Annotated in this window: 44 protein-coding genes and 2 tRNA genes (1 of these 46 cut by a window edge); 27 read left to right on the forward strand and 19 right to left on the reverse strand. The window is 69.7% G+C overall.

Annotated elements, in window-relative coordinates; genetic code table 11:
- The 3 genes in view from AWC30_RS04095 to AWC30_RS04105 are tightly spaced (each overlapping or abutting the next) and all read left to right on the forward strand, a layout consistent with a single transcriptional unit that may run on beyond the window.
- Positions 1–4,255, forward strand: partial view of a non-ribosomal peptide synthetase gene (locus tag AWC30_RS04095; protein WP_085108917.1) — the 3' portion only. Its footprint begins 779 nt before the window's first position; only the last 4,255 of its 5,034 coding nucleotides appear in the window; its start codon lies beyond the left edge, outside the window; it ends in the stop codon at positions 4,253–4,255.
- Positions 4,255–8,793, forward strand: a complete 4,539-nt coding sequence (locus AWC30_RS04100) for a non-ribosomal peptide synthetase (RefSeq protein ID WP_085108918.1) — start codon at positions 4,255–4,257, stop codon at positions 8,791–8,793. The genes AWC30_RS04095 and AWC30_RS04100 overlap by 1 nt, the downstream gene beginning before the upstream one ends.
- Entirely contained in the window at positions 8,790–12,284 is a 3,495-nt protein-coding gene (locus AWC30_RS04105) for a non-ribosomal peptide synthetase (protein ID WP_085108919.1), read from the forward strand. Before AWC30_RS04100 ends, AWC30_RS04105 begins: the two co-directional genes overlap by 4 nt.
- Here the strand turns inward: AWC30_RS04105 and AWC30_RS04110 are convergent, their stop codons facing one another.
- Positions 12,285–13,649, reverse strand: coding sequence for a SagB family peptide dehydrogenase (locus tag AWC30_RS04110; RefSeq protein WP_085108977.1), 1,365 nt, complete (start codon positions 13,647–13,649; stop codon positions 12,285–12,287).
- Positions 13,650–13,822: 173 nt separating this feature from the next.
- Between AWC30_RS04110 and AWC30_RS04115 the strand changes: the two genes are divergently transcribed.
- On the forward strand, positions 13,823–14,347 hold the full coding sequence (locus AWC30_RS04115) for an MTB12 family secreted protein (protein ID WP_085108920.1): 525 nt from the start codon (positions 13,823–13,825) through the stop codon (positions 14,345–14,347).
- A 19-nt stretch (positions 14,348–14,366) separates the two neighbouring features.
- On the opposite strand, the gene AWC30_RS04120 is transcribed toward AWC30_RS04115, so the two are convergent.
- Positions 14,367–14,693, reverse strand: a complete 327-nt coding sequence (locus AWC30_RS04120; RefSeq protein WP_085108921.1) for a type II toxin-antitoxin system VapB family antitoxin — start codon at positions 14,691–14,693, stop codon at positions 14,367–14,369.
- A gap of 167 nt (positions 14,694–14,860) precedes the next feature.
- Between AWC30_RS04120 and hrcA the strand changes: the two genes are divergently transcribed.
- From hrcA to era, 8 genes are all read left to right on the forward strand, one after another.
- Positions 14,861–15,904, forward strand: a complete 1,044-nt coding sequence (gene hrcA / locus AWC30_RS04125) for a heat-inducible transcriptional repressor HrcA (RefSeq protein ID WP_085108922.1) — start codon at positions 14,861–14,863, stop codon at positions 15,902–15,904.
- A gap of 27 nt (positions 15,905–15,931) precedes the next feature.
- Complete coding sequence (gene dnaJ, locus AWC30_RS04130; RefSeq protein WP_085108923.1) at positions 15,932–17,077, forward strand: molecular chaperone DnaJ; 1,146 nt, start codon at positions 15,932–15,934, stop codon at positions 17,075–17,077.
- A 4-nt stretch (positions 17,078–17,081) separates the two neighbouring features.
- Positions 17,082–17,825, forward strand: coding sequence for a 16S rRNA (uracil(1498)-N(3))-methyltransferase (locus tag AWC30_RS04135; protein WP_085108924.1), 744 nt, complete (start codon positions 17,082–17,084; stop codon positions 17,823–17,825).
- A 91-nt stretch (positions 17,826–17,916) separates the two neighbouring features.
- Positions 17,917–18,951: a PhoH family protein gene (locus AWC30_RS04140; RefSeq protein ID WP_085108925.1), complete on the forward strand. Its 1,035-nt coding sequence runs from the start codon at positions 17,917–17,919 to the stop codon at positions 18,949–18,951.
- 7 nt (positions 18,952–18,958) lie between these two features.
- Positions 18,959–19,495: an rRNA maturation RNase YbeY gene (gene ybeY / locus AWC30_RS04145; protein WP_085108926.1), complete on the forward strand. Its 537-nt coding sequence runs from the start codon at positions 18,959–18,961 to the stop codon at positions 19,493–19,495.
- Positions 19,492–20,778 carry a hemolysin family protein gene (locus tag AWC30_RS04150; protein ID WP_085108927.1) on the forward strand — a complete coding sequence of 429 codons (1,287 nt, stop codon included), beginning with the start codon at positions 19,492–19,494 and terminating at the stop codon, positions 20,776–20,778. The genes ybeY and AWC30_RS04150 overlap by 4 nt, the downstream gene beginning before the upstream one ends.
- Positions 20,765–21,091, forward strand: coding sequence for a cytidine deaminase-like protein (locus AWC30_RS04155; protein WP_085108928.1), 327 nt, complete (start codon positions 20,765–20,767; stop codon positions 21,089–21,091). Before AWC30_RS04150 ends, AWC30_RS04155 begins: the two co-directional genes overlap by 14 nt.
- The gene (era, locus tag AWC30_RS04160) at positions 21,088–21,987 is read left to right on the forward strand and encodes a GTPase Era (RefSeq protein ID WP_085108929.1); all 900 of its coding nucleotides are present in this window, start codon (positions 21,088–21,090) and stop codon (positions 21,985–21,987) included. The genes AWC30_RS04155 and era overlap by 4 nt, the downstream gene beginning before the upstream one ends.
- Before the next feature lie 10 nt (positions 21,988–21,997).
- On the opposite strand, the gene AWC30_RS04165 is transcribed toward era, so the two are convergent.
- A complete protein-coding gene (locus AWC30_RS04165; protein ID WP_085108930.1) occupies positions 21,998–23,413 on the reverse strand; it encodes an amidase in 1,416 nt (471 codons plus the stop codon).
- A 62-nt stretch (positions 23,414–23,475) separates the two neighbouring features.
- On the opposite strand from AWC30_RS04165, the gene recO reads away from it, so the two are divergent.
- The 3 genes from recO to AWC30_RS04180 are packed head-to-tail and all read left to right on the forward strand — an operon-like array spanning position 23,476 to position 25,620.
- Positions 23,476–24,306, forward strand: a complete 831-nt coding sequence (recO, locus tag AWC30_RS04170; protein ID WP_085108931.1) for a DNA repair protein RecO — start codon at positions 23,476–23,478, stop codon at positions 24,304–24,306.
- Entirely contained in the window at positions 24,266–25,201 is a 936-nt protein-coding gene (locus tag AWC30_RS04175; RefSeq protein WP_085108978.1) for a decaprenyl diphosphate synthase, read from the forward strand. The genes recO and AWC30_RS04175 overlap by 41 nt, the downstream gene beginning before the upstream one ends.
- Positions 25,201–25,620: a hypothetical protein gene (locus AWC30_RS04180; RefSeq protein ID WP_085108932.1), complete on the forward strand. Its 420-nt coding sequence runs from the start codon at positions 25,201–25,203 to the stop codon at positions 25,618–25,620. The genes AWC30_RS04175 and AWC30_RS04180 overlap by 1 nt, the downstream gene beginning before the upstream one ends.
- 14 nt (positions 25,621–25,634) lie before the next feature.
- Here the strand turns inward: AWC30_RS04180 and AWC30_RS04185 are convergent, their stop codons facing one another.
- Together AWC30_RS04185 and AWC30_RS04190 are read right to left on the reverse strand one after the other, a co-directional pair.
- The gene (locus AWC30_RS04185; protein ID WP_085108933.1) at positions 25,635–26,027 is read right to left on the reverse strand and encodes a Fur family transcriptional regulator; all 393 of its coding nucleotides are present in this window, start codon (positions 26,025–26,027) and stop codon (positions 25,635–25,637) included.
- Positions 26,024–26,389, reverse strand: a complete 366-nt coding sequence (locus tag AWC30_RS04190) for an ArsR/SmtB family transcription factor (protein ID WP_085108934.1) — start codon at positions 26,387–26,389, stop codon at positions 26,024–26,026. The genes AWC30_RS04185 and AWC30_RS04190 overlap by 4 nt, the downstream gene beginning before the upstream one ends.
- A 150-nt stretch (positions 26,390–26,539) precedes the next feature.
- Here AWC30_RS04190 and AWC30_RS04195 point away from each other — a divergent pair, with 150 nt between their 5' ends.
- On the forward strand, positions 26,540–27,940 hold the full coding sequence (locus tag AWC30_RS04195) for a glycine--tRNA ligase (protein WP_085108935.1): 1,401 nt from the start codon (positions 26,540–26,542) through the stop codon (positions 27,938–27,940).
- A 29-nt stretch (positions 27,941–27,969) separates the two neighbouring features.
- On the opposite strand, the gene AWC30_RS04200 is transcribed toward AWC30_RS04195, so the two are convergent.
- Positions 27,970–29,955: a TPM domain-containing protein gene (locus AWC30_RS04200; RefSeq protein WP_085108979.1), complete on the reverse strand. Its 1,986-nt coding sequence runs from the start codon at positions 29,953–29,955 to the stop codon at positions 27,970–27,972.
- 201 nt (positions 29,956–30,156) lie between these two features.
- Between AWC30_RS04200 and AWC30_RS04205 the strand changes: the two genes are divergently transcribed.
- Positions 30,157–31,416 (forward strand): deoxyguanosinetriphosphate triphosphohydrolase, encoded by a 1,260-nt coding sequence (locus tag AWC30_RS04205; protein WP_085108980.1) that lies wholly within the window; start codon positions 30,157–30,159, stop codon positions 31,414–31,416.
- 59 nt (positions 31,417–31,475) lie between these two features.
- Positions 31,476–33,356, forward strand: coding sequence for a DNA primase (gene dnaG / locus AWC30_RS04210; RefSeq protein ID WP_085108936.1), 1,881 nt, complete (start codon positions 31,476–31,478; stop codon positions 33,354–33,356).
- Here dnaG and AWC30_RS04215 read toward each other — a convergent pair.
- The gene (locus AWC30_RS04215; protein ID WP_085108937.1) at positions 33,353–33,598 is read right to left on the reverse strand and encodes a hypothetical protein; all 246 of its coding nucleotides are present in this window, start codon (positions 33,596–33,598) and stop codon (positions 33,353–33,355) included. The genes dnaG and AWC30_RS04215 overlap by 4 nt on opposite strands.
- A 131-nt stretch (positions 33,599–33,729) precedes the next feature.
- Here AWC30_RS04215 and AWC30_RS04220 point away from each other — a divergent pair.
- A tRNA-Asn gene (locus tag AWC30_RS04220) sits at positions 33,730–33,802 on the forward strand.
- Positions 33,803–33,810: 8 nt separating this feature from the next.
- Here the strand turns inward: AWC30_RS04220 and AWC30_RS04225 are convergent.
- Together AWC30_RS04225 and AWC30_RS04230 are read right to left on the reverse strand one after the other, a co-directional pair.
- Positions 33,811–34,188: a hypothetical protein gene (locus AWC30_RS04225; RefSeq protein WP_085108938.1), complete on the reverse strand. Its 378-nt coding sequence runs from the start codon at positions 34,186–34,188 to the stop codon at positions 33,811–33,813.
- A 75-nt stretch (positions 34,189–34,263) separates the two neighbouring features.
- Positions 34,264–36,177 (reverse strand): acyl-CoA dehydrogenase family protein, encoded by a 1,914-nt coding sequence (locus AWC30_RS04230; RefSeq protein WP_085108939.1) that lies wholly within the window; start codon positions 36,175–36,177, stop codon positions 34,264–34,266.
- Positions 36,178–36,256: 79 nt separating this feature from the next.
- Between AWC30_RS04230 and AWC30_RS04235 the strand changes: the two genes are divergently transcribed.
- Positions 36,257–37,354, forward strand: a complete 1,098-nt coding sequence (locus AWC30_RS04235) for an esterase-like activity of phytase family protein (protein ID WP_085108981.1) — start codon at positions 36,257–36,259, stop codon at positions 37,352–37,354.
- Here the strand turns inward: AWC30_RS04235 and AWC30_RS04240 are convergent.
- Positions 37,351–37,812 (reverse strand): MarR family winged helix-turn-helix transcriptional regulator, encoded by a 462-nt coding sequence (locus AWC30_RS04240; protein WP_085108940.1) that lies wholly within the window; start codon positions 37,810–37,812, stop codon positions 37,351–37,353. The genes AWC30_RS04235 and AWC30_RS04240 overlap by 4 nt on opposite strands.
- Positions 37,813–37,894: 82 nt before the next feature.
- Here AWC30_RS04240 and AWC30_RS04245 point away from each other — a divergent pair, with 82 nt between their 5' ends.
- The 3 genes from AWC30_RS04245 (at position 37,895) to AWC30_RS04255 (ending at position 41,884) form a co-directional block, all read left to right on the forward strand.
- Complete coding sequence (locus AWC30_RS04245; RefSeq protein WP_085108941.1) at positions 37,895–39,985, forward strand: ABC transporter ATP-binding protein; 2,091 nt, start codon at positions 37,895–37,897, stop codon at positions 39,983–39,985.
- Entirely contained in the window at positions 39,982–40,818 is an 837-nt protein-coding gene (locus AWC30_RS04250; RefSeq protein ID WP_234807928.1) for a CbiQ family ECF transporter T component, read from the forward strand. Before AWC30_RS04245 ends, AWC30_RS04250 begins: the two co-directional genes overlap by 4 nt.
- Positions 40,819–41,005: 187 nt before the next feature.
- A complete protein-coding gene (locus AWC30_RS04255; protein WP_085108942.1) occupies positions 41,006–41,884 on the forward strand; it encodes a type IV toxin-antitoxin system AbiEi family antitoxin in 879 nt (292 codons plus the stop codon).
- A 312-nt stretch (positions 41,885–42,196) separates the two neighbouring features.
- Here the strand turns inward: AWC30_RS04255 and AWC30_RS04260 are convergent, their stop codons facing one another.
- Genes AWC30_RS04260 through AWC30_RS04270 form a run of 3 tightly spaced genes read right to left on the reverse strand, consistent with a single transcriptional unit; the run spans position 42,197 to position 45,172 of the window.
- Complete coding sequence (locus AWC30_RS04260) at positions 42,197–43,510, reverse strand: extracellular solute-binding protein (protein WP_372507237.1); 1,314 nt, start codon at positions 43,508–43,510, stop codon at positions 42,197–42,199.
- Entirely contained in the window at positions 43,510–44,322 is an 813-nt protein-coding gene (locus AWC30_RS04265) for a carbohydrate ABC transporter permease (RefSeq protein WP_085108944.1), read from the reverse strand. The genes AWC30_RS04260 and AWC30_RS04265 overlap by 1 nt, the downstream gene beginning before the upstream one ends.
- Positions 44,309–45,172: a carbohydrate ABC transporter permease gene (locus AWC30_RS04270; RefSeq protein ID WP_085108945.1), complete on the reverse strand. Its 864-nt coding sequence runs from the start codon at positions 45,170–45,172 to the stop codon at positions 44,309–44,311. The genes AWC30_RS04265 and AWC30_RS04270 overlap by 14 nt, the downstream gene beginning before the upstream one ends.
- A gap of 33 nt (positions 45,173–45,205) precedes the next feature.
- Between AWC30_RS04270 and AWC30_RS04275 the strand changes: the two genes are divergently transcribed.
- On the forward strand, positions 45,206–46,723 hold the full coding sequence (locus AWC30_RS04275) for a TldD/PmbA family protein (RefSeq protein ID WP_085108946.1): 1,518 nt from the start codon (positions 45,206–45,208) through the stop codon (positions 46,721–46,723).
- Positions 46,720–48,093 carry a metallopeptidase TldD-related protein gene (locus AWC30_RS04280; protein ID WP_085108947.1) on the forward strand — a complete coding sequence of 458 codons (1,374 nt, stop codon included), beginning with the start codon at positions 46,720–46,722 and terminating at the stop codon, positions 48,091–48,093. Before AWC30_RS04275 ends, AWC30_RS04280 begins: the two co-directional genes overlap by 4 nt.
- Before the next feature lie 4 nt (positions 48,094–48,097).
- Here AWC30_RS04280 and AWC30_RS04285 read toward each other — a convergent pair whose 3' ends face one another.
- Together AWC30_RS04285 and AWC30_RS04290 are read right to left on the reverse strand one after the other, a co-directional pair.
- Positions 48,098–49,087: an MOSC domain-containing protein gene (locus AWC30_RS04285; protein WP_085108948.1), complete on the reverse strand. Its 990-nt coding sequence runs from the start codon at positions 49,085–49,087 to the stop codon at positions 48,098–48,100.
- A gap of 31 nt (positions 49,088–49,118) precedes the next feature.
- On the reverse strand, positions 49,119–50,390 hold the full coding sequence (locus tag AWC30_RS04290) for an NAD(P)/FAD-dependent oxidoreductase (RefSeq protein WP_085108949.1): 1,272 nt from the start codon (positions 50,388–50,390) through the stop codon (positions 49,119–49,121).
- Positions 50,391–50,556: 166 nt separating this feature from the next.
- On the opposite strand from AWC30_RS04290, the gene htpG reads away from it, so the two are divergent.
- Complete coding sequence (gene htpG / locus AWC30_RS04295; protein WP_085108950.1) at positions 50,557–52,497, forward strand: molecular chaperone HtpG; 1,941 nt, start codon at positions 50,557–50,559, stop codon at positions 52,495–52,497.
- A gap of 3 nt (positions 52,498–52,500) precedes the next feature.
- Here the strand turns inward: htpG and AWC30_RS04300 are convergent, their stop codons facing one another.
- Both AWC30_RS04300 and AWC30_RS04305 read right to left on the reverse strand, forming a co-directional pair.
- Positions 52,501–53,376 (reverse strand): alpha/beta fold hydrolase, encoded by an 876-nt coding sequence (locus AWC30_RS04300; RefSeq protein ID WP_085108951.1) that lies wholly within the window; start codon positions 53,374–53,376, stop codon positions 52,501–52,503.
- Positions 53,377–53,469: 93 nt separating this feature from the next.
- Entirely contained in the window at positions 53,470–54,222 is a 753-nt protein-coding gene (locus tag AWC30_RS04305) for a type 1 glutamine amidotransferase domain-containing protein (RefSeq protein WP_308214382.1), read from the reverse strand.
- A gap of 206 nt (positions 54,223–54,428) precedes the next feature.
- Here AWC30_RS04305 and AWC30_RS04310 point away from each other — a divergent pair.
- Positions 54,429–54,505 (forward strand) — tRNA-Ile (locus tag AWC30_RS04310).
- Positions 54,506–54,698: 193 nt separating this feature from the next.
- Here AWC30_RS04310 and AWC30_RS04315 read toward each other — a convergent pair.
- Together AWC30_RS04315 and AWC30_RS04320 are read right to left on the reverse strand one after the other, a co-directional pair.
- Positions 54,699–55,559 (reverse strand): alpha/beta fold hydrolase, encoded by an 861-nt coding sequence (locus tag AWC30_RS04315; protein ID WP_085108953.1) that lies wholly within the window; start codon positions 55,557–55,559, stop codon positions 54,699–54,701.
- 47 nt (positions 55,560–55,606) lie between these two features.
- Positions 55,607–57,388: an N-acyl-D-amino-acid deacylase family protein gene (locus AWC30_RS04320; protein WP_085108954.1), complete on the reverse strand. Its 1,782-nt coding sequence runs from the start codon at positions 57,386–57,388 to the stop codon at positions 55,607–55,609.
- Between the last annotated feature and the right edge of the window lie 283 nt (positions 57,389–57,671).

A 57,671-nucleotide genomic window follows, 5' to 3' on the forward strand; every position in this document is an offset into this window, starting at 1 on the left:
CGACCGGCTTTACGAGCAAGTCGGCGACTTCGCCCGCCAGCACTCGGCGACCCCGTTCATGGTGCTGTTGGCGGCCTTCGGGGCAGTGATCCGCCGCTACACCGGTGCGACCGACTTCCTCGTCGGCGTCCCGGTGGTCAACCGGTCCGCGCGGGCACAAGGCGCGATCGGCTACTTCGGCAACACCCTGCTGTTGCGGATCACGGCCGGTGCCACCGACACCTTTGAAACCATGGCCGCCCGGGTCCGGGACACCTGCCGCGACGGGTACGCCCACCAGGGAACGGGAGTCGACGTGGTGGTCCGCGAAGTCAATCCGGACCGGACCTCTCGCCACGACGGGCTGGGTGCTCTTGCGTCACTGGGCTTCAGCATGCGTGGCAGCGTCGACGGCATCCGATGGGACGGGATCGACGCCGAACAGATGGACGTAGCGCCGGCCACCACCGAGGTCCCGCTGTCCTTGACGGTGGTCTCCGAAACCGACGGTGTGTTCCTCGAACTCGAATACCAAACCGAGGTGCTGAGCAGTCGTCTCGTCGACCAATTGGTCCGGCACCTCGAGCGGTTGCTCACCGAAGCCCTCGCCGACCCGTCCCGGCGCCTCGCCGAGACCGAGATGCTCGATGCGGGTGAACGAACCGCCTTACTCACGATGTCTCGCGGCGATCTGGTCGAGACGCCGGCGACCACCTTGGTCTCGCTGCTTGAAACCGTCGCCGCAAAGAACGCACACCGATGCGCCGTGGTCTCCGACGACGAAGAACTGACCTACACCGAACTGCACCGGCGCGCAAACCGACTCGCACGCTGGCTGGTCGGCAACGGCGCCGGTGCCGAGAACATCATCGGATTGCAGCTGGGCACCTCGGTGGAGTTCCTGGTCGCCGCGTTGGCTGTGCTGAAGTCCGGAGCCGCCTATCTTCCGATCGACCCGGCGTACCCCGCCGACCGTATCGACTACCTCATCGGAGACACCGACCCGCACATGGTCCTCGGCCGGGAGGGCATCGCCGCTGCGGAGACCGCAGCCGCCCGGCACTCGGATGCCGACGTGAGCGACGCGGACCGCATTCGGCCGCTGCGGCCGGAGAACCTCGCGTACGTCATCTACACCTCCGGGTCGACCGGACAGCCCAAGGGAGTCGCCGTCGCCCACCGTGCGATCGCCGACCACCTCATCGGTTTCGTCGCCGAATGGAACCTCACCGCTGAAGACAGGCTGCTGCAGTCGTCGTCGGTCAGTTTCGACGCGTCCCTCGCCGATATCTTCATGCCTTTGACCACCGGCGCGACCCTGGTGGTGCCGAAAGCCGGCGCGATGTCAGACATCGACTACGTCGCAGCGACAGTCGATCGGCATGGCGTCACCGTCTTGCACATGGTCCCCTCAATGCTCGACGCGCTGCTGCACGACGCCGACCCCGGCAGATGGCGGAACCTACGGCACATCCCGGTCGGCGGCGAAGCTCTGCCCGGCCCGGTCGCAGATCGGTTCAGCCGGCTGCTCGACGCCGAGCTGCGAAATCACTACGGGCCGACCGAGGCGGTGGTGTGTTCGACCCACCACGCCGTCACCAAGCCGTATGGCGACGCGACCGTGCCGATCGGCATTCCGAACCGGAATGTTCACACCTACGTCCTCGATCAGGCGCTGCAACCCGTACCAGCCGGAGTGACCGGTGAACTGTATTTGGGCGGCCAACAGTTGGCCCGCGGTTACCTGCGGCAACCAGCGCTGACATCAGCCCGGTTCATCGCTGATCCGTTCACCGCCGGGGGACGTCTGTATCGCACCGGCGATCTCGTCTTCCGCAATCACGCGGGGGAGTTGGAATTCGTCGGACGCGCCGACGACCAGGTCAAGATCCGGGGCTTTCGGATCGAACTCGGTGAGGTCGAATCCGTTGTCGGCGCCCATCCCGCCGTGCGCCAGTGCGTTGCCGCGGTCGTTGACGGCGAGCACGGACCGGTGTTGGCCGCGTACATCGTGCCCGCTGCCGAGATCGCCCTCGACGAGGTGCGCGCCCACGCGGCTGCAAAGCTGCCCGCCTACATGCTGCCCAGTGCGTACGCGCTGATCCCGAGTGTCCCGCTGATGGTGAACGGGAAGCTCGACAAAAAAGCACTACCGATACCGACCCGGGCGATGGGAACCCTTCAACGCGAGCCCAGAACGCCGACGGAATCACGGATGTGCGCCATTTTCGGTGCGCTGTTCAGTGACCGCCCGGTCGGAGCGGAGGACTCCTTCTTCGAATTGGGCGGCCACTCCCTCCTGGCGGCGCGTCTGGTTGCGCAGATCAGATCCGAATTCGGTGTGGACCTGACCGTCCGCGCCGTGTTCGACGCCCCCACACCGGCTGGCCTTGCCAGTCAGCTGGTCGAACAATTCCGGGCCGAATTCGACATCGATCTAGACGAAATCGGCGGCGAAGAGCCGGCTCCCACGGCCCAGGTCGAGGCACCGCAGGAGGCCGATTCAATTCGTCCGGAACTGACCGGCGCGGGCCGGCACAACGAATACCCTTTGTCTTACTCGCAGCTCGCCACCTGGTTCCAACACCGACTCGGCGGGCCTCGGGATGCGTTCAACCTTCCGTTGGCGCTGCGCATGGACGGACCGCTGAATCTGGGCGCGCTCACCGACGCGCTCAACGATGTGGTCGAGCGTCACGACGCGTTGCGGACCACGTTCGCCGAGCATGACGGACTGCCCTACCAAGTCGTGCACGCGGAGTGGCGAATCGAACTCCCGGAACACCACATCCGGGCGGATGAGATCGATGAGCGCATCAGCACGCTGCGTCGCGAGGTTCTACACCCTGAAAACGGACCGCTGATCCGAGCCGAATTGCTGACCGTCGACGCAACGACTCACGTTTTGGTCGCGATCGTTCACCACATAGTGGGAGACCACCGGTCGTTGGAAGTCGTTGTCGACGACCTGATCGAGGCCTACCGTGCGCGCCACGCGGGGCGCGCCCCGCGCTGGGCCGAGCTGCCGGTCCAGTTCGGTGATTACGCCCGTTGGCAGCGCGAGGCTTTCGACGTGCCGAGCGATTGGGGAGCTCGAGAGATCGCGCACTGGCGCGATGCACTGGCCGGGTTGCCCGACGAGGTGATGATCGCACCCGAGCGGCCCCGCGGACGAACTCACGGACAGAACGAGAAATCGGTCGCTCACTTCCTGCTCCCCGCGGAAAGACGCCGAGGATTGCTTGAACTGGCCCGAGCGACCGGTGCGAGCGAGTTCATGGTCTACCAAGCCGTCGTCGCTGCCTTACTCCACAAACTCGGCGCCGGTACAGACATCGCGGTGGGTAGCCCGGTCGCCGCCCGGGTGGACGAGGCAACCTCGGAGCTGGTGGGGCTGTTCGCCAACGTCATTGCACTGCGCACCGATCTCACCGGTGACCCGGCCTTGCGCGAGATCGTCGACCGTAGCCGTGACACCGTGCTGGACGCGTTCGCACACCAGGAAGTACCGATCGAACGACTCGTTGAGGCGATCAAACCGACCAGGTCGGCATTTCGGAACCCGTTCTACCAAAACACCTTGCATTTCCGAGGTGAGGACTGGGTGCGCGCCGGCCGCGCGCTCGTCGACTCCGGGACGACGAGCGTTGAGGTCATACCGTTGGACCTCGATGTTTCCCTGCTGGATCTGGACATTGCGATGGCGGTGACCCCCGCCGGAGAGGTCGCCGTACGAACCGTCGCCAACGCCGAGCTTTTCGATTCGCACCTGGTGACCTTGATCGCCGACGCGCTACGTGCAACGTTGGACGCCTTCGCAACCGAGCCGGATTCGGCGATATCGACCCTTGAGGTGCTGCCGGCGGAATCTCTGGCCGCCCTGCTCACGCCGCCACCTGTGGAGCACAACGAGGAACCGAGCCCAGCCCCGGCGGTCGCCGGTTCAGCCGAGACCGAGGCGGCACTGATATCGATCCTGGAGGAACTCCTCGAGATCACCGGAGTCGAGCGCGACGACAACTTCTTCGCGCTCGGCGGGGACAGCATCATCGCCATCAAGTGGTCGGCTCAGGCGGCGAAACAGGGGCTGGCTCTGACTCCTGCGATGGTGTTCGAATGCATGACCATCGGCGATCTCGCCGCAGCGGTGGATTCGACAGACGCACCGGCAGAACCCGCCTCTGATCAACCCGAACCCGAATACACGCCGATGAGCGCTTCGGGGTTGAGCGCAGAGGCATTGTCAGATCTCACCGCAGCATGGCAGCAGAACTGATGCCGCAGACCGGGACCACAACCGAAATCGAGGACGTCCTCGCGCTCAGCCCGCTTCAAGAGGGTCTGTACGCGCTGCACCGCCTCGCCGACGACATCGACCTCTACACGATGCAATTCGTCATCGACATCGACGGACCGGTCGACGTCGAACTGCTGCGAAAAAGCGCAGCGGCCATGCTGGTCCGCCACCCGAACCTGCGCGCGGCATTCTGGGACGAGAAAGTCCCGCGCCCGGTTCAGATCATTCCCACGCAGGCCGAACTACCGTGGACCGAGCGTTGCGCGGACCCGAGCCGGTTTGACGCGCTCGCCCGGACAGAACGGACCCGCCCTTTCGTCTTGTCCCAAGGCCCCGCGATGCGTGCCTTGTTGATCACGGTGCCCGGCGAGACACGGCGTCGGCTGATCATCACCGTCCACCACATCCTGATGGACGGCTGGTCGCTGGCGGTGTTCTTCACCGAGATGTTGGCCGTTTACCGTGCGGGCGGTTCGACGGACGGCCTGCCGTCGCCACCGCTGTACCGCGACTACATCGTGTGGCTTGCGAAACAGGACGCCGACGCCGCAACGCGGGCCTGGCAACAGTATCTGAGCAAGACGCCGGCGCCGTTGATAGTGGCGGAGACCGGGGCGCCGGAGAATTCCGTTCCGACGAAGGCGATGCTGTTCCTGGAGGGGGCCGCGACCGCCCGTCTGCAGTCGTGGGCAGCGCAATCGGGACTGACGCTGAGCACCGCCGTGATGTTCGGTTGGACGGCCCTGTTGAGTCGATTGACGTCCCGACGCGACGTGGTATTCGGCACCGTGGTCTCCGGGCGCCCTGAACGTCTGCGCGGCGTCGAGACCATGGTCGGGCTGTTCATCAACACGGTCCCGGTCACCCACACGATCGACGCCACCGCCTCGGTGATCGACCAGTGCCGCCGGCTACAACACCAGACCTCCGCCATGCGCGATATCGGCTACCTCAGCCTCACCGAGATCCAGCGCGCACACAGCCGCGGCGCGTTGTTCGACAGCATGTTCGTCTTCGAGAACGCACCGATCGGCGACGCGGTGAAAACCGTCACCACCCCCGACGGCGCCACCTTCACCCCGATCGAGATGGAGAGCCTCACCCATTACCCGCTCACCGTCGTGGCCCACCTCAGCGGTGATGAACTCGTCGTGGTGATCGAAGCCATTCCGGAGGCGCTACCGCACCTGCCCGGCGACGAGATCGGCGAGCGACTGCTCGCCGTACTTCGGCAACTGCCCGACATCGGCGATGCCGGACCCGATGCGCTGGACGTCCTCACCGCCGCCGAACACGCCGGGCATGCCGACTGGCAGGCGCATTCGATCGGAACGGAAACGGTCTGGCAGGCCTTCGCGCAGCAAGCCGCCGCCACCCCCGACGCGACGGCGTTGACATTCGGGGCCACCGAGCGCTACAGCTACGCCGAGTTGCACGACCACGCCGCCCGTCTCGCCGCCGAACTCGCCGAACACGGCGTCGGCCCGGAAACCGTCGTCGCCCTCGCGCTGCCGCGGTCACCGCAGACCGTCATCGCCATCCTGGCGGTACTTGCCGCCGGAGGCGCCTACCTCCCGGTCGACCTCGCGCTGCCCGCCGAACGCGTCGCCGCGATGCTGCGGCAAGCCCGGCCCGTCCTGGTTCTCACCGTGGCGGGCGCAGAGTCACCGTCAACCGAGCTGCCCGTCCTCGCCCTCGGTGACGAAACCGTCGACCGGCGCATCGCCGATCAGCCCGCTGCCGCACCGGATGTGCTGCGCCACGGGGAGCAGGCCGGCTACGTCATCTTCACCTCCGGCTCCACCGGCGAACCCAAAGGCGTCGTCGGCACCAACGCTGCACTGCTGTCCTACTTCGCCGATCACCGCGACCGCGTCTACGTTCCGGCCCGCGACCGGCTCGGCCGGCCGCTGCGCATCGCCCACGCCTGGTCGTTCGGTTTCGACGCCTCGTGGCAACCGCTGGTCGGTCTGCTGGACGGACACGCGATCCACCTGTTCGACGACGATGCGATGCGCGACGCCGATCGACTGGTGGCCGGCATCGCCGAACACCGCATCGACATGATCGACACCACGCCGTCGATGTTCGGCCAACTGCGTGCCGCCGGACTGCTCGACCACAACCTGTCGGTGTTGGCGCTGGGCGGCGAAGCGATCGACGCCGCCCTCTGGGGTCAACTGCGGCAACTGACGCCGCTGGCGGTCTACAACTGCTACGGCCCCACCGAGACCACGGTCGAGGCCGTCGTGGCGCCGGTGGACCGGTTCCCGTCACCGACGATCGGCACCGCCAACACCGGAACCGGCGGCTACGTGCTGGATTCGTGGCTGCGGCCGGTGCCCACCGGTGTGGTGGGGGAGTTGTACCTCGCCGGTGGGCAACTCACCCGCGGCTACATCGGGCAGAGCGCCCTGACTGCGGCGAGCTTCGTCGCCGACCCGTACCGGCCGGGCCGGCGCATGTACCGCACCGGAGATCTGGTCCGTCGCCTGCCGAACGGTGGCTACGCCTACCTCGGCCGGGGCGACAGCCAGGTCAAGATCCGTGGCTACCGGGTCGAGATCGGTGACGTGGAAGCAGCGCTGCGCGACCAGCCGGGCGTGCACGACGCGGCGGTGGTGGTGCTCAGCCGTGACACCGGCCCGTTGCTGGTCGGTTTCGTAGCCGGTGCCCACGGCGACGGCCCCGCCGACGACCTCCCCGCTCTGCGGGCGGCACTGCGAGAGCGACTGCCGGGTTACATGATCCCGGCGCGGATCCTGACGCTGCCGCAGCTGCCGGTCACCGTCAACGGCAAGATCGACACGGCGGCGCTCGAAGCGTCGGCGCGAGACGCCTTCGCCGGTACCGGGGGCGCCGTCGCAGGCACCGAGACAGAACGGGTACTCGCGGAGATCGTCGCCGAACAGTTCAACGGTGTCGTCCCGCACCTCGACGACGACCTGTTCGCCTTCGGCCTCGACAGCATCGTGGCGATCGCACTGGTCCGCAAGGCCCAGCGGCATGGGCTGGCCGTCAGCCCCAAAACACTGTTCAGCGCGACGACAATCCGTCAACTCGCCGCGGCGATCGACACCGCAACCACGGCGCGACCGGTCGGCCACCGCGAAGAAGAAACCGACCACGAGCCCGTCCCGCCGCTGCCCATCGTGTCGTGGCTGTTCGAGTACGGCCACTACCGCCGCTTCACCAACACCCTGCTGGTACGCCTGCCCCGCGACATCGACTTGTCGACGCTGCAGCAGACCCTGCAGGCGCTACTCGACGGGCACCCCGCCCTGCGCTCCAGCCTGGTCGACACCGCCGACGGACCCAGACTCGTCACCCGGGAAGCGGGCGCCGTCCGCGCCGGTGACCTCATCAGCCGGCTGCCGGTCGACCCGAACGCCGACCTGGGCGCCACGATCACCGCAACGGCCCGTCGCGCCAACGACCAGATCGACCCGCGGGCCGGCGCGATGGTGCGCGCCGTGTGGCTCTCCGGGCAGCAGGAGATACTGCTGCTCACCGCCCATCACCTCGTCGTCGACGTGGTGTCCTGGCACATCATCGCCACCGACCTCGCCGAAGCCTGGCAGCTTCTGCAGTCCGGCACAGCCCCGACGACCCTGCCGGAAGCCACCGGCTACCGACGCTGGTCGCAACTGATGTGGCAACGAGCCGACACCGCCGACGTCGTCGCCCAACGCGACTACTGGCTGGACCAGCTCGCCGCACCCGATCCGCCGCTGGGGCACCGGGCGTTGGACCCCGGCCGAGACCGCTGGGCCACCCTGCGACCCACCACCACCGTCACCCCGACCGAACGCACCGAAGTGGTGCTGGCTGCGCTCGGCCGAGACGACACCCTGCACGAATTCCTGCTGGCGGCAACCACGATGACGATCGCCAGCTGGCGCCGTCATCGCGGCGAGGACCCGAGCACCGGCGCTCTCATCGCATTGGACAGCCACGGCCGGGCCGACACGATTCTGGACGCCGACACCACCAACACGGTGGGCTGGTTCACCAGCGCCTACCCGGTCCGGCTGGGCGCCGGGGAGGCCGCGACCCTCGCCGATCAGTGCGACCCGTGGGCGGCCGGCGCGCTGCTCGATGCGGTCGGCGACCACCTGCGGCAGCTACCCCACGACGGCCTGGACTACGGGCTGCTGCGCTACGTCACCGGCGGTACCGGCGACTCCGAACTGGCGGCCCGGCCCGAACCGCAGCTGATGTTCAGTTACCTGGGCCGCCTGGATCTGGCCGGCATCAGCGACCAGCCCTGGTCGGTGCTGACCGGACCGGAGATGGCGGCGCTGCCCGTCGATCCCGAACCGGAGCTGCCGTTGCGGTTCGCCGTCTACCTCAGCGTCGCTGTACAAGGCACGCCCGACGGACCGCAACTCAGCGCCACCTGGCTGTGGAGCGACGCCTTGTTCACCGCCGCGGACATCGACGTGCTCACCACGTTCTGGCAGCGCAGCATCGCGGCTCTGGCGGCTGCGCTGGACCGGGAGGGAAGATCAGCATGAGCCCACTCAACAAAGACGACATCCGCAGCGCCATCGCTGAGCAACTGGATTGCGCGCCAACAGTGTTGGCTGATGACGACGACCTGATCCAGGCCGGCCTGAACTCGATCGCCATCATGGCGATGGCCGGTGGCTGGCGCAAACACGGCGTCACCATCACCTTCGCCGAACTGGCCGCCACCCCGACCATCGCCGCCTGGGCGGCGCTGCTGGCCGGCGCCACACCGGCAACTACCACCGGTGCGATCCCCGGGCCGGCCGATGGGAAGCCCGAGGAATCCGCCGACGACGCCACCCCGTTCCCGCTGGCCGGCATGCAGCACGCCTACTGGATCGGGCGGTCCGCCGAACAACACCTCGGTGGGGTCGCCGCCCACCTCTACGTCGAATTCGACGGTGACGGCATCGACCCGCACCGCCTCGAACGCGGCGTGGCCGACCTCATCGCGGACCACCCCATGCTGCGCACCCGATTCCTGCCCGACGGCACCCAACAGACTCTGCCCGCACCCACCCGCCCGGTCTTCCACACCGTCGACCTGCGCGACCGGCCGGCCGACACCGTCGAGGCCGTACTCACCGAGATGCGCGACCGCAAGACCCACCAGCGGCTGGCCGTCGAGGACGGCGAAGTCCTTGACGTCACGCTGACCCGCTACGGCGACAACCGCGCGCGGCTGCACATCGACGTCGACATGCTGGCCGCCGACGCCCTCAGCTACCGGGTCCTGGTGGCCGAACTGGCCGACCGCTACCGCGGCGCGGCGCCGGCCGCACCCGGCTACACCTACCGGCGCTATCTGGCCGAACGGCGCACCGACCCGCACACCCGGGAGCGCGACCGGCAATGGTGGCAGCGTCGGTTGGCCGACCTGCCCGGCGCCCCCGACCTGCCGATCGTGGCGGTCGGCGACCCGAACGCCGCCCACCGCACCGTTCGCCGCGACCACTGGTTGCCGCCGGCAGCGAAACAGCGGCTCACCGCGGCCGCGCACGCCCGCGGCATCACCCCGGCAATGGCGGTGGCCGCGGTGTTCGCCGACACCATCGGCGGCTGGTCGGCCCAGCCCCGCTTCCTGCTCAACATCCCGCTGTTCCAACGCGAACCGCTGCACCCCGACGTCGACCGCGTGATCGGCGACTTCACCTCCTCAGTCCTGCTCGACGTCGACGTCACCGAGCCGGTAGCGGTGACCGACCGGGCCCGCGAACTGCAACACCGCATGTATGACAGCGCCGCCCACGGCGGCTACCCGGGACTGGATGTGCTGCGCGACCTGGGCCGACACCACGGCGCGCCGGTACTGGCACCGATCGTGTTCACCAGCGCACTCGACCTCGGCGAACTGTTCTCCGACGTGGTGCTCGAGGCGTTCGGCGATCCGGTCTGGATCGTCTCGCAGGGACCACAGGTCCTGCTCGATGCCCAGATCACCGAGGTGCGCGGCGGTCTGCTGCTGAACTGGGATGTGCGTGACGCGATGTTCCCGCCCGGGCTGATCGACGCGATGTTCGCCCGGTTCACCGCCGCGGTACAGCGACTCGCCGACGGCGACGCCGGCTGGGCCGCCGAAGCGGCCGTACACCTGCCTGCGGAGCAGGCTCGCACCCGCGCCGCGGTCAACGCCACCGCCGGCCCGACGAGCGGCCGCTGCCTGCACACCGGGTTCTTCGACCACGCCGCGACGCAACCGGATGCGCCGGCCGTGCACTGGGGGCTGGGTGCGGAGGCCGGTCACTGGACCTACCGCGAACTCGCCGACCAGGCACTGGCCGTCGCCGCTGCGCTGCACGACCGCGGGGTCCGCGCGGGCGACACCGTCGCGGTGCACCTGCCCAAAGGACCCGACCAGGTGCTCGCCGTTCTCGCGGTATTGAGCGCAGGCGCCAGCTATGTGCCGATCGGGGTGGACCAGCCGCCCGCCCGCCGCGACAAGATCCTCGCCAGCGCCGACGCCGTCGCCGTGCTCACGAACGCAACCACCCGAGTGGACGTCGATCTCCCGGTGCTCGACATCGACGCCGCCCGAACCCATCCACCGCTTCCCGGTGCGGAGCGACCGCACTCCGACGAGATCGCCTACGTGATCTACACGTCCGGCTCCACCGGTGAGCCCAAAGGCGTGGAGTGTCACCACAGCGGCGCGATGAACACCATTGACGCGCTCAACGACTGGTTCGGAATCGATTCGGCCGACCGGACGTTGGCGCTCTCGGCGCTGGAATTCGACCTGTCGGTCTACGACATATTCGGCATGTTCGCAGTCGGCGGCTCGGTGGTGGTTCTCGACACCGTCCAACGTGCCACACCTACCTCCTGGGTGGAATTGCTGCGCGCCCACCGGGTCTCGGTCCTCAACTGCGTCCCGAGCCTGCTCGACATGCTGCTCGAACTCGGTGGCGACCGGCTCGGCGACTCGCTGCGGGCGGTGATACTCGGTGGCGACTGGGTGAGTGCCGACCTGGCCCGGCGACTGGCCCGCCAAGTGCCAGACTGCCGATTCGCCGGACTCGGCGGCGCAACCGAAGCCGCCATCCACAACACCATCTGCGAGGTCACCGGCGACCCGCCGGACCATTGGACGACGATTCCGTTCGGAATACCGTTACGCAACACCTGCTGTCGGGTGGTCTCGCCGGCCGGCCGGGACTGCCCGGACTGGGTGCCCGGCGAGCTCTGGGTCGGCGGGGTCAACGTGGCGGCCGGCTACCGCAACGACCCGCAACGCACCGCGCAGCGCTTCATCGAGCACGACGGGCTGCGCTGGTACCGCACCGGCGATATGGCCCGCTACTGGCCGGACGGCACGCTGGAATTCCTCGGTCGAGCCGACAACCAGGTCCAGTTGCGCGGCTACCGGGTCGAACTCGGTGAGGTCGAGACGGCGCTGCGTGCCGGGCCCGGGGTCCGCAACGCCGTAGCCACCGTGATCGGCTCGGCCGCACCGCAGCTGGTGGCCGCGGTGACCGTCGAGGCCGACGGTGCGGATGGTGTGACCGACACCGACGCGATCGCCGCGGCCGTCGCCGAACTGGTGCCGGACTACATGGTTCCCGACCCGATCGTCGTGTTGGATCGGATGCCGCTGACCCCCAACGGAAAACTCGACCGGCGCGCGGTGACCGTACTGCTGGCGGCCGAAACCGAGCCCGTTTCCGAGGTACCGCCGGCCGACGACCTCGAAGCCGCGCTGGCCGCACTGGTCGCCGAGGTGCTGGACGTGCCGTCGGTCGGTGTCACCCGGGACTTCTTCGCCCTCGGCGGCGACTCGGTACTGGCGACCACCGTCATCGCCCGGGTGCGCGACTGGTTGCAGACCGAACACGCGGTGGTCGCCGACCTGTTCGCCGGCCGAAGCGTGGCCGGGCTGGCTGCGCGGCTGCGGCAGCGCGAGTCCGACCTCGGCACCCCGGATCGGCTGCCCGCGGTCGCGCGGATCTACCTGGAGGTGGCGGCGCTCACCGACGAGGAGGTCATGGCCGCCGGATGATCACCGGGCGGACCCGACCACGACGCTGCCCACCGCGGACTCCGCCAACTCGGCCGACCCGGTGGCCGCGGCGAAGCTCGCGGTGTCGGCATAACCCTGCGCGCACACACCGATCCCCATTGCCGTGCCGACCAGATAGAGGGTCTGCATCAGCGCCCCGACGTCCTTGAGCAGCAGCGCATAACCGATCTGTTCATAGGTCCACAACAGGCGCCCGGCCCGGGCGGCGACAACCAGCAACACCTGCGGCTGCGCGCCGCCGGCCAGCGTCGCCGATGCCGGTTTGAGCAACTGCTGCACGGCTTTCGACTCACCGTCGGCGACCGGCCGCAGCACGTGATCGAACGAGTCGTAGTGATACATGCCTGCCGCCAAGCCGGCGACGTGACGCACCACCGGATACACCTCGAGTTCGTAGACCCCGCCGGCGGACGGATACGGCCGCGACAGCAACTCTTCGCCGGGCCCGACGGTGTGGCTGCCGCGGGTCCGGGCGGCGCGGTAGAGCAGCTCGGCGAGCTGATCGGCGGTGATCGGTGCGGCATCGTCGAATTCGCGGGTGGACACCCGGTCCTCCAGAACCGCCGTCAGCGGCGGATCAGCGGCTCGGGCGGTCGCCAGGTCCGGCGTGGTCAAGCGCACCGGGTCGCCCGGGTAGGTCTCGCGACGAGCCGGCGGCTGCGGGAACCGGTCCTTGGCCCACTTGGTGGGACCGAACCGCTCCCAGCTCACCGTGCGGGATCCGAGCGTGCTGCGCCGGTGGAACCACAGATCCGGTGTGCTCCAGCCCGCGGTCGCCAAATCGGGTTCGGTCTCGCCCGCGGCCACCAGGAAGCCGCCCCTGCTCAGGTCGGCGACGAACCGGGCGGCCAACGCCTCGGGCACCTCCGCAGCCGCCTCGCCATCGAGCAGCGGCAGCAGCCGCGCATCACCGATGCGGATGTCACACCAGCCGAGCGGATGCTCCACCACGAACCCGTCCCGGTCGCGGTGCACCACCGCGAACCGCGAGAGGACCCGCTGCCCCGGTTGGCGCGGCGCAACCGACGGGACGGGCCGATCGAACGGCTCGACGCGGTAGCGCTCCCCGTCGTCGTCGCAGACATCGACCGCCAACCAGCCGTCGGCCAGGAGCTGGTCGATCAGCGCGCCCACCGTCGCCGGATCGGCCGAAGACGACAGCTGCGCCAGCGTGGCGGGACCGAGATTCAACGTTTTGAGCACGGCGAGCTGTTCGGTGGGCAGCCGGGACAATTTCTCGCTGCGCGGCGGGTTGAGCAGTACCGCCCCCGCCGGCGTCGTCACGCAGGTGACCCCCGGTGCGAACGCGTAGCTGCTCTGCGGCGGATAAGCCGGCGCGGGCACGGGTTCAGCGGTCACGGCCAGCCTCTTTCGTCCGGGTACACGGTGCGACCCCGAGCGTAGCGAGCGCCGTGGCGGCCCCCGTCGTAACGCAACTGCGCCGCACGGCGACACACCTCGTGATTAAGTATCGGTAACGACCGGAACCGATTTCACCGACACGGAAGAGATGGAACATGACGATCAAGCTGTTCGCCACCAGTGCGGCCGCCGTCGCAGTGCTGGGTGCCACCGCGGTTGCGCCCGCGGTCGCCGAGGCGCCGATCGCGCCGCGGCCCGTGGCGTTCGACGCCCCGCTGCCGCTTGACCCGCCGCCGGCACCGGAGCCCGCCGACCCGGCCACCGCGCTGCCGACCGCCGAAGAACTCACCGGGATCCTCGACAACCTCGTCGACCCGCAGGTCTCCGACGAGGTGAAGAGTGACCTGGTCGCCGGCGGCCTGGACCACCACCGCGCCAACGTGTTCAATCACAAGCTGCGCGAAGCCGGTCACCACGGCGCGCTGCCGCTGACCTTCACCGCCGACAACATCACCGCGGCCGGTGAGAACACGGTCACCTCGGACGTCACCGTCACCGGACCCAAGATGGCCTCGCCGATCGAGAAGAACGTCACCTTCGTCAACCAGAACGGCTGGATGCTCTCCCAGGCCGCCGGCGACGAACTGGTGGAGGCGATCGTGGGACGGCTGCCGAACTGAGGCAGCCGCACCGCGCGCCTCAGCCCTCCGTCGGCAGCGCGTGGTGCCCGAGCACGTCCATGTCGAACAACCGGGCGTGCAGCACCGTGCGGTTCCGCAATGCGGCGCGAACCGCACGGTGCAGACCGTCCTCCAGGTAGACGATCCCCTTCCACTTCACCGCGTGCGGGAACAGGTCGCCGTAGAAGGTCGAATCCTCCGACAGCAGCCGGTCGAGGGCCAGCACCGTCGTCGTGGTGACCAGCTCGTCGAGGCGCAGCTGCCGCGGCGGGATCTGCGACCAGTCCCGATAGGACAATCCGTGCTCGGGATAAGGCTTGCCGTCCCGGACCCCTTTGAAGATCATGAGCGGCTCATCGACACCGAGCGGGACAAAGCAGAGGATGAGACCGGGCCATGGGAACCCAGGCTAGTCGCCGTCCCGCACGAGGCGACCGGCGCCGCTGTTAACGGTTGGCAAAAACCCCTGGCAAGGCCCGTAAACTGGAGCCGACCAAGGAGGTGGAGACAGCGATGGGAAGCGCCGACGATCGTCGCCTCGATGTGCTGCGCGCCATCGTCGCCGACTTCGTGCAATCCCAGGAGCCGGTCGGGTCGAAGGCTCTTGTCGAACGGCACAATCTGGGCGTCTCCTCGGCGACCGTGCGCAACGACATGGCGGTGCTCGAGGCGGAGGGCTACATCACCCAGCCGCACACCAGCTCGGGGCGGGTGCCCACCGACAAGGGGTACCGGGAGTTCGTGGATCGGCTCGACGGGGTCAAGCCGCTCTCGTCGGCCGAACGCCGCGCGATCCTGTCGTTTCTGGAATCCGGCCTCGACCTCGACGACGTGCTGCGACGCGCGGTACGCACGCTCGCCCAGCTGACCCGGCAGGTCGCGGTGGTGCAGTACCCGACGCTGTCGACCTCGACCGTGCGCCACCTCGAGGTCATCGCACTGACCCCGGCGCGGCTGCTGATGGTGGTGATCACCGACTCCGGCCGGGTGGATCAGCGCATCGTCGAACTCGGCGACACCATCGACGAGCAGCAGCTCTCCCAACTGCGTGACCTGCTCGGCCAGGCCCTGGAAGGCAAGCGGCTTTCCGCCGCCTCGATCGCGGTCGCCGACCTGGTCAGCCACTTCGAGCGGCCCGAAGGCCAGGCCGGCGGCCTCAGCGACGCCGTCGGCCGCTCCGCGACGGTGCTGCTGGAATCGCTGGTCGAACCCGCCGAGGAGCGCCTGGTGCTCGGCGGCACCGCCAACCTGACCCGCAACGCCGCCGACTTCGGCGGATCGCTGCGCTCGGTGCTGGAGGCGCTGGAGGAGCAGGTGGTGGTGTTACGGTTGCTGGCGGCCCAGCAGGAGACCGGCAAGGTCACCGTGCGGATCGGCCACGAAACCGAAGCCGAACAGATGGCGGGCACGTCGGTGGTCTCCACCGCCTACGGGCCGAGCGGCACCGTGTTCGGGGGGATGGGCGTGCTGGGGCCCACCCGGATGGACTATCCGGGAACCATCGCGAGTGTCGCCGCGGTTGCTATGTACATCGGCGAAGTACTGGGCGCCCGGTAGCGGGCGCCACGCGGGAAAGGTCAGGCGTTGGCACGCGACTACTACGGACTGCTCGGTGTGAGCAGCAACGCGAGCGACTCGGAGATCAAACGCGCCTACCGCAAGCTGGCGCGCGAACTGCACCCCGACGTCAACCCCGACGAGGCCGCTCAGGCCCGGTTCAAGGAGGTCAGCGTCGCCTACGAGGTCCTCTCCGACCCGGAGAAGCGCCGCATCGTCGACCTCGGCGGTGACCCGCTGGAAAACGGCGGCGGTGGCAACGGCTTCGGCGGGTTCGGTGGACTCGGGGACGTCTTCGAGGCGTTCTTCGGCGGTGGTGCCGCGTCACGCGGCCCGGTCGGGCGGGTCCGGCCCGGCGCCGACTCGCTGCTGCGGGTGCGCCTTGACCTGGCCGACTGCGCCACCGGGGTGACCAAGCAGGTCACCGTCGACACCGCCGTGCTCTGCGACCGGTGCCAGGGCCGGGGCACCAACGGCGACTCCGTCCCGATGGCGTGCGACACCTGTGGCGGCCGCGGCGAGGTGCAGAGCGTGCAGCGCTCCCTGCTCGGACAGGTGCTCACCTCGCGGCCCTGTCCGACCTGCCGCGGTGTCGGCGAAGTCATCCCCGATCCCTGCCACCAGTGCGCCGGGGACGGCCGGGTGCGCGCCCGCCGGGAGATCAACGTGAAGATCCCCGCCGGGGTCGGCGACGGCATGCGGGTGCGGTTGGCCGCGCAGGGCGAGGTGGGGCCCGGCGGTGGGCCCGCAGGCGACCTCTACGTCGAGGTCCACGAACAGCCGCACGAGATCTTCGTTCGGGACGGCGACGACCTGCACTGCACCCTGTCGGTGCCGATGGTCGACGCCGCGCTGGGCACCAGCGTCACCGTCGAGGCCATCCTCGACGGACCCACCGAGATCACCGTGCCGGCCGGCACCCAGCCGGGCGCGGTGCTGACCCTGCGCGGCCACGGCATGCCGCATCTGCGCTCCGGGGTGCGCGGGGACCTGCACGCCCACGTCGAGGTGCTGGTACCCGAACGGATCGACAACCACGACACCGAACTGCTCCGCCAACTCAAAGAACGCCGTGGCCACGAGGTAGCCGACGTGCGCTCCGCCCGCGGCGCCGGCAGCAGTGCCGGCGGCGGCCTGTTCAGCCGGCTGCGCGAGACCTTCAGCGGACGCTGACGCGGTGCTCGGCCTGTTCTACGTCGACGCGCTGCCCCAACCCGGAGCGCTCGCCGAGGTCGACGGCGAAGAAGGCTTCCACGCCGTCCGGGTGCGCCGCATCCGGCCGGGGGAGGAGCTGATGCTCGGCGACGGTGCCGGCGAACTCGCCCACTGCGTGGTGGAATCCGCCGACCGCGACGGACTGCGCGCCCGCGTCCTGGACCGCCGCGCGGTGGCCGCGCCGTCGCCGCCGGTCACCGTCGTGCAGGCACTGCCGAAATCGGATCGCTCCGAACTGGCGATCGAGCTGGCCACCGAGGCCGGCGCCGACGCGTTCATCGCCTGGTCGGCGGCGCGGTGCGTGGCCCGCTGGGACGGCGCCCGCGCCGACAAGGGGCTGCGGCGGTGGCGGGCGGTGGCCCGCGCGGCGGCGCGCCAGTCCCGCCGGGCACACATCCCCCAGGTCGACGGACCGCTCAGCACCGCGGAGCTGGCCGGGCTGGTCGGCGAAAGGGTCGCGACCGGCACCCTGGCGCTGGTGCTGCACGAGTCCGCGGCCACCCCGCTCGCCGAACCAGCGGTGGACCGGGCGCCGGACGTGCTGCTGGTGGTGGGTCCGGAGGGCGGCATCGGCGCGGAGGAACTGGCCACGCTGACCGAGGCGGGTGCGCGGGCCACCCGGCTGGGACCCACGGTCTTGCGCACCTCGACGGCCGCCGCGGTCGCGCTGGGCGCGCTCGGCGTGCTCACCGGCCGCTGGGCATGACCGGCACAGCTGGGGAGCGGTCGCGCTCGGCGGTAGACTGAGGAATCCGAGTACGCCGCCCGACCGCACCGAAAGCAGGCACTGACCACTCTTGACGCTCCGTGAGAACAACGCCGCCGACCCGGCCGCATCGCCGCAGGTGCGCAGCGGCATCGACGTTCCCCCCGACCTTGTCATGGGCCTGCTGGGCTCCGGCGACGAGAACCTCCGCGAGTTGGAGGCCGCCCTCACCGCCGACCTGCACGTGCGCGGCAACGTCGTCACCATCACCGGCGAGCCCGCCGACGTGGCGCTGGCCGAACGGGTCATCGCCGAGCTGATCACGGTGGTGGCGCGGCGCAAACCGCTCACCCCCGACGTCGTGCGGCACAGCGTCGCCATGCTGGTCGGCGCGGGTAACGAGTCACCCGCCGAGGTGTTCAGCCTGGACATCCTGTCGCGGCGGGGCAAGACGATCCGGCCCAAGACGCTCAACCAGAAACGCTACGTCGACGCCATCGATGAGCACACCATCGTGTTCGGCATCGGCCCGGCCGGCACCGGCAAGACCTACCTGGCGATGGCCAAAGCCGTGCACGCCCTGCAGAACAAGCAGGTCACCCGGATCATCCTGACCCGCCCGGCCGTGGAGGCCGGCGAACGCCTCGGGTTCCTGCCCGGTTCGCTGAGCGAGAAGATCGACCCGTACCTGCGGCCGCTCTACGACGCGCTGCACGACATGATGGACCCGGAGCTGATCGGCAAACTGATGGCGTCCGGGGTGATCGAGGTGGCGCCGCTGGCCTACATGCGCGGCCGCACCCTGAACGACGCCTTCATCATCCTCGACGAGGCGCAGAACACCACCGCCGAACAGATGAAGATGTTCCTCACCCGGCTGGGGTTCGGATCGAAGATCGTGGTCACCGGCGACGTCACCCAGGTCGACCTGCCCGGCGGGGCGCGGTCCGGACTGCGGGCGGCCACCGAGGTGCTCGCCGGCATCGACGACATCCACTTCAGCGAACTGACCAGCGCCGACGTGGTGCGCCACCGACTGGTCTCAGAGATCGTCGACGCCTACGAACGGCACACCGCCGAGTCGGCCGGCCCCGGCCTGCGCATCAACCGGGCCGCCCGGCGGTGACCGACCGATGAGCATCGAGGTCTCCAACGAGTCCGGTCTCGACATCTCCGAGACCGAGCTGGTCAGCGTGGCCAAGTTCGTCATCGAGCAGATGGACGTCAACCCGGCCGCCGAACTCTCGCTGGTCCTTGTCGACACCGCCACCATGGCAGATTTGCACATGCGGTGGATGGACCTGCCCGGCCCGACCGACGTGATGAGCTTCCCGATGGACGAGATCGAGCCGGGCGGGCGCCCCGACGCGCCCGAACCCGGCCCGGCCATGCTCGGCGACATCGTGTTGTGCCCGCAGTTCGCCGCCCGTCAGGCTGAGACGGCCGGGCACAGCCTCGGCCACGAACTGGCCCTGCTCACTGTCCACGGTGTGTTGCACCTGCTCGGCTACGACCACGCCGAACCGGCCGAGGAGAAAGAGATGTTCGCGCTGCAGAACCGGCTGCTGGAGGAGTGGGTCGACGCCGAGGTCGCCGGCTACCGACGGGACCGGCAGGCCGAACGGGACCAGCGGCTGCTGGACGGGTCCCGGCACTTCGACGGCCCGTGAGCACCTTCGCCCCGCTGCTCGGCGCGATCGTTCTGGTGGTCGCCGGCGGGCTGTTCGCCGCCATCGACGCGGCGATGAGCACCGTGTCGATCGCCCGGGTCCACGAGATGGTCCGTGACGAACGGCCGGGCGCGGTGCGGCTGACCAAGCTGGTCGCCGACCGGCCCAGCTACATCAACCTGGTGGTGCTGTTACGGATCACCTGCGAGGTGACCGCGACGGTGCTGTTGGTCGCGTTCCTCTATGGCGAGTTGGGCTGGGACTGGGGGCGACTGTCCGCGGCGGTGGTCATGGTGGTGATCAGTTTCGTGCTGATCGGAGTGTGGCCGCGCACCATCGGCAGGCAGAACGCCTACTCGATCTCACTGACCGCCGCTCTTCCGCTGCAGGTGATCTCGGTGCTGCTGACCCCGATCAGCCGGCTGCTGGTGCTCGTCGGTAACGCCCTGACGCCCGGCGGCGGTCTGCGTAACGGACCGTTCGCCTCCGAGATCGAACTGCGCGAGGTCGTCGACCTCGCCCAGCAGCGCGGTGTCGTCGCCGACGACGAACGACGGATGATCCAAAGCGTTTTCGAGCTCGGGGACACCCCGGCCCGCGAGGTGATGGTGCCGCGCACCGAGATGGTCTGGATCGAGGACGGTAAATCGGCGGCCCAGGCCACCTCGCTGGCGGTGCGCAGCGGCCACTCCCGAATCCCGGTGATCGGCGAGAACGTCGACGATGTGATCGGCGTGGCCTATCTGAAAGACCTTGTCCGCCAGACGTATTACTCACCGAACAGTGGGCAGGACGTCACGGTGTCCCAGTTGATGCGGCCGGCGGTCTTCGTTCCGGACTCCAAACCGCTCGACGAGCTGCTGCGGGAGATGCAACGTGACCGCTACCACATGGCGCTGCTGGTCGATGAGTACGGCGCGATCGCCGGGCTGGTCAGCATCGAGGACGTGCTCGAGGAGATCGTCGGTGAGATCGCCGACGAGTACGACCAGGACGAGATCGCCCCGGTCGAAGAACTCGGCGACCGCTGCTACCGGGTCTCAGCCCGGCTGCCGATCGAGGACCTCGGCGAACTGTACGGTATCGAGTTCGACCCCGACCTGGACGTCGACACCGTCGGCGGGCTGCTGGGCCTGGAACTCGGCCGGGTGCCGCTGCCGGGCGCCGAAGCGGTCTGCAACGGTCTGTTGCTGCGCGCCGAGGCGGGCCCCGACCGCCGCGGCCGGGTGCGGGTCGGCACCGTGCTGATCAGCCCGATCGAACCGGAGGATGACGATGAGTGACCCGCTGGGTTCCGAGGACGCCAAGCTGGTGGTGCTGGCCCGCGGGGCGATGGCCCGTGCCGAGGCCGGTAGCGGGGCCGCGGTCCGCGATCTCGACGGGCGGACCTACGCCGGCGCACCGGTGCGGCTCAGCGGGCTGGAACTGACCGCGCTGCAGACCGCGGTGGCCACCGCCGTCTCCAGCGGCGCCGCCGGGCTGGAGGCCGTCGTGCTGGTCGGCGGCACCGTTGACGACGCCGGGGTGCTTGCCGTCCGTGACCTGTCGCCGGAGGCGACGATCATCGTCACCGACCGGGCCGGGAAACCACTGTGAGCGAGTTCCGGTCGGGGTTCGTGTGCCTGGTCGGTCGTCCCAACACCGGCAAATCGACGCTGACCAATGCGCTGGTGGGCGCGAAGGTGGCGATCACCTCCAACCGGCCGCAGACCACCCGGCACACCATCCGCGGGATCGTGCACCGGGAGGACTTCCAGATCGTGCTGGTCGACACCCCGGGGCTGCACCGGCCGCGCACCCTGCTCGGCAAGCGGCTCAACGACCTGGTCCGCGACACCTACAGCGAGGTCGACGTCATCGCGCTGTGCATCCCGGCCGACGAGAAGATCGGGCCGGGCGACCGCTGGATCGCCGAACAGATCCGCGCGGTCGCCCCGCGGACCACCGTGGTCGGGGTGGTCACCAAGACCGACAAGGTGGGACGGGACAAGGTGGCCGAACAACTCCTGGCCACCAGCGACCTGCTCGGCGACGACACCGAGATTGTGCCGGTCTCGGCGGTGGCCGGCGAGCAGATCGACGTGCTCATCGATGTGCTGGTCGCCCAGCTGCCGGCCGGGCCTGCGTTCTACCCCGACGGTGAACTCACCGACGAGCCCGAAGAAACACTGATGGCCGAGTTCATTCGGGAGGCGGCCCTCGAAGGGGTCCGCGAGGAACTGCCGCACTCGCTGGCGGTGGTGATCGACGAGGTCAACCCGCGCGCGGACCGCGACGACCTGATCGACGTGCACGCGATCCTGTTCGTCGAGAGGACCAGCCAGAAGGCCATCGTCATCGGGCGCGGCGGTTCCCGGTTGCGTGAGGTCGGCACCACCGCGCGGCGTCAGATCGAGAAGCTGCTGGGTACCAAGGTGTACCTGGACCTGCGGGTGAAGGTCGCCAAGAACTGGCAGCGGGACCCCAAACAATTGGGGCGGCTCGGGTTTTGAGCCCTGCGGGCTACTCCCACCAGATATCCGGTTGTTCGCCGGCCCACCCCGACACCGCCTCCAGTTCGGCGGCCAACGAGATCAGCAGGGGCTCACTGTTGGCCGGACCCATCAGCTGCACCCCGATCGGCAGGCCGTCGGAGGTGAACCCGGCCGGGATGTTGACCGAGGGCCAGCCCAGCAGGTTCCACGGCCAGGTCACCGGGCAGGCGCCGATCATCATGCGGTCGGTGCGGGTGCCGCCCAGACCGTCGAAGGCGTCCACCCGTGGCGGCGGCTGTGCGGTCGTCGGCGCCAGGATCACATCGACGCTGCGGAAGATCATCCCGATCCGCCGCCGGGTCGCGGCCTCCCGCTTTCGGGCACGCCGCAGCACCGTCTCCGACAGCAGCCGCCCCATCTTGATGTTCGCTTCGGTCCGCGGGTCCAGGGTCACCCCGTCACCCAGCCGGTAGGCGGCGTCCATCACTCCCGCGGTCGAACGGGCCAGGAAATTCCACGACGCGCGCAGCCCGTAGTCCGGGTTGGCGGCGACGACACCGTGCCCCAGCCGGCCGAGTTGCGCCGCGGTGGACTCCACGGCCGCCCGGATCTCCGGATGCAGTCGGGCCCGGAACCCGGTGAACGGGAAACGGGTCGACACCGCCACCCGCAGCGCCCCGCTGACCGTGCCGCCGGGCGGATACACCGTCACCGGCGGCGGCTTGTGCAGCTCGGCGTCCACGTTGCCCGCGACCGCGTCGAGCACCAGCGCCGCATCGGCCACCGTGCGGGCGAGCACCCCGTGGACGGTGATGCCGTTGAACGACTCGGGCAGCGGCCAGGTCGAGATGCGGCCGCGCTGCGGTTTGATCCCGACCAGATGGGTCCAGGCGGCCGGGATGCGCACGCTGCCCGCCCCGTCCGAGCCGATCGCCGCGGTGACCAGTCCGGCGGCCACCGCGGCCGCGCTCCCGCCCGACGAGCCGCCCGGGGTGCGGTCACGCGACCACGGGTTGCGGGTGTAGCCGAAGCCGGGACCGCTGGTGAACGGCCACTGGCCCAGCTCGCAGGTGTTGGTCTTACCGACGATCACCGCGCCGGCCTCCCGCAGCCGACGCACCACCTCGGCGTCGGCGCCGGCCGGCGGTACATAGCCCTGGCTGCCGAACGCGGTGGGCACACCGGCGACGTCGACGTCGTCTTTGACCGCGATCGGCACCCCGAGCAGCGGCGCATCCTGGCCGGCGGCGCGACGCCGGTCGGCGGCGGTCGCCGCGGCCAGAGCCGACTCGGTCAGCACCACCTTGAAGGCGTTCAGGGTGGGCTGGCTCGCCTCGATCCGGTCCAGTGCGGCCCGCACCAGCTCAACCGAGGTCACCTCGCCGCCGGCGAGGCGATACAGCTGTTCGGTGAGGGTCGGGAAACCGACCGCGGGCTTACTCATCGGTACAGACTGTATCGGCGCGCTTCGGCCGGGTTGTCGTGACGCGGTGCCACACTGGTGCGATGCGACTCTACCGGGATCGTGCGGTGGTGTTGCGCCAGCACAAACTCGGCGAGGCCGACCGGATCGTCACCCTGCTCACCCGCGACCACGGGCTGGTCCGGGCGGTCGCCAAAGGGGTGCGGCGCACCCGCAGCAAATTCGGCGCGCGGCTGGAGCCGTTCGCTCACATCGACGTGCAGCTCTATCCCGGCCGCGACCTCGACATCGTCACCCAGGTCGCCGCGATCGACGCGTTTGCCACCGACATCGTCAGCGACTACGGGCGCTACACCTGCGCCTGTGCGGTCCTGGAGACCGCAGAACGGCTCGCCGGGGAGGAGCGGGCCCCCGCCCCGGCGCTGCACCGGCTCACGGTGGCGGCCCTGCGGGCGGTGGCCGACGGTAACCGGCCCCGCGAACTGGTGCTCGACGCCTACCTGCTGCGGGCCATGGGTATCGCCGGCTGGGCGCCGGCGCTGACCGAATGCGCCCGCTGCGCCACCCCCGGACCGCACCGGGCGTTCCATGTCGCCGCCGGCGGCAGCGTGTGCACCTACTGCCGACCGGCCGGATCCAGCACGCCGCCGCTGGGGGTGCTGGAGCTGATGTCGGCGCTGCACGACGGCGACTGGGCGGCCGCGCAGGACGCGCCGCAGGCGCATCGCAGCCATGCCAGCGGGCTGGTCGCCGCCCACTTGCAGTGGCACCTGGAACGCAAGCTACGGACGTTACCGCTGGTGGAGCGGGGACACCGGCTCGATCACGGCGTTGCCGACCAGTCGACGGCGCGGGTCAGGCAGGATGTGGCCCATGGTGATGAACCGGATCGTCGGCTCCCGGCGAGCGGCTGACCGCGCGAGGGGAGCAGAACCGGCGAAATCGGCCGCGGACTGCCCGCAACTGCCCCCGGCCCCCGCCGACTACCCGATGTTCCCCGACACGTCGACCTGGCCGGTGGTGTTCCCCGAGCTGCCCCCCGCTCCCGGCGGCGGGCCGCGCCGCCCCCCGCAGCACACCTCCGGGGCCGCCGCCCCGCAGATCCCGGCCGATCAGGTCCCGCGGCACGTCGCGATCGTGATGGACGGCAACGGCCGCTGGGCGACCCAGCGGGGACTCCACCGCACCGAAGGCCACAAGATGGGGGAGGCGGTGCTGATCGACATCACCTGCGGTGCGATCGAAATGGGCATCCAGCACCTGACCGTCTACGCGTTCTCCACCGAGAACTGGAAGCGTTCCGCCGAAGAGGTCCGCTTTCTGATGGGTTTCAACCGGGAGGTGGTGCGTCGCCGCCGGGAGAACCTCAACGCGATGGGTGTGCGGATGCGGTGGGTCGGGTCGCGGCCGCGGATGTGGCGCAGCGTGATCAAGGAGTTCGAGATCGCCGAGAACATGACGTTGGAAAACCATGTCATCACCGTCAACTACTGCGTGAACTACGGCGGCCGGGCCGAGATCGCCGAGGCGGCCCGTGAGATCGCCCGGGAGGCCGCCGCAGGCAAGATCAACCCGGACCGGATCAACGAGGCCACCATCGCCCGCCACCTGCACCGGACCGACATCCCCGACGTCGACCTGCTGATCCGCACCTCCGGAGAACAGCGCTCGAGCAACTTCATGCTCTGGCAGGCCGCCTACGCCGAGTACATCTTCCAGGAGAAACTCTGGCCGGACTACGACCGCCGTGACCTGTGGGCCGCGTGCGAACAGTACGCGGCCCGCAACCGCCGGTTCGGGAGCGCATGATGGCGTCACTGACCGACCGGCTGGTCGCCGTGCTCGGCGACGTGCTCACCATCGACGCCGAATCCGACGGGGCGCTCACCGTCCGCTACGACGGGACGGTGGCATCGCTGCGGGTGGTGCCCATCACCGACGGGCTGGACCTGGTGTCGTTGACCCAGATCGTGGGCTGGGATCTGCCGGCGAACAAGAAGCTGCGGGACAAGGTCGCCGACCACGGCGAGCGCACCGTGCTGGGCGCGCTCGCCGTGGTGGAGAAGCCCGCGGAGGCCGCGGGTGGGCGCCGCAACACCGCCAAGACCGCCGACGTCATGCTGCGCTACAACTTCCCGGGCAGCGGTCTCACCGACGACGCCCTGTGCACGATGGTGCTGCTGGTGCTCGACAAGGGCGTGGAGATCCGCCAGTCCCTGCAGGGCTAGCGCCGCTCGCCGGGTCAGCGGCAGTCGGCACAGGTGCCGAAGATCTCGATGCTGTGGCTGACGTTGGTGAACCCGTGTTCGGCGGCCACCTCGGCGGCCCACGATTCCACCTCCTGGGCGCTGACCTCGATGGTCGATCCGCAGTGCCGGCAGAGCAGGTGATGGTGGTGATGCTCCGAGCAGCGCCGGTACACCGATTCGCCGGTGTCGGTGCGCAGCGTGTCCACCAGGCCATCGGCGGCCATCGCCTGCATCGTGCGGTACACGGTGGTCAAACCGATGGTCTCGCCGCGCCTGCGCAGCTCGTCGTGCAACTCCTGGGCCGACCGGAAGTCGTCGATGCTGTCCAGCAGCTTGGCGATCGCGGTGCGCTGCCGGGTGGACCGGACACCGCCGACGCGGCTCACCCGCGGCCCTCGGCGGCGTGGGCGACCGCATCGATCACGATGTGCGCCAGATGGTGGTCGGCCAGCCGGTAGAGCACCTCGCGCCCCGACCGTTCTCCGACCACCACGTCGGCGGCCTTGAGGATCCGCAGGTGCTGGCTCACCAGCGGCTGCGGCACCCCCAGGGCGTCGACCAACTCGTGCACGCAGCGCTGGGATTCGCGCAGCTGCAGCACGATCGCGATCCGGACCGGCGCGGCCAACGCCCGCAGCAGCTCCCCGGCCGCGTCCAGGATCTCCCGGGGCGGCGGCGCGGGCAGTGGTTCGCCGTCGTGCTGATGGTCGGCGGAGGAGTCGAGCGGGCGATCGGTGGTGGTCGGCATCCGGTGACCTCCCGCGTAATCGACAATGGTTCCCTGTTAGCCTAGCCCATTCATGCGCACACGTGCATTTAACGCGCACCCGGGTGTGGTGGCTAGGCTGTCCGGGTTGCGTCCCATCCGACCCCCCACCAGACAGGAGCGCACCCACTCGTGGCGTCCGTGATCGACACCATCGTCAACCTGGCCAAGCGTCGCGGCCTGGTCTTCCCGTCCGGCGAGATCTACGGCGGCACCCGCTCGGCATGGGACTACGGCCCGCTCGGCGTCGAGTTCAAGGAGAACATCAAACGGCAGTGGTGGCGCTCGGTCGTCACCGGCCGCGACGACGTGGTCGGCCTGGACTCCTCGATCATCCTGCCGCGTGAGGTGTGGGTCGCCTCCGGGCACGTCGACGTCTTCAACGACCCGCTGGTGGAATGCCTCAACTGCCACAAGCGGCACCGCCAGGACCACATGCAGGAGGCCTTCGCGGAGAAGAAGACCGCCAAGGACGGCGGCGCGGTGGACCCCGACACCGTGCCGATGAGCGAGATCGCCTGCCCGGACTGCGGTACCAAGGGCCGCTGGACCGAGCCGCGCGAGTTCAACATGATGCTCAAGACCCACCTCGGCCCGATCGAGACCGAGGAGGGGCTGCACTACCTGCGCCCGGAGACCGCGCAGGGCATCTTCGTCAACTTCGCCAACGTGGTCACCACCGCGCGCAAGAAGCCGCCGTTCGGTATCGCCCAGACCGGCAAGAGCTTCCGCAACGAGATCACCCCCGGCAACTTCATCTTCCGCACCCGCGAGTTCGAGCAGATGGAGATGGAGTTCTTCGTCGAGCCGTCGACCGCCCGTGACTGGCACCAGTACTGGATCGACACCCGGCTGGCCTGGTACGTCGACCTGGGCATCGACGCCGACAAGCTGCGGCTCTTCGAGCACCCCGCCGAGAAGCTGTCGCACTACTCCGAGCGCACCGTGGACATCGAGTACAAGTTCGGCTTCTCCGGCAACCCGTGGGGCGAATTGGAGGGCATCGCCAACCGCACCGACTTCGACCTGTCCACCCATTCCAAGCACTCCGGGGTGGACCTGTCGTTCTACGACCAGGCCAACGACACCCGCTACACGCCGTACGTCATCGAGCCGGCAGCCGGGCTGACCCGCTCGTTCATGGCGTTCCTGGTCGACGCCTACGCCGAGGACGAGGCCCCCAACGCCAAGGGTGGGGTGGACCGGCGCACGGTGCTGCGGCTGGACCCGCGGCTGGCGCCGGTGAAGGCCGCGGTGTTGCCGCTGAGCCGGCACGCCGATCTGAGCCCGAAGGCCCGCGACCTGGCCGCCGAGCTGCGCCGCTCCTGGAACGTCGAATTCGATGACGCCGGTGCGATCGGACGCCGCTACCGCCGCCAGGACGAGATCGGCACCCCGTTCTGCGTCACCGTGGACTTCGACTCGCTGGAGGACCAGGCCGTCACCGTGCGCGAGCGCGACTCGATGAGCCAGGAGCGGGTCGCGCTCGACGCCGTCTCGGACTATCTGGCGACCCGGCTCAAGGGCTGCTAGGGCGCCGGGCCGCCCGGCGCGCGAGGCGGCTAGAACCGGCCGCCGCCACCGTGGAAACTGCCGCCCGACGACGACGATCCGCCGAACGACGAGGATCGCCAGCCGCCGGACTGCGACCCTGACCGGTAGCCCCGGGCGCCGCCCTGCATCGCCCCGGTCAGGAAGTTGAAGATGATCCCGCCGGCCAGCGCGGCGGTGTCGTCGCCGCGGCCGTATCGGGCGGCGTAGCGCCGTTCCGCCGAGCGCACGTCCCGGCCGGCGAGCACCTGTGCCTGCGCCCCCGCCGACGCCGCCCGACCGGCCCGCTCGATCGCCGCGCGCAGGTCGGTGTCGTGCTGCCCGCGGGCCGCCTCCAGTTCGCGGCGCGCCTCGGCGAGCTTGGTGCGCGCCTCCGGCCCGATGCTGCCGCGGCGGGTGTCGATGAAATCCGATGCCGAGCGCACCCGGGCCTGGGCGTTGAACAGAGCCTGCTCCCAGCGCCGGGCGAGGCGCTCGGCGGCGGCGCGTTCCTGGGCCACGACGTCGAGAAGCCGGTCCAGTTCGGTGTCGGCGTCGGTCACCCGGGCGAACGCGGCGAGCGGGTCGGTGGCCGTCCGCGCGGCCTCGATCGCGTTGACCGCCGCGGTGCGCGCCGCAGCCAGCGCAGCGGCATGCGCACCCGCTTTCGCCGTGTCGGCGCGGGTGATCCCGTCCTGTAGGTCGGCGATTGCGTCCGGCAGCGCGGCCCGGGCGTGTCGAATGTCGGCGGCCGCGCTGTCGACACCGTCGAGCAACGAACGAGCCTGTCCCAGTGCGGACTCCGCGGCCCGGATGCAGTCGACCAGTTCGCCTTGCCGTCCGCTGACGGCCTGTCCGGCCAGCCGGCGGGCCCGCGCGATGTTCGTTTCCGCGAACGACACCCGGCTGCGGGCCGTCGCGGTGTTGTCGGTCACCGAGGCCAACGCGGAGGGAGCGAACTCGGTGCGCAACCGGGCCAGCCGCTCCTCGGCGGCCGGTTCGCGGGCGGTCAACTCCACCACCGCGCGGGTCAGCGCGTCCAACCGGTCCGGCGCGTTGATCACCAGGTCGCGCAGCGCCTCGAACGCCGCCCGCTGGGCCTCCAGCTCCCGGTCGGCGCGCGCCGCCGCCACGATCACCCCGGTGAGCAGTTCGCGCTGCTGGGCGGGGGTTTCCGGGATCGCGTCGTCGAGTTGGGTGCGCACGTCGAACGCGCGGCTGAGGGCGGCCCGCGCGGCCGTCACCGCCGCGGTGAACGGTGCGGTGCGGGCTTCGCCGAACTCCTCGACGGCCAGCTCCAGTTCGTTGGTGCTGGTGCGCACCGCGTTGTCGACACCGACCACCTTCGACCGGGACAACTCCTCGAGCACCGGAAGCGACACCGGGGCCAGCGCCGCGGGGTCGGTGGCGTCGAGGCGTTCGGCCGCGACCACCTCGGCGCGCCTGCGCCGTCGCCGCAGGAAGGCCGACACCGCGACCAGCACCGCCAGGCCGGCGGCCAGGGCGGCCACCCCGATCAACACCGGCCGCCAGTTCATCGGGCTGCCCGCCGCGGCGGTGCCCAACCCGTCGGCGGCCTCGACCGCGGCGCCGGCCCAGTCGTCGCGGTGCAGCGCCGGTTCGATCCGGTCCCGGCGGAGCTGGTCGATCGTGTCCGTGCCGAGGTGCGGCACGGCGGCGGACACCAGGAACGCATAGCTGCGATCGGCCACCGCCACTGCCAGCAGCGCATCGCGCTCCCCGAGCCCGCTGGCGCCGATCGTGCTCCGGCCCCACGCCTCGGGGGCCCGGCCGGCGAAATCGTCGACGTAGACGACCCACAGCCGGACCCGGTGCTGCTGGTAGAGCCCGTCGAGCGCGTCGCGGACCGCGGCCTGCCCGGCGGGGTCCAGCGCACCGGTGCGGTCGGTGATTTGGCCCGGCAGCCGGAACGGCGCCTCGGCGCCTGTCGCCGGCGCCACCACCAGGGCGGTGATCGCCACCGCGAGGAACGCTCCGACCAGCCGGGCAACACGCATGCCCATCAATTTAATCGCGACGGCGCCATTCGGTGCCGTTCGGCGTCCCGCGACCGCGCCGACACCGCGATATCCCCTGAGATCGACACGGATACGGCGCCATAGGCCCGATTTCCGCACGATAGGCCCGCACAGGTGTCGATTTCAGGGGCGACCGCCGTGTTCTGCCCGATGACCACCGCTTTGGCAGACTATGCGGCAGTGACTACAGAACAGCGGGACCCCTACCGGGCGGCGGACCGGCTGCGGCAGGTGGTCGAGAGCGCGAAGACCGCCGGCCTGCCCGGAAGCGATGCGCAGCACCGCACCGACTTCGCCCGCGACCGGGCCCGGGTGCTGCACAGCGCCGCCCTGCGCCGGTTGGCGGACAAGACCCAGGTGGTCGGCCCGCGGCAGAGTGAGACACCGCGTACCCGGTTGACGCACTCTCTGGAGGTCGCCCAGATCGGGCGGGGGATGGCGATCGGGTTGGGCTGCGATCCCGACCTGGTCGACCTTGCCGGGTTGGCGCACGATATCGGCCACCCGCCCTACGGGCACAACGGCGAGCGGGCCCTCAACCAACTGGCGGCCGATTGCGGCGGGTTCGAGGGCAACGCGCAGAACATCCGCATCCTCACCAGTCTGGAACCCAAAGTGCTTGACCGGCACGGCCGCAGCGCGGGGCTCAACCTCACCCGCGCCGCGCTGGACGCGGTCACCAAATACCCGTGGCCGCGCAGTGCCGGACGGACCAAGTTCGGGTTCTACGACGACGACATCGACACCGCCGCCTGGATCCGCGACGGCGCTCCCGCCGAGCGGGCCTGTCTGGAGGCGCAGGTGATGGACTGGGCCGACGACGTCGCCTATTCGGTGCACGACGTGGAGGACGGCGTCATCTCCGGGCGCATCGACCTGCGGGTGCTCGCCGACCCGGACGCCGCGGACACCCTCGCCCGGCTGGGGGAGAGCCAGTTCGCCCAGGTCCGCGCCGAGGATCTGCTTGCCGCCGCCGAGCGGCTCTCGGGCCTGCCGATCGTCACCGCGGTGGACGACTACGACGGCACGCTGGCGGCCTCGGTCGCCCTCAAACGACTCACCAGCGAACTGGTCGGGCGGTTCGCGTCGGCGGCGATCGCCGCCACCCACGAGGCGGCCGGGTACGGCCCACTCGTCCGCTACGACGCCGACCTGCACGTCCCCGACCTGGTCCGCGCCGAGGTCGCGGTACTGAAAACTCTTGCGGTGCAGTTCATCATGTCCGACTCCGGGCACCTGGCCATCCAGGCCGAACAGCGCGCCCGGATCGCTGCGGTCGCCGACTGGATGCTCGCGAGTGCACCGCGCACACTGGAGCCGCTGTTCGTCCCGGCCTTCACCGCCGCAGCCGACGATGCGGCCCGGCTGCGGGTGATCGTCGACCAGATCGCGTCCTACACCGAGGGCCGACTGGAGCGCATCGCCGCCGAGATCGGATGAGCGTCGCGACCGCGGGCCGGCGAACACCGCGCCGCGGCGCCGCCGCCTAGACTGACGCTGTGGCCGGCCGCATCTCCGATCGTGATATCGCCGCCATCCGTGACAAGATCCGCATCGACGACGTGGTCGGCGACTACGTGCAGCTGCGCCGTGCGGGCGCCGACTCGATGAAGGGGCTGTGCCCGTTCCACGATGAGAAGACGCCGTCGTTCCACGTCCGGCCCAACCACGGCCACTTCCACTGCTTCGGCTGCGGTGAGGGCGGCGACGTTTACGCCTTCATCCAGAAGATCGAACACGTCAGCTTCGTCGAATCGGTGGAGTTGCTGGCCGACCGGATCGGCTACACGATCACCTACACCGGGGCTACCAGTCGGGTGCAGCGCGACCGCGGCTCGCGCAGCAGGCTGGTCGCCGCCACCACCGCCGCCCAGGAGTTCTACGCCGCGGCGCTGGGCTCGGAGGAGGCCGCACCGGCCCGCCGGTATCTGACCGACCGCAACTTCGACGCCGTCGCCGCACAGCGGTTCGGCTGCGGCTACGCGCCCTCGGGCTGGGACACCCTCACCCGGCACCTGCAGCGCAAGGGGTTCGAGTTCAAGGAACTCGAGGCCGCCGGGCTGTCCCGGGAGGGCAGACGCGGGCCGATGGACCGGTTCCACCGCCGGCTGCTGTGGCCGATCCGGTCCACGGCCGGCGAGGTGATCGGGTTCGGCGCGCGCCGCATCTTCGACGACGACCCGATCCAGGCCAAGTACGTCAACACCCCCGAGACCGTGCTGTACAAGAAATCGCACGTGCTGTTCGGGATCGACCTGGCCAAACGCGACATCGCCAAAACCCATCAGGCGGTGGTGGTGGAGGGCTACACCGACGTGATGGCGATGCACCTGTCCGGGGTGGGCACCGCGGTCGCCTCCTGCGGCACCGCGTTCGGCGACGAGCACCTGTCGATGCTGCGCAGGCTGATGATGGACGACAACTTCTTCCGCGGTGAGCTGATCTACGTCTTCGACGGCGACGAAGCGGGTAAAGCCGCCGCGCTCAAGGCCCTCGACGGCGACCAGAACCTGGCCGGGCAGTCCTTCGTCGCCGTCGCCGACGACAACATGGACCCCTGCGACCTGCGGCTGGCGCACGGCGACACCGCGCTGCGCGATCTGGTGGCCCGCCGCGCCCCGCTGTTCGAGTTCGCGATCCGCACCGCGCTGGCCGAGATGAACCTCGACACCGCGGAGGGCCGGGTGGCCGCGCTGCGGCGCTGCGTGCCGATGGTCGCCCAGATCAAGGACTCCACGCTGCGCGACGAGTACGCCCGGCAACTGGCCGGCTGGGTGGGCTGGGACGACGTCGCCCAGGTCATCGGGCGGGTGCGCGAGCAGGCCAAGTCACCGCGCTCGGGCCGGCCGCGCTCCCGGCCCGCCGACGCGCCACCGGAGGACCGGCCGGTCCGCCCCGACCCCCGCGACCCGACGCTGTGGCCGCAGCGGGAGGCGCTCAAATCGGCGCTGCAGTACCCGGCGCTGGCCGGGCCGGTCTTCGACACCCTCAGTGTGGAGAGCTTCACCCACCCCGGCTACGCCGCGGTGCGCGCGGCCGTGGAAGCCGCCGGCGGGACGAGCAGCGGCACCGTCGGCGCGGCCTGGATCGACCTGGTCCGCCAGCAGGCCGGGTCGGCGGCCGCCGCGGGCCTGATCAACGAACTGGGAGTGGAGGCCATCCAGGTCGACGAGGACCGGTTGCCGCGCTACATCGGCGGGGTGCTGGCCCGACTGCAGGAGGTCTGGGTGGGGCGCCAGATCGCCGAGGTGAAATCCAAGCTTCAGCGCATGTCACCGATCGAGGACGGCGACGAATACCACGCCCTGTTCGGCGACCTGGTCGCGATGGAGGCCTACCGGCGCAGCCTGCTCGACCAGGCCAGCGGCGACGACGTCTAGTCGATGCGCTGCGGCTCGGGGCCGACCACGGTGGTCCCGTCCTCGATCTCGGTGAGGGTCACCATCGGGGTGTCGGGGGAGAGCCGGTCGGCGATCTTGCGTCGACCGGCATCGATCACCGAACGGGCCACCGGCGAGCCGGTGATGCCCCGGTAGGTGCCGACGATCTGCTCGTAGCGGCGACGTCCGGCTTTGGTGCCGAACACATATCCGACGCCCATGACGACGAGATACCGGATCACAGGGCCCCTCCCGTTGACGACTGCTGCTCCCCATCCTGCCCTATCCGCGGCGGCCTTGGCATGAACCGCCCCCGGTAGGCTAGAGTCATCCCTCGGCCGCGCGGTGCCACCGGCCCGACGCGACCGAGCCGTCCCCTGTAGCTCAATTGGCAGAGCATTCGGCTGTTAACCGAAGGGTTGCTGGTTCGAGTCCAGCCGGGGGAGCAAGGTGTTTACTGGCCGGGGAAACCCTGCCCGGGCTGCGGGATGGTCATCCCGATCGTGGTCGGACCCGAGTGCCTGCCCTGCTGCTGTTTGGCCGCGGCCTGGGCCATCGCGTTGATCAGCGGGTTCGCCGCGATCATCTCCCGGCGCTCGTCCTCGCTCATCTCGTAGAACGCCCACACTCCCCACAGCGACGGCCGCACGTACAGGGTCACCTGCTGACGGCGCGGTGGCAGCACCGCCGGGATCTCCACGACCCGGTCGGCGGTGGCGCCGGCGCTCATCTCCTGGGCCAACCGGGCGGTGTCCGCCGACTCGTGCAGTTCGTAGGTGAGCGACTGCCCGCCCTTGCCGGACATGCCCTGCAGCGCAAGGAACCATGCCATCTGTCACTCCTTTGCTTGGTGGTTTCTCAGGTGAGCTTAAAGAGCCGCGCCGAGCGGGCGCGGGCGCGGGTCGGGTCAGTCGTCGAGCATCTCGGCCTGGCGCAACTGCTCGGGCACCCCGAACGCCTCGACGAGGGTCTCGGCGTGCGGACGCAGCTTGCGGCAACGATCGTTGATGCCGCGGGTGACCGCCTTGGCGCGGTCGGTGGACAGGTACCGGTGCTCGATGTACCAGGCCTTGTCCTCCTCGATCACGCAGAGCGCGTAGAGGTCGCAGACCCATTCCAGCAGTTCGCGGGCCTGGTCGTCCTCGCAGGAGTCGATCCCGGCGACGAACGCCTCGAGCACCACCCGGTCGATGTGGGCGGCAGCGGCGTGCAGGACGTGGTCCTGCACGGCGTTGAAGGCGTCGAACTCCGACATCTCCTTGGCCTTGGCCTGCAGCCGGCGCGCCACCGACGACAGCAGGTACTGTTCGCGGTCTTCGAACATGTGCAGCTGGGTGCCGCGGTTGAACAGACTGCCCTCTTCGTCGCTGTCCTGGCGCGAGTCCAGGATGGTCTGGAAGATCGTCTCGGCGGCAGTGCGTTTCATCACCCGGTCGCCGACGGCTTCGGCGGCGAACCGCACCCACTCGACCGGGCTCATGCCCTTGATGTCGTCGGCGTAGGCGGTCAGCAACTGCTTGGCCACCAACTGGACCAGGACATGGTTGTCGCCCTCGAAGGTGGTGAAGACGTCGGTGTCGGCGCGCAGCGCGATCAGCCGGTTCTCGGCCATGTAGCCGGCGCCGCCGCACGCCTCCCGGGATTCCTGGATCGCCCGGGTGGCGTGCCAGGTGTTGGCGGCCTTGAGCCCGGCTGCGCGAGCCTCCAGTTCCCGCTGGTCCTCGGGGTCGGGCTCGTCGACGGTCTGCAGGTCGTGGCAGCGCTCGACGAGCTGGTTCTGGGCGAACTGCAGCGCGTAGGACCGCGCGATCAGCGGGAACAGCCGGCGCTGATGGACCAGATAGTCCATGATCAGCACCTCGGTCTCGTCGTCGGGACCGTGGAACTGCCTGCGCTGCAGCGCGTACCGCACCGCGATGTCCAGCGCCACCCGCGCGGCCGCCGCGGCGCTGCCACCGACGGTGACCCGGCCGCGCACCAGGGTTCCCAGCATGGTGAAGAACCGGCGGCTGCGGCTCTCGATCGGCGAACTGTAGGTGCCGTCGGCGTCGACGTCGCCGTAACGGTTGAGCAGGTTCTCGCGCGGTACGCGCACCTGGTCGAACAGGATGCGGCCGTTGTCGACGCCGGGCAGGCCGCCCTTGTACTCGCAGTCGGAGGTGGTGACGCCGGGCAGGTCGTTGCCGTCGGCGTCACGGATCGGCACCAGCAGGCAGTGCACCCCGTGGTTGAGTGGTCCGTCATCGCCGGGGGTGACCAGTTGCGCGAACACCGCTGCCACGGTGGCGGTTTCGGCCGCGCCGCCGATGTAGTCCTTACGCGAGGACGGGGTGGGGGAGTGGATGACGAATTCTTCGGTTTTGGGGTCGTAAGTGGCGGTCGTCTCCAGCGATTGCACGTCGCTGCCGTGACCGGTCTCGGTCATCGCGAAACAGCCGAGCAGGTCGAGGTTGATGGTGGGTTCGACGTAGACCTTGTGGTGCCTGCGGGTGCCGAGGTTCTCGATCGCGCCCCCGAACAGACCCCATTGCACGCCCGCCTTGACCATCAGCGACAGGTCCGACATGGCCAGCATCTCGATCATCGTCACCGCCGCGCCGACGTCGCCGGTGCCGCCGTGAGCGGCGCGGAACCCGTCGGTGGCTGCGCCGTTGGCCGCCATGATCTGCATCTGCTCGGCCACCTTGGCTCGGGCGATCACCGTGTTGGGGGTGTGGTGCGGGCGGAACACGTCGGCCTGCAGTTGCTCGCGCATCCGGTTCTTGGTGTTGCGCCAGCGCCCGTCGAGGGTGTGGCGCAGATGTTCGGCAGTGGTGGGCATACCCGACGGTAACGTGCCCGGCGCCGGCACCGGGTCGGCTTGGGCGGGTTTGGCTCGGGTGGGTTTCAATGGCCGGGTGATGCGACTCCTGGCGGCTCTGCTGGCCGGTGGCCTGCTGCTCGGCGGCTGCGCTCCCCACGTCGCGGCCGAACCGGGCGCCCTGACCTACCTGGGCCAGTTCCGGCTCTTCCCGGGCACCGATTTCGACGGCACCGTCGTCGGCGGGTTGTCCGCGCTCAGCTACGACGCCGGCCGGGATCGCTATTACGTGCTCAGCGACGACCGCTCGAACATCGGCCCGGCCCGCTTCTACACCGTGCGACTGGACCTCTCCGAACGCGGCATCGACGACGTCGTCGTCACCGGGATGCAGCCGTTGCTGGATGAGACCGGTCAGCCGTTCCCGCCGCGTGATTTCGGCGCGTCGCCGCCCGTGGTGCCACCGGATCCGGAGGGGCTGGCGTTCGATGCCCGCCGCCAGCGGCTGTACTGGTCGTCGGAGGGGGAGCGCCGCCCACCGGTGCTGGCCGACCCGTGGGTCCGCACCGCCGGACTCGACGGCGCCTTCCTGGGGGAGTTCGACCTGCCGCCGGTGCTGGCGATGTCGGAACGCGAGACCGGACCACGGCGCAACAGCGCCCTGGAGGGGCTGACACTGACCCCCGACGGCCGCTTCCTCTACGCCGGGATGGAACGGCCCGGCTACAACGACGGCGACCCGCCCGACCGCGACCATGGGGCTCTGGTCCGCATCACCAAACTCGACGTCGAAACCGGCGAACCGGTCGCCCAGTACGCCTATCCGCTGGAGCCGGCGGGCGCGCCCGCGCGGTCCAACGGACTCACCGACCTGGTGGCGCTGTCCGAGTCCAGGTTCCTGGTGATCGAGCGGGCCGGGGCGCCGCGCCCGGTGGTGCGGCTGTTCTACGCCGACATCGCCGACGCCACCGACGTGCTCGGCACCGCCGCACTGACGGCCGCCTCGGTCACACCGATGACGAAGACGCTCGCGCTCGACCTCACCGCGGCACCGGAGATCTCCCCGCTGGACAACATCGAGGGCATCACCCTGGGCCCGCGGCTCCCCGACGGCCGGCAGAGCGTGGTGCTGGTCAGCGACGACAACTTCTCACCGCGCCAGATCACCCAGTTCCTGGCGCTGGCGATCCAGGATTAGCGGCTCAGCCGCCGGGGCGGGGCGGCATGGTCGAGCACCCGGTGCAGCACCGCGATCGCCTCAGCGAGCACCGCACGGTCCGCGTCGGCCAGGTGCGCCAGCTGCGGGTCGATCGCGGCGGCCCGGTCGGTGCGCACCCGGTCGAGGGTGCGCACCCCTTCGTCGGTGATCCGGATACGCACCGCGCGGCCGTCGTCGGGGTCCCCGGCGCGGGTGACCAGGCCGGCTTCCTCCAGACGGCGCACGTGGGTCGTCATCGTCGGCTGTGAACAGTGGTCGGCGGCGGCCAGGTCCCCGATGCGGGTCTCACCGAGCTCCTCGATCGCCGCCAGCAGCCGGGCCTGCGCCCCGGACAGCGGCAGCTGCACGAGCTGGGTGGCCAGCCGGTTGACGCGGGCGATCACGCCCAGCAGGTCGGCGCCCAGGCTCACACCGGTTTCGGTCGATGAGGATCCCATACCCCCCATGGTCCATAGCTTTCCTAAATAAATCAACGACCGCGCGCCGAGACCATCCGGGGACGACTGGCAGAATCGGGCAATGCACGCAACCGGCCCGGCGGCCCGGCCCGAACGGGCCCGGACGTTGCGACCCGCCGAACTGGCGCAGGCCTCGGTGATGGCGGCGCTGTGTGCGGCCACCGCGGTGATCGCCGTGGTGGTGCCGTTCGCCGCCGGCCTGGCGCTGCTGGGCACCGTGCCCACCGGCCTGCTGGCCTACCGCTACCGGCTGCGCGCGCTGCTGGCCGCCACCGTCGCCGCTGGGCTGATCGCGTTCCTCATCGCCGGGATGGGCGGGCTGATGACCGTTATCAGCAGCGCCTACATCGGTGGGCTCACCGGGACCGTCAAACGTCGGGGCCGGGGCACCCCGACGGTGATCGCGGTCGCCCTGGTGGCCGGGGTGATCTTCGGTGCGTTTGCGGTTGCGGCGCTGGCGGTGCTCTCCCGGCTGCGGCACCTGGTGTTCGCCGCGATCACCGCCAACGTCGACGGCGCAGCCTCGGTGATGGCCTGGTCGGCGGGTCGGGGCGCGTGGGTCGGCGAGCACGTCTCCTGGCTGAAGCCGGTGATGGTCCCGGTGCTGTGGCTGGAACCGGCCGGCGCCGGATTGCAGCGGTTCTTCGCGCTGGCGCTGCAGTACTGGCCGTGGCTGCTGTTGGTGCACGGCGTGCTGAGCATCCTCGGGGTGTCGCTGGTCGGCTGGTGGGCGCTGTCGCGGGTGCTCGAGCGGCTGCGCGGCGTGCCCGACGTCCACAAACTCGATGCGCCTGCGGAGACCGGCCCGGTCGGGCCGGTTCCGGTGCGGTTCGACGCGGTGCGCTACCGCTACCCCGACACCGGCCGCGACGCGCTGCGCGAGGTGAGCCTGCGCATCGTCCCCGGCGACCACATCGCGGTCACCGGCCCCAACGGCGCGGGCAAAACCACCCTGATGCTGATCCTGGCCGGCCGCGAGCCGACTGCCGGGACCGTGCAGCGGCCGGGTGCGGTGGGCCTCGGGCGACCCGGCGGCACCGCGGTGGTGCTGCAGCACCCGGAGAGCCAGGTGCTGGGCACCCGGGTCGGCGACGACGTGGTGTGGGGCCTGCCGGTTGGTTCGCACACCGATGTCGAACGACTGCTCACCGAGGTCGGTCTCACCGGGTTCGCCGACCGCGACACCGCCAGCCTCTCCGGCGGCGAGTTGCAACGGCTGGCGGTGGCGGCCGCGTTGGCGCGTGAGCCGGCGCTGCTCATCGCCGACGAGGTCACCAGCATGGTCGACCAGCAGGGCCGCGAGGGCCTGCTGGCCGTGCTGGCCGGACTCACCGACCGGCACAACACCGCACTGGTGCACATCACCCACTTCGACGACGAGGCGGCCGCCGCCGACCGGGTCATCGCGCTGAGCCCCACCCGGGACAACACCGGTGCCCCACCGGCCGAGGTGGCCTCCGTCGCGGCCGAACCACGTTCTGGACCGCCGGTGCTGGAGTTGCGCGGCGTCGGGCACGAATACGGCAGCGGCACACCGTGGGCGAACGCGGCGCTGCGCGACGTCACCCTCACCATCGACGAGGGCGACGGCGTGCTCATCCACGGCGGCAACGGATCCGGTAAATCCACCCTCGCCTGGATCATGGCCGGGCTGACGGTTCCGTCGACCGGTGTCTGCCTGCTCGACGGCAAGCCCGCACACGAGCAGGTGGGCGCGGTGGCGCTGTCGTTTCAGGCGGCTCGCCTGCAGCTGATGCGCGGGCGGGTGGACCGGGAGGTGGCCTCGGCAGCCGGGTTCGCCTCGGACGACAGTGACCGGGTGGCCGCAGCGCTGGCCCGTGTCGGCCTCGACGCCACCCTGGCCGATCGGCGCATCGACCAGCTCAGCGGCGGTCAGATGCGCCGGGTGGTGCTGGCCGGGCTGCTGGCCCGCTCGCCGCGGGCGCTGATCCTCGACGAGCCGCTGGCCGGCTTGGATGTCGCCAGTCAGCGCGGGTTGCGGGCGCTGCTGGAGCAGTTGCGCCGCGACACCGGCCTGACCGTGGTGGTGATCTCCCACGACTCCGCCGGGATGGAGGGGCTGTGCCCGCGGATCGTGCACCTGCGGGAGGGGGCCCTCCATTCGGCCGCGGCGGCCGGAGGTGTGGTGTGAGCGAGACGACGTCGCGGGCCCCGCGCCCGGTGGTGCTGCTGCGGCCGGTGCCGGGCACCTCGACCATCCACGAGCTGTGGGCGGGCACCAAACTGCTCGTCGTCATGGGCATCTCGGTGCTGTTGACGTTCTACCCCGGGTGGGTGCCGATCGCGGCGGTGGCGGCCCTGGTGGTGGCCGCCGCGCGCATCGCCCGCATCCCGGCCGGAGCGCTGCCGTCGATCCCGCGCTTCCTGTGGATCCTGCTGGCGATCGGCGCGGGCACTGCCGCCCTGGCCGGTGGCAGCCCGGCGCTGACGCTCGGGTCGCTGTCGCTGGAATTCGGTGGTCTGCTGCACTTCCTGCGCATCACCGCGTTGTCGCTGGTGTTGCTCGGGCTGGGCGGGATGGTGTCGTGGACCACCAACGTCGCCGAGATCGCACCCGCGGTGGCCACCCTGGGCCGCCCGCTGCGCCGGCTGCGGATCCCGATCGACGACTGGGCGGTCGCTTTGGCGCTGGCGCTGCGGGCCTTCCCGATGCTCATCGACGAGTTCCGGGTGCTCTACGCCGCGCGTCGGCTGCGGCCCAAACACACCCCGAAGAGCCGGCGGGCCCGGCGTCGGCAGCGGGCGGCGGAGGTCATCGACCTGCTGGCCGCGGCGATGACGGTGGCGTTGCGCCGCGCCGACGAGATGGGCGACGCGATCACCGCCCGCGGCGGTGGCGGACAGATCTCCGCGTTGCCGTCCCGCCCGCACCGCAGGGACTGGGTCACGCTGGCGACCGTCGCCCTGGTCTGCGGTGCGGCCCTGGCGCTGGAGTTGACCGTGCTGGCCACCAGCACGGTGTAGCGGCTCTTTAGGGGCGCGCCGGGTCGCCCGCCGCGCCCGCGCCCCGCCCGCGCCTTTCCCGCGCCTTCCGCGGACCCGCGCCTTCCGCGGACCCGCGAGATTGAAACTATGCAGGGCGCTCCTCGCACTTTTCCTGCATATTTTCACTTTCGCGGACGTGTCGGTGGGCCACTGCATTCTCGCGGGCATGCAACGGGTATTTCTCGGCAGCGAGGCCGTCGCCAACGGTGACGTCACTCGCCACGAACTGCAGCGCTGGTATCGGAGCATCTTTCCCGACGTCTACCTCGCCAAGCGCGAGCGGGCCTCGCTGCGGGACCGGACGATCGGCGCCTGGCTCTGGTCGCAACGGCGCGGCGTGGTCGCCGGACTGGCCGCCGCGGCGCTGCACGGGGCACGCTGGGTGGACCCCGACGTCCCGATCGAGTTGATCTGGTGCAACGGGCACCCGCCGTCGGGGATCATCGCCCGCAACGAGACCGTCGCCGACGACGAGCAGACCACCACCTGTCGCCTCCCGGCGACGACCCCGGCACGCACCGCCTACGACCTGGTTCGGCACCGACCGCGCGGCGAAGCCCTGGCCCGGTTGGACGCGTTGGTGCGGGCTCGACCGTTCACCCGGGACGACGTGCTGGCGTTGGCCCGCCGCTACCCGCGCGCACGTGGGCTGCGGCAACTTCGCGAACTGGTGCCGCTGGTGGACGGGGGCGCCGCGTCGCCGAAGGAGACATGGCTGCGGCTGCTGCTCCTCGACGCCGGCTTCCCCGTCCCGACCACCCAGATCCCGGTGCACAAGAATTTCCGGTTGGTCGCGGTGCTGGACATGGGCTGGGAGGAGTTCGGGGTCGCCGTCGAATACGACGGTGACCAGCACCGCAGCGATCGTACTCAGTACGTCCACGACCAGCGTCGGCAACGTCTGTTGCCGCAGCTGGGCTGGATCAATGTCCGGGTGATCGCCGAAGACCGACCCCCCGACATCATCGCTCGCGCCGAGCGGGCACTGCGCTCCCGAGGCTGGCAGGGGCGACGGCGGTGGCCGCCCGCCCGGCGGGTCGCCTGACTGCGGGGCCTTCGGGCCGGGCCCGCGCCCAGCGGGCCACCTACCCCAGCCGCGAGATTGAACCTGTGCAGGAGTCCACTCGCACTTTCGCTGCGCCATTTCATCCTCGCGAGATGCGCGCCGTGAGATGTGAGCCGTGAGGCGCGAGAGACGAGATGCGCGCCGTGAGATGTGAGCTGTGAGGCGCGAGAGACGAGATGCGCGCCGTGAGATGTGAGCCGTGAGGCGCGAGAGACGAGATGCGCGCCGTGAGATGTGAGCCGTGAGGCGCGAGAGATGTGAGCCGTGAGGCGCGCGAGACGCGAGCCGCGGCTACCGCTGCGCCGCGGCGTTGGCGGCGCGCTGAGCGCGCTCCAGCGTCGCCGCAACCTCGGCGCGGCCCAAGAACATCTCGTCGAAGAACGGGGTGAGCGCCTGGAATCCTGCGGCGAACCCCGCCCCGCCCGGCGCGGGAATCCGCGGACCGTTCAACACGGTGAAGAACGGGCCGACGTCGACGCCCCGGCCGGCCCAGTAGTCGAGGTAGTCGCCCTGCGCGGCGCGCACCGCCGGGATCGCGGTACCCCGCGCCCCCAGGTAGCCGTTGCCCTGCCGCCCGCCCATCCACGCCAATACCCGACGCACCGCGTCCGGGTGCGGGGTGGCGGCGTTGCCTGCGGCGGCGATGCCGTTGGTGACGCTCACCCGCCCGGCCGGCCCGGCAGGCAGCATCGCCACCCCCCACCGGAAGTCGGCCTGCCTGGCGATCGCCGCGAGGTTGTAGGTGCCGGATTGGAACAACGCCATCCGACCGGCGAGGAACTGGTTGCGGGAGAAGTCGCCGTTGGTGTTGGTCTCCGACGCCGGCGGTGCGACGTGGTCGCGGTTGATCAGCCCGACCACATACTCGAAGGCTCGCGCCGCGGCCGGGTTGTCGAACACGAACCGGTCGTCGCTGCGGAACCGCCCGCCGGCCGAGCCGATGTAGTTCAGGTAGATCCCCTGCATGTCGTTGGCGGCGTTGTAGCCCCATTGCCGGACGCGGTCGGGGGTGAACCCGTGCGCATCGGCGTGGCGACCCGCGTCGTCGACGGTGAGACGGGCCAACAGCGGACGCAAGGTGTCGTCGCCGCCCGGACTCCAGCGCAACCCCTCCAACTCCGCCGGTTCGACGCCGGCCGCCGCGAGCAGGTCCGCGTTGTAGTACAACGCGATCCCGGCATCGGTGAGTTGCGGTACGCCCCACAGGGTTCGGTGGCGGGTGAACTGCTCGACCACGCTGGGCTCCCAACCCGAGCGGTCCCCGCCGATCGCGACGAGCCGGCCGTTGTCGGCGTAATCGGCCAGATACGCGCTGGAGATCCAGAAGATGTCGTCGGCGCCGCCACCGGCCACATCGGTGCGCAGGGTGTCGAAGTAGGAGGCGTAGGACACCACGTTCACTCGCACGTCGATGTCGGGGTTGGCGGCGCCGAACGCGGCGAACGACTCGCGGTAGGCGGTGGCGGCCTGCTCGTCCCAGAGCCGGACGGTGACCACCGTGACCCCGGCCCGCGGCTCGGCTGCGACGTCGAGCAGCACCGCGGCGACCGCCAGCAGGGCCGCCAACCCGGCGATCGCCGCCGCGACGAGAGTGGAGCGCCGGATCACTTCAACCCCGTCACGACGATCGAACGCACCACCTGGCGTTGGAACACCACAAACAGCAACAGCAGCGGCGCGACGGCCACCGTGGTGGCGGCCAGCACCAATGTCCACTGCGCGTTGTACTGCGACTGCAACCCGGCGGTCGCCACCGTCAGCACCCGCCACTTGGGGCCGCTGGTGATCACCAGCGGCCACATGAAGTTGTTCCACTGCGACACCACGGTGATCAGCGTCAGCGTCACCAGCACCGGCCGGGAAGCAGGCACCACCACATGCACCAGGATGTCCAGGGTGTTGGCGCCGTCCAGGCGCGCGGCGTTGAGCAGTGCGTCGGGAATGGTGCGGAAATGCTCGCGCAGCAGGAAGATCGCGAACGGCGAACCGAAGACGAACGGCAACACCAAGGCCCAGAACGTGTTCCGCAGACCCAGCTGCGCCATCATCAGATAGAGCGGAACGACGGTCACCGTGGCCGGCACCATCAACGTCGCCAGATACAACCAGAACAGCGCATCGCGACCGGGGAACCGCAGCCGCGCGAACGCGTAGGCCGCCAGCACCGAACAGGTCAACTGACCCAGCGTGATCACCGCCGTCATCACCGCGGTCACCGCCAGCGCCCGACCGAACCCGGCACCGGCCAGGTCGGTGTAGTTGGTCAACACCGCCGGGCTCGGCCAGGACAGCGCGCTGCCGGTGGCGAACTGGCGAGGCGAGGTGAACGACGTCACCAGCCCCAGGCCGAACGGGGCGAGGGTGATCAGTGCGGCGGTGGCCAACAGGCCGTAGACCAGCGTGTTACGTGAGGTCATAGGAGATCCGTCGCCGGAAGTAGAGGTGCTGGGCGACGGTGATGCCGACCAGCACGACGAACAACACCACCGACATCACCGCGGCCCGCCCGATCGCCGCCGCCCCGAAGGCCTCGGCGTAGATGCGGTGGGCCACCAGATCGGTGCGCCCGGCCGGCCCGCCCCCGGTCAGCGCGTAGACGGTGTCGAACACCTGCGCCGCGCTGACCACCCCGGTCACCAGCACGAAGAACAGAGTCGGGCGCAGCATCGGCACGGTGATCCGGGTGAACCGCTGCCAGCCGGTGGCGCCGTCGGTTCGCGCGGCGGAGTGCAGTTCCTCCGGAATCGCCAGGATTCCGGCCAGGAAGAACAGCGCCACATAGCCGACGTTGGTCCACACGATCACCGCCGAGACCACCGGCAGCGCCAACCCGGGGTCGGTCAGCCACTCCACCCGATGCCCCAGCACCGTGTTGATCGCCCCGCCGGTGGGCGCCAGCATCCAGCGCCACAACACCGCGATCGCCAGCGGGGCGCAGATCCACGGCAGCACGTAAACGGTGCGGAACACCGCGCTGCCCGGCAGATCCCGGGCCAGCAGCACCGCGATGGCCAGGCCCAGCACCGTCTGCGCCGGCACCACGATCGCCACGAACAGCAACGTCACGACCAGCGAATTGCCGAACGTCGTGTCCGACAGCACCGCGGCCCAGTTGCTCAGCCCGACGTACTCGATCGGCCCCAACAGGTCCCAGCGTTGCAGGCTCAGCCACACCACGACCAGAATCGGCAGCAGCAGGAACGCGGTCACCCCGAACAAGCTCGGGGCCAACAGCGCGTAGCCCAGCGCCGTGCTGCGTCGGGTCATTGCTGTATTAAAACCGGTGGCTACGGTGAAGGGGTGACACCGAAACGCGGCATCGACGCGGAGTTTCTCGCGCTGCCCCGCACCGAGCTGGCCGACGCGGCGCTGGCAGCAGCCACCGCCGCCGGCGCCGACCACGCCGACCTGCGCATACACCGCATCACCACCGAGACGATCGCGCTGCGCGACGCCGACCTGGAGACCGCCGCGGTCACCCGCGAACTCGGGCTGGCGGTCCGGGTGATCGTCGACGGGACCTGGGGTTTCGCCTCGCATGCCGAACTGTCCACCGATGTCGCCGCCGAGACGGCCCGGCGTGCGGTGGCGGTCGCCCGGGCCCTGGCGCCGCTGAACCGCGAACGCGTCGAGTTGGCGCCGGAGCCGGTCTACTCCGACGCGACGTGGGTGTCGCATTACGACATCGACCCGTTCGACGTCCCTGCCGCCGACAAGATCGCCGTCCTCGACGACTACTCCGGCCGGCTGTTGGCCGCCGACGGCGTCGACCACGTCACCGCGGCGCTGATGGCGGTCAAGGAGCAGAGCTTCTACGCCGACACCTACGGCTCGTCGATCAGCCAGCAGCGGGTTCGGCTCATGCCGACGCTGTCCGCGCTCACCGTCGACACCGCCGAAGGCGGATTCGACTCGATGCGCACCCTGGCCCCGCCGACCGCACGCGGCTGGGAGTTGGTCGCCGGCGACGAGATCTGGGACTGGTCAGACGAGTTGGCGCAGTTGCCGGTGCTGCTCGCCGAGAAGATGAAGGCGCCCACCGTTTCGGCCGGACCCACCGACCTGGTGATCGACCCGTCGAACCTGTGGTTGACGATCCACGAATCCATCGGTCACGCAACCGAATACGACCGGGCCATCGGATACGAGGCGGCCTACGCCGGCACCTCGTTCGCCACCCCGGACAAGCTCGGCAGTATGCGCTACGGTTCGCCGGTGATGAACGTGACCGCCGACCGCACCGAGGAGTTCGGGCTGGCCAGCATCGGTTACGACGACGAAGGCGTGGCCGCGCAACGCTGGGATCTGGTGCGCGACGGCGTCTTCGTCGGCTACCAACTCGACCGGGTGTTCGCACCGCGGCTCGGGCAGGACCGCTCCAACGGCTGCTCCTACGCCGACTCCCCGCACCATGTGCCGATCCAGCGGATGGCCAACGTGTCCCTGCAGCCCGGCCGTGAGGACCTCTCCACCGAAGATCTGATCGGCCGCGTCGACGACGGTATCTACATCGTCGGAGACCGGTCCTGGTCCATCGACATGCAGCGCTACAACTTCCAGTTCACCGGTCAGCGGTTCTATCGGATCCGGGGCGGCCGCATCGACGGGCAGTTGCGTGACGTGGCGTATCAGGCCACCACCACCGACTTCTGGAACTCGATGGAAGCCGTCGGCGGGCGGCGCACCTGGGTGCTCGGCGGAGCGTTCAACTGCGGCAAGGCTCAGCCGGGCCAGGTCGCCGCGGTGAGCCACGGCTGTCCGTCGGCGCTGTTCCGTGGCGTCAACGTGCTCAACACGCGCAGTGAGGCCGGCCGATGATCCCCGCGCAGCAGGTCGTCGACCTGGCTCTGGCCGAGGCCGCCCGGCTGGGCCGGGCGGAGCAGACGATCGTGGTCGTCGTCGACCGGGCGCAGGCGTCACTGCGCTGGGCCAACAACTCGATGACCACCAACGGCGCCTCGGTGAGCCGCGAGACCACGGTCATCTCGATCCGTCGTGACGACTCCGGCGCTCGGGTCGGTTCGCGGACCACCGCTGAAGTGGACCCGGCGGCGCTGCCCGGGTTGGTCGCCGCGTCCGCCGTGGCCGCGGCGGACGCCTCCCCGGCCCGCGACGCCGCCCCGCTGCTCGGCGCCGGCGACCCACCCGCGGATTGGGACGACGACGTCCCCGGGACCGGGCCGGAGACCTTCGGCGAGCTCATCGGTCCGCTGGGGCGCGGGTTCGGCGGCGCCGCGACCTTGTACGGTTTCGCCCGCCACGAGATGGACACCGTGTTCGTCGCCTCCTCGACCGGGCTGCGACGCCGGTTCACCCAGCCCACCGGTTCGGTGGAGATCAACGCCAAGCAGGCCGGCGCCAGCGCGTGGGCCGGGGTGGCCACACCGGATTTCCTTGCTGTTCCGACCGATTCGCTGCTCGAGCAGTTGGAGACCCGGCTGGGCTGGGCGGCGCGCAGCGTGGAGTTACCCGCCGGCCGCTATGAGACGTTGATGCCCCCCTCGACGGTGGCCGACATGCTGATCTACCTCGGCTGGAGCATGGCCGGACGTGGCGCCCAGGAGGGCCGCACCGCGCTGTCCGCGTCCGGCGGCGGCACCCGGGTCGGGGAGCGGCTCAGTGACCTACCGTTGACCCTGTACTCCGATCCGCGCGCACCGGGGCTGAGGTGCACCCCGTTCGTCGCGGCCACCAGTTCCTCGGAGACGGTGTCGGTGTTCGACAACGGCATGGACATCGACCGGGTGGACTGGATCCGCGACGGTGTCATCAACGCGCTGGCCTACCCGCGGGCCTACGCCGCCGAGTACGACGCTCCCGTCGCGGTCGCCGCCGACAACCTGCTGATGACCGGCGGGCAGGCGAGCCTGCAGGACATGATCGCGGCCACCGAACGCGGGCTGCTGCTGACCACCCTGTGGTACATCCGGGAGGTCGACCCGACCACGCTGCTGCTGACCGGACTCACCCGAGACGGCGTCTACCTGGTCGAGGACGGCGCGGTGACCGCCGCGGTGAACAACTTCCGGTTCAACGAAAGCCCGCTGGATCTGCTGCGCCGCGCCACCGAGGCCGGCGCCGGCGAGCCGACCCTGCCGCGGGAATGGGGGGACTGGGCCACCCGGGCGTCGATGCCGCCCCTGCGGATCCCCGATTTCCACATGTCCTCGGTGAGCCAGGCGCAGTAGTACTTCAGCGGCGGCTGAACTGCACGCCGCGGGAGATCGCCGCGGTGCCGGCCTTCATCAGCAGGCGCTTGACCCTTGCCGCGCCGGCCCCGGCGGTGGTGGCGATAAGTGAGTGGTCGGCCGGGCGGAACCGGATCGGGTCGCCCTCGCGGAGCCGTCCGGGCCGGGCGACCGTGCCGTAGACGCCGAGGCAGTGCCGGGAATGAGCGGCTAGGGTCCGGGTGATCTGCCGGTCCCGGGCCAGTTCGTACTGCGCGTGCGACGGCATCACGCAGCGCACCGTCGGCAGCAGCGGTCGGAGTTCGGCGTCGGGCGCGATCAGGGTGCCCCCACACCAGTCGGTCTCCGGGGAATCGCCCGAGTCGACCGCGTCGACCAGGATCGTGGGCCGGAAGCGGCGGACATCGAAATCCGAGCCCGGCGCCAACCCGGCCATCGTCTGCAGGGTCTGTTCGGTGATCACGTGGATGGGGTAGGCGTCGACGTAGCTGCCTACCGGGGTGATGTAGCGACTCAGCTCCGCGAGCTTCTTGACCGGGAACATCGACAGATCGGGGAGCGGCTCGTCGCGATCGAGTCCGAAGTAGGAGTGGATGTCCGACGCGGTCGCCATCGTCCCGCGGTATTGGTCGCGGTCCTCGATCGGCGGCAGCGGCCGCAGTTCCACATCGCGGTCCAGGTACGACGACAGCGCCGCGTGAACCTGCGGGTCGGAGCTGGAGATCTCGGTGCCGTCCGGGAACTCGATGATCACTTCGGGGGCGTGGCCGGGGCCCGCCTCCGGCGGCGGCGGTCCGACATACCGCGCGGTGCACAGCAGCAGACCGGCCAGCCGCTTGGCGCTGGTGGTCGCCGCCTTCTCCAGATCCCGCACGGCCCAGGTCCGGTCGGCGTGCACCCCCAGCTCACCGACCTCGGCGGTGCTGACCCGGTGTCCTGCCATCGACTTCACCGGATACCGCCAGATGCCGGTGATGCGTCCGATCTCGACCATCCCGGAAAAGCCTACCCGAGCAGCGGCGATGTCAATCCGTGTCGACGTGCCCGAGCACGATCTGCGGGCGGCTGGGGGTGAGATAGCTGACCGCCCAGGACGCGGCCGCCCCGAGGCGCTGCCACACCCCGGAGAGCAGGGCGGCGTGCACGACCAGCCAGGACAGGAACGCGATCGGGCCCTGCATCTGGCGGCGGTGCGGTCCGAGTTCGGCCACGGCGGCGCCGCGCCCGATCATCGCCATGATGCCCTTGTCCAGGTAGCGGAACGGTGTCCGCGCGCGCCCGGTCAGGTCGGCGACGATGTTGCGGGCCGCCCACTTGCCCGACTGCTGGGCCACCGAACCCAGCTGCGGCAGCTGCCGGCCCTTGCTGTCGGTGATGTTGGCACTGTCACCGAGCACGTACACGCCGTCGAAGCCGGGCGCGGTGAGATCGGGGTTGACGTCGACGCGGCCCCCTTTGCCCTGCGGCAACGCGGTGTCGGCGATCAGTTGCGGCGCCTTGAGCCCACCCGCCCACACGATCACGTCGCCGTCCAGCGTCGTGCCGTCGTCCAGGGTGATCCCGTCGGGACGGACCTCGGTCACCTTGACCCCGAGACGCAAATCGACGCCCATCTTCTGCAGTTGTTCGCGCGCGTAGGCCTGCGATTTGTCGGAGAACGGGCCGAGCACCGTGGGCACCATGTCGACCAGCTTGATGCGGATTCCGCGGGCGAACTCCTCGGAGAAGGCGGCGGCGATCGCGGTGTTGACGTTCTCGGCGACCGCGCCGGCCAACTCGACCCCGGTGGGACCGCCACCGATCACGATGAGGTCGAGGGTGCGTTTCATGCCGGCGGGGGAGTCGGCGTCGTCGAGGTGGGCGACCATTTTGGCGCCCAACCGGATGGCGTCGTCGAGGCTGTAGAGCGGGTAGGTGTGCTCGCGGGCGCCGTCGATCCCGAAGTAGTTCGCCGATGCGCCGGGGGCGAGCACCAATGCCTTCGCGCGGCAGATCGTGCCGTCGGCCAGCGTCACCTGCTTGGTGGCCGGGTCGACGCCGGTCACCTCGTCGACGACGACACGCACCCGCCGGTAGCGGCGGAAGATCGCCCGCAGCGGGCGGGCCACCTCCGAGGTGCCGATCTGGGCGGTGGCGACCTGGTAGAGCAGCGGCTGGAACTGGTGATAATTGTTCTTGTCGACCAGCAGGACGTCGACGCCCTTGCGGGCCAGCCGACGGGTGACCGCCACCCCGGCGAAGCCGCCGCCGACCACGATGACGTCGTGAAAAACCGTTCGAGCGTCGTCTGAAGCCATGCCTCGACGCTAGCCCGATTCGGCCGCAGAGCGTATCGGGGCAGGTGAGCCCGGCTGCCGACGGCGAGCAGCGATGGCCGATCATGGGTCGGTGGCGGGCGTGATGCGCTCGTCGCTAAATTCGGAACGAAAAATTCGAGACGAAATCCGGTGTGAGGGGAATGGCATGAACGCGGGTGTCGAGCAGCGGGAGTTCCAGGCGGAGGCCCGCCAACTGCTGGATCTGATGATCCACTCGGTGTACTCCAACAAGGATTCGTTCCTGCGGGAGCTGATCTCCAACGCCTCCGACGCGCTGGACAAGTTGCGGCTGGAAACCTTCCGCAACAAGGACCTCGACCCGTCCGGCGAACTCACCGCCGATCTGCACATCGAGATCGACACCGACCCGGCCGCGCGCACGCTGACGGTGCGCGACAACGGGATCGGCATGACCCGCGACGAGGTCGTCGACCTGATCGGCACCCTGGCCAAATCCGGCACCGCCGAACTGCGCCAGCGGCTGCGCGAGGCCAAGAGCGAGGAGTCGTCAGAAGAGCTGATCGGCCAGTTCGGCATCGGCTTCTACTCGGCGTTCATGGTCGCCGACAGGGTCGAGTTGCTCACCCGCAAGATCGGTGACAGTGACGCCACCCGGTGGGAGTCCACCGGGGAGGGCACCTACACCATCGAGACGGTCGCCGACGCGCCACAGGGCACCTCGGTGACTCTGCACCTCAAACCCGAGGACGCCGAAGACGGCTTGCACGACTACACCGCCGAGTGGACCATCCGCAATCTGGTCAAAACCTACTCCGACTTCATCGCCTGGCCGATCCGGATGGCCGTCGAGCGGCGTACGCCACCGGCCGAGGAGGGCGGCGAGGAGACCGTGACCACCGAGGTCGAGACGATCAACTCGATGCAGGCACTGTGGGCGCGGCCGAAAGACGAAGTCTCCGAAGACGAATACAAGGAGTTCTACAAGCACATCGCGCACGCCTGGGACGACCCGCTCGACGTCATCGCGATGCGCGGCGAGGGCACCTTCGAATACCAAGCGCTGCTGTTCATCCCGTCGCACGCTCCGTTCGACCTGTTCAACGCCGACGCCCGCACCGGGGTGCAGCTGTACGTCAAACGGGTCTTCATCATGGCCGACTGCGACGACCTGATGCCGGCCTACCTGCGCTTCATCAAGGGCGTGGTCGACGCCCAGGACATGTCGCTCAACGTCTCCCGCGAGATCCTGCAGCAGGACCGGCAGATCGCGGCGATCCGCAGGCGGCTGACCAAGAAGGTGCTCTCGACGGTCAAGGAGCTGCAGACCAACCGGGCCGAGGACTACCGCACCTTCTGGAGCCAGTTCGGCCGGGTGCTCAAGGAGGGGCTGCTCTCCGACACCGAGAACCAGCAGACGTTGCTGACGGTGTCCTCCTTCGCCTCCACGCACAGCGAGGAGGAATCCACCACGCTGGCGCAGTATGTCGAGCGGATGAAGGAGGGCCAGGACCAGATCTTCTACGCCACCGGGGAATCCCGCGAGCAGCTGCTCAAATCACCGCACCTGGAGGCGTTCAAGGCCCGCGGATACGAGGTGCTGCTGCTCACCGATCCGGTCGACGAGGTCTGGGTCGGCGTGGTCGACGAATTCGACGGCAAGCCGCTGCAGTCGGTCGCCAAGGGCGAGGTGGACCTCGACACCGAGGAGGAGAAGTCCGCCCACGAGGCCGAACGCAAGGAGCAGGAGAAGGACTTCGCCGACCTGCTGGCGTGGCTGCAGGAGACCCTCGACGAACATGTCAAAGAGGTCCGGCTGTCCAGCCGGCTGACCGATTCGCCGGCGTGCCTGATCACCGACGCGTTCGGCATGACCCCGGCGCTGGCCCGGATCTACCGGGCGTCGGGGCAGGAGGTGCCGGTGGGCAAGCGGATCCTGGAGCTCAACCCGACGCACCCGTTGGTGACCGGGTTGCGGACGGCACATACCGAGCGGGCCGACGATCCGACAGTCGCAGAAACGGCGGAACTGCTGTACGGCACCGCGCTGTTGGCCGAGGGCGGGATGTTGGAGGATCCGGCCCGGTTCGCCGAACTACTGGCCGGGCGGCTGGCGCGCACGCTGTAGCCGCTACCGCGTGTGGCGGGCCAGGAAGCCGGTGACCGCCTCGGCGAACACGTCGTTGCGGTCCCCGGCGACCATGTGGCCCGCCCCCTGGACGTCGACGAACTCCACCTGGGGGAAGCGAGCCCGGAACGCATCGGCGCGCTGCTCGCTGACCAGGTCGCTCACCTGGCCGCGGACCAGCAGCATGGGCACGTCGTCGGCCAGGATCGCCGCGACCGCGGCGTGCAACCGGTTGACGTCGGTGACCTCCAGCGGTGGCTGGGCGGCGGTGCCGCTGATGAACTGCGGATCCCAGTGCCAATACCAGCGGTCGCCGCGCCGGCGCAGGTTGGTGGCCAGGCCGGCCAGGTCGGTGGGCCGCGGGCGGTGCGGGTTGTAGGCGGCGATGGCGTCGGCCACCTCGTCGAGGGACGCGAAGCCGCTGTCCATGTTCGCGGCCATGAAGGTGTGGATCCGGCCGGCGCCGACCGGGTCCATGTCCGGCACGATGTCGACCAGCACGACCGCCCCGGCGACCCTGCGGTCGAGCTCCCCGGCCACCAACATGGCGGTGATCCCGCCCAGCGACGCACCCACCAGGACCGGACGTGGCGGAAGGCGGCGCAGCACCGCTTCGACGTCGGCGGCGAAGCTGACCACCCGGTAGTCACCGTCGGGGGACCAGTCCGACTCGCCGTGGCCACGCAGGTCGACCGTCACCGCCTGCCAACCGCGCCGCGCCACCGCAGCGGCGGCCGCGCCCCAGGAACGACGGGTCTGCCCGCCGCCGTGTAGGAACACCACCGCCGGGGCGGCCGGATCACCGAGCCGGTCGGCGACGACGCGCACACCCCGGCCGGCGACGGTGAAGGTCTCCGGTGCTGTGGCGTCGGCGGTCATCTCGAAACGATCGTAGAACGCCGCCCACCTGCGGCCAGCCGGGCACGCACGCGCAGCACGATAGTGCGGCAGCTCGATCAGCCCGCTGCGACGTTAATCTGACGGGCTGGCGAGGAGCCCGAGGAGTGCCTCGGCGGCGGGACCCGAGGAGGCCGGGTTCTGGCCGGTGACCAGCAGTTCGTCGGTGACGACGTAGGGCTGCCACGCGCCGATCTTGGAGTAGTCGCCACCGAGGCGTTTCAGTTCATCCTCGACGAGGAACGGCACGACCTCGGTCAAACCGACCGCGGCTTCTTCCTCGTTGGTGAAGCCGGTGACCTTTCGGCCTCGGACCAGGGGTGTGCCGTCGGAATTGGTGGCGTGCCGCAAGACGCCGGGAGCATGACAGACCAGGGCGAGCGGCTTGTCTGCCCGTAGCGTGGCCTCGATGAGGCGGACCGAAACAGGGTCTTCGGCCAGGTCCCACAGTGGGCCGTGACCACCGGCGTAAAAGATCGTGTCGAAGTCATCGACGGAGACGGAGTCGAGACGGGCGGTGTCGGCGAGAGCAGCCATCGCGTCCGGGTCGGCTTCGAAACGGCGGGTTTCGTCGGTTTGGAAGTCGGGTTCGTTGCTCGCGGGGTCCAGTGGTGGCTTGCCGCCTTGCGGGGACGCGAGGGTGAGGTCGATCCCGGCGTCGGTGAAACGGTAATAGGGGGCAGCGAGTTCTTCGAGCCAGAAGCCGGTCTTGCGGCCGGTGGAGCCGAGTCGGTCGTGCGAGGTGAGGACGATGAGGACCTTGATGATGTGACTCCTTTGTCGCTCGGAGCGGTCGGCGAAGCAGTCAGAGAAAGGAGTGGCCGATATCCGGGCGGTCTTTGAAAGCTGGGTCGGGTTCGGATGTTACCGCCGGAAAATCCGACGGCTGACGGGGAGTCGCTGGACTGTGCTCAGCCTCGGCCCGACGACGATGCGGGCATGGTGGAGGGCGCGCCTCAGCGCGCGAGCACGGAGGTCTCCGCGAGGGTCCACCGGGAACAGCATGGCACGATAGTGACGCGCCGCAGGCGTTCGGGGCGGTAGCTCAGTCGGTTAGAGCCGCGGACTCATAATCCGTTGGTCCCGGGTTCAAGTCCCGGTCGCCCCACCAACAAACCTCGTGTGTCACGTCGGTTGATCCTTGACACTTCCTAGATGACGGAGGTGCTGTCGGTGTCGCAGGTTGCCGAGAAGGTGGGGTGTCGCGGCAGCTGTGCACTCCTGGCTGGCGCGGGATGACGTTATAGGGTCGCGAGGGTCTTAAGGCCCTGCCGCATCGGCCGCGGCGGTGCCCTCGTCCACGTTCAGGCCGCCGCCGCGGTGGCGTGCTCGTCGATGAGGCGGGCTAGCTCGACGGGGGCTTCGTCGGGAATCCAGTGGCTCACGCCGGTCAGCGTCTCCAGCCGCCAGGGGGCGGCGACGAACCGCTCGCTGAGTTCGTGGCCCTTCACCCCGACCGCGGTGTCCCCGTCACTCCACACCTGCAGGGTGGGCACGGTGATCGGTCGGCGCAGCGCCGGCATCGACGGCAATGACCACGGCAACGCCCGGTAATAGTTCAGCGCCCCGGTCGCGGTGTCGCCCTGGCACATCATCTGGATGTCGCGACGCGCCGCTTCCGGCGACTGCCCGGTGCGGGTGAGCATCGTCTGAAAGATCCCGTTCTCCTTGCGCATCAACCACTCCGGCAGCCACGGCAGTTGAAACATCGCCATATACCAGGATTTCGCTAGTTGGTTGCTGCGCAGCATCGACGACGTGAACGCGCTCGGGTGCGGCACCGAGACCGCGGTCAGCGACCGCAGCCGCCGCGGGTGGCCTGCGGCCACACCCCACGCCACCGCGGCGCCCCAGTCGTGTCCGACCAGGTGTACCGGCCCGGTCTCGGCTGTATCGATGAGGGCGACGACGTCATCGACCAGTTCGCCGAGCCGGTAGTGGCGCCGGCCAAGCGGGGTGGCCTGCGGTGAATAGCCGCGCTGGTCGGGGGCGAGGGTGCGATAGCCGGCGGCGTTGAGCCGCTCGGCCACCGCGATCCACGACGACGAGTTCTGCGGGAACCCGTGCAGTAGCACCACGGGTGTACCGTCGGTCGGTCCGGTGTCGCGGACCGCGAAGGACAACCCGCCGCGGCGGAAGCCGGTGATCCGGGTGACATCGGTCATGAAGATCCCTTCCGAGCAGTTAGAGGCACCGACCGAGCGATGGCGGTTCAGGCGACCGTCGCAGCGGGCGCCTGTTTCTCTCCGGCTTTGAGGTAATGCCCGGTCTGCATCGTGCGTCCGTAGCCGTCGATGAACGCTCCGTCGCGAAACACCACCTTGCCGCCGATCCCGGTGGCCACCACCGCTTTATCGCTACGGTTGACCATCCGCGACAATCCACCGAAGAAGTCGGCGGGCTCCTCGTGGTAATCGGCGAGAGTGTCATCGAGGCCTTCCGGGTCGATGACGACGAAATCGGCACGGTCACCACGGCGCAGGAATCCGGCGTCCAACCCGAACCAGGTGCCCAGTTCGCCGGTGAGCCGGTGCACCGCGGTCCCCAGCGGCAGCACCGGTTGGCCGGCTGCCTCGGCGTCGCGCATCCGCTTGAGGAACCGCAGGCCGAAGTTGTAGAACGCCATGTTGCGCAGATGCGCACCGGCGTCGGAGAAACCCATCTGCACATTGGGGTCGCGGGCGATCTTGTCCAGCACGTCGGGCCGGTGGTTGCCGACCGTCGTGGTCCAGCGCACGTTGTTCTCGCCGTTCTCCACCAGGACATCCAAGAACACGTCGAGCGGATGCTCGCCGCGCTCGTCGGCAATCTGGCCGAAGCTCTTGCCGATCAATGTCGAATCGGGGCATTCCACGATCCGCGCATCGTGGAAATCCTTGTGCCACATCCCCGGCATATGGCGTTTGAGCATGAACTCGCGGCGGAACTTGCGCCGGTAGTCTTTGTCGGCCATCAACGCGTTGCGCTGGAGTTGGTCGCGCAGGTGCAGTGCGGCGGTGCCGGCACCGAACTCCTCGAACACCGGCAGGTCGATTCCGTCGGAGTACAGCGTGAACGGCACCGGAAGATGCTGGAAGCGGACCCGCGAGCCGAACACGGCGTTGCCGATCGCCGCGGCCCCACGCAAAACCAGATGCGCTCCCGGGGCGGATTTTCCGTCGGCCACCACCAGCAGGCTGATCGGAACCTGCTTGCGTCGCGTCCGATACGAACCCGACGCCGCGAAGAACATCACCGCGGTCAACGGATTCTTGATGTTCGGCGCGCTCTGCATGATCCGGCCGTGGCGGCGCAGCACATCGATGAGCATCCACCGCTCATGCCACCACGCGTAGGTGGAGGGCAGTGCTCGCGAGCGGTAACGATCCCCGTCGAGTTTGTCGATGGGGGAGTCCATGCCGGAGAGGCCGAGCATGCCGGCATCGAGCGCCTCGTCGAGGCGGGCGGTCATCGCCTTGAGCTCACCCGGTGTCGGCAACGCCCAGGTGTTGGTGGCCCGGCCCAGGCCCATCACCGAGGTGCGTAGATCCGAATGGCCCAAAAACGACGTCACGTTCGGCCCCAACGGCAGCGCGTCGAGGGCCTTGACATAGCCCTCGGGCCCGTCCCAGGTGCGGAACTGTTCGAGTGCACCCAGCACATGGGTGCGCGGCACCGCCTCCACCCGGCTGAACAGGTCGGCGACGTCCTCGGTGCTGGCGTAGACCGACGACATCGAGCAGCAGCCCAACGCGATCGTCGTCACCCCGTGACGCACCGACTCGTCGAGGCCCGGGTTGAGTAGCACCTCGGCGTCGTAGTGGGTGTGGATGTCGATGAACCCCGGCAGCACCCACTTGCCCGCAGCGTCGATCACTTCGGGACAGTCGGTCTCCTCGAGCGTGCCGAAGCTGACCTCGGCGACCCGACCGTCGCGAATCCCCAGCGTGGCTCGCCGCGGTCCGGAATCAGTCCCGTCGAACCACAGTCCATTGCGCACGATGAGGTCGAACATGGTGGCGCACCCCTTCAACTCGGGTCGCGAGAGCAACCTACCTCTGTGTCTAGCACGGACCTCCGAGGTTCAAAAGTGGGCCAGGTCACAGTGATGGCCCGGGTGGGGCGCCGACCCGCGGAATCCCGGGCTCAGATCCCGGTCGCCGCAGCGAGTTCGTGTGGATGACCTCGGACGATTGACACCCGTAGCCTGTTCCCGTTCCTTAACCTCGATCCGTGGACTGTCCTCGCTGATGTGTTGAGGTATGGCTTTCGTGACTGTTCCGGGCTGGAGGCATGGG

It is taken from the genome of Mycolicibacillus trivialis, from assembly GCF_002102395.1.
GTDB classification, from domain to species: domain Bacteria; phylum Actinomycetota; class Actinomycetes; order Mycobacteriales; family Mycobacteriaceae; genus Mycobacterium; species Mycobacterium triviale.

What these genes read in the sequence shown, in the direction of transcription:
- AWC30_RS04100 (WP_085108918.1), top strand. Translation starts at nt 4,255, where the DNA reads ATGCCGCAGACCGGGACCACAACCGAAATCGAGGACGTCCTCGCGCTC.
- AWC30_RS04105 (WP_085108919.1), top strand. Translation starts at nt 8,790, where the DNA reads ATGAGCCCACTCAACAAAGACGACATCCGCAGCGCCATCGCTGAGCAA.
- AWC30_RS04115 (WP_085108920.1), top strand. Translation starts at nt 13,823, where the DNA reads ATGACGATCAAGCTGTTCGCCACCAGTGCGGCCGCCGTCGCAGTGCTG.
- AWC30_RS04120 (WP_085108921.1), bottom strand. Translation starts at nt 14,693, where the DNA reads ATGATCTTCAAAGGGGTCCGGGACGGCAAGCCTTATCCCGAGCACGGA.
- hrcA (WP_085108922.1), top strand. Translation starts at nt 14,861, where the DNA reads ATGGGAAGCGCCGACGATCGTCGCCTCGATGTGCTGCGCGCCATCGTC.
- ybeY (WP_085108926.1), top strand. Translation starts at nt 18,959, where the DNA reads ATGAGCATCGAGGTCTCCAACGAGTCCGGTCTCGACATCTCCGAGACC.
- AWC30_RS04155 (WP_085108928.1), top strand. Translation starts at nt 20,765, where the DNA reads ATGACGATGAGTGACCCGCTGGGTTCCGAGGACGCCAAGCTGGTGGTG.
- AWC30_RS04165 (WP_085108930.1), bottom strand. Translation starts at nt 23,413, where the DNA reads ATGAGTAAGCCCGCGGTCGGTTTCCCGACCCTCACCGAACAGCTGTAT.
- recO (WP_085108931.1), top strand. Translation starts at nt 23,476, where the DNA reads ATGCGACTCTACCGGGATCGTGCGGTGGTGTTGCGCCAGCACAAACTC.
- AWC30_RS04175 (WP_085108978.1), top strand. Translation starts at nt 24,266, where the DNA reads ATGGTGATGAACCGGATCGTCGGCTCCCGGCGAGCGGCTGACCGCGCG.
- AWC30_RS04180 (WP_085108932.1), top strand. Translation starts at nt 25,201, where the DNA reads ATGGCGTCACTGACCGACCGGCTGGTCGCCGTGCTCGGCGACGTGCTC.
- AWC30_RS04190 (WP_085108934.1), bottom strand. Translation starts at nt 26,389, where the DNA reads ATGCCGACCACCACCGATCGCCCGCTCGACTCCTCCGCCGACCATCAG.
- AWC30_RS04200 (WP_085108979.1), bottom strand. Translation starts at nt 29,955, where the DNA reads ATGCGTGTTGCCCGGCTGGTCGGAGCGTTCCTCGCGGTGGCGATCACC.
- AWC30_RS04225 (WP_085108938.1), bottom strand. Translation starts at nt 34,188, where the DNA reads ATGGCATGGTTCCTTGCGCTGCAGGGCATGTCCGGCAAGGGCGGGCAG.
- AWC30_RS04230 (WP_085108939.1), bottom strand. Translation starts at nt 36,177, where the DNA reads ATGCCCACCACTGCCGAACATCTGCGCCACACCCTCGACGGGCGCTGG.
- AWC30_RS04235 (WP_085108981.1), top strand. Translation starts at nt 36,257, where the DNA reads ATGCGACTCCTGGCGGCTCTGCTGGCCGGTGGCCTGCTGCTCGGCGGC.
- AWC30_RS04240 (WP_085108940.1), bottom strand. Translation starts at nt 37,812, where the DNA reads ATGGGATCCTCATCGACCGAAACCGGTGTGAGCCTGGGCGCCGACCTG.
- AWC30_RS04245 (WP_085108941.1), top strand. Translation starts at nt 37,895, where the DNA reads ATGCACGCAACCGGCCCGGCGGCCCGGCCCGAACGGGCCCGGACGTTG.
- AWC30_RS04255 (WP_085108942.1), top strand. Translation starts at nt 41,006, where the DNA reads ATGCAACGGGTATTTCTCGGCAGCGAGGCCGTCGCCAACGGTGACGTC.
- AWC30_RS04265 (WP_085108944.1), bottom strand. Translation starts at nt 44,322, where the DNA reads ATGACCTCACGTAACACGCTGGTCTACGGCCTGTTGGCCACCGCCGCA.
- AWC30_RS04270 (WP_085108945.1), bottom strand. Translation starts at nt 45,172, where the DNA reads ATGACCCGACGCAGCACGGCGCTGGGCTACGCGCTGTTGGCCCCGAGC.
- AWC30_RS04280 (WP_085108947.1), top strand. Translation starts at nt 46,720, where the DNA reads ATGATCCCCGCGCAGCAGGTCGTCGACCTGGCTCTGGCCGAGGCCGCC.
- AWC30_RS04285 (WP_085108948.1), bottom strand. Translation starts at nt 49,087, where the DNA reads ATGGTCGAGATCGGACGCATCACCGGCATCTGGCGGTATCCGGTGAAG.
- AWC30_RS04290 (WP_085108949.1), bottom strand. Translation starts at nt 50,390, where the DNA reads ATGGCTTCAGACGACGCTCGAACGGTTTTTCACGACGTCATCGTGGTC.
- htpG (WP_085108950.1), top strand. Translation starts at nt 50,557, where the DNA reads ATGAACGCGGGTGTCGAGCAGCGGGAGTTCCAGGCGGAGGCCCGCCAA.
- AWC30_RS04300 (WP_085108951.1), bottom strand. Translation starts at nt 53,376, where the DNA reads ATGACCGCCGACGCCACAGCACCGGAGACCTTCACCGTCGCCGGCCGG.
- AWC30_RS04315 (WP_085108953.1), bottom strand. Translation starts at nt 55,559, where the DNA reads ATGACCGATGTCACCCGGATCACCGGCTTCCGCCGCGGCGGGTTGTCC.
- AWC30_RS04320 (WP_085108954.1), bottom strand. Translation starts at nt 57,388, where the DNA reads ATGTTCGACCTCATCGTGCGCAATGGACTGTGGTTCGACGGGACTGAT.